The organism is Anaerozeibacter quisquiliarum (genome assembly GCF_051162045.1).
Lineage (GTDB): Bacteria > Bacillota > Clostridia > Christensenellales > Aristaeellaceae > Anaerozeibacter > Anaerozeibacter quisquiliarum.
In genome coordinates this window covers 1-47983 of sequence record NZ_JBISDI010000029.1, presented here as the reverse complement: position 1 = coordinate 47983, position 47983 = coordinate 1, and the positions used below count along the sequence as shown (strand labels likewise).

The 47983-nt window shown below is 64.2% G+C and carries 44 protein-coding genes, 1 tRNA gene and 1 other annotated feature; of the genes, 24 read left to right on the top strand and 21 right to left on the bottom strand.

All coding sequences use genetic code 11. The features are described 5' to 3' along the window. Window positions 1–6 precede the first annotated feature (6 nt). The 5 genes from ACH6CV_RS13040 to ACH6CV_RS13020 all read left to right on the top strand — a co-directional run bounded on the left by ACH6CV_RS13040 (window position 7) and on the right by ACH6CV_RS13020 (window position 6528). Complete coding sequence (locus ACH6CV_RS13040) at window positions 7–1131, top strand: ABC transporter ATP-binding protein (RefSeq protein WP_456358640.1); 1125 nt, start codon at window positions 7–9, stop codon at window positions 1129–1131. Next, window positions 1128–2795, top strand: coding sequence for an ABC transporter permease (locus ACH6CV_RS13035; RefSeq protein WP_456358637.1), 1668 nt, complete (start codon window positions 1128–1130; stop codon window positions 2793–2795). The genes ACH6CV_RS13040 and ACH6CV_RS13035 overlap by 4 nt, the downstream gene beginning before the upstream one ends. A 198-nt stretch (window positions 2796–2993) precedes the next feature. Continuing rightward, the gene (locus ACH6CV_RS13030) at window positions 2994–4049 is read left to right on the top strand and encodes an extracellular solute-binding protein (protein WP_456358636.1); all 1056 of its coding nucleotides are present in this window, start codon (window positions 2994–2996) and stop codon (window positions 4047–4049) included. A 253-nt stretch (window positions 4050–4302) separates the two neighbouring features. Further along, window positions 4303–4857, top strand: a complete 555-nt coding sequence (locus ACH6CV_RS13025; RefSeq protein WP_456358635.1) for a helix-turn-helix domain-containing protein — start codon at window positions 4303–4305, stop codon at window positions 4855–4857. Between the two features lie 15 nt (window positions 4858–4872). Beyond that, window positions 4873–6528, top strand: a complete 1656-nt coding sequence (locus tag ACH6CV_RS13020) for an AMP-binding protein (protein WP_456358639.1) — start codon at window positions 4873–4875, stop codon at window positions 6526–6528. 76 nt (window positions 6529–6604) lie between these two features. On the opposite strand, the gene ACH6CV_RS13015 is transcribed toward ACH6CV_RS13020, so the two are convergent. The 13 genes from ACH6CV_RS13015 to ACH6CV_RS12955 form a co-directional block, all read right to left on the bottom strand. After that, on the bottom strand, window positions 6605–7477 hold the full coding sequence (locus tag ACH6CV_RS13015) for a hypothetical protein (protein WP_456358634.1): 873 nt from the start codon (window positions 7475–7477) through the stop codon (window positions 6605–6607). A 232-nt stretch (window positions 7478–7709) separates the two neighbouring features. Then, complete coding sequence (locus ACH6CV_RS13010; protein ID WP_456358633.1) at window positions 7710–8894, bottom strand: ROK family transcriptional regulator; 1185 nt, start codon at window positions 8892–8894, stop codon at window positions 7710–7712. Between the two features lie 73 nt (window positions 8895–8967). Next, window positions 8968–10008 carry an NAD(P)-dependent alcohol dehydrogenase gene (locus ACH6CV_RS13005; protein ID WP_456358632.1) on the bottom strand — a complete coding sequence of 347 codons (1041 nt, stop codon included), beginning with the start codon at window positions 10006–10008 and terminating at the stop codon, window positions 8968–8970. 103 nt (window positions 10009–10111) lie between these two features. Further along, complete coding sequence (locus ACH6CV_RS13000; RefSeq protein WP_456358631.1) at window positions 10112–10972, bottom strand: carbohydrate ABC transporter permease; 861 nt, start codon at window positions 10970–10972, stop codon at window positions 10112–10114. Beyond that, entirely contained in the window at window positions 10969–11871 is a 903-nt protein-coding gene (locus ACH6CV_RS12995) for a carbohydrate ABC transporter permease (RefSeq protein WP_456358630.1), read from the bottom strand. The genes ACH6CV_RS13000 and ACH6CV_RS12995 overlap by 4 nt, the downstream gene beginning before the upstream one ends. Before the next feature lie 283 nt (window positions 11872–12154). After that, on the bottom strand, window positions 12155–13669 hold the full coding sequence (locus ACH6CV_RS12990) for an extracellular solute-binding protein (RefSeq protein WP_456358629.1): 1515 nt from the start codon (window positions 13667–13669) through the stop codon (window positions 12155–12157). A 391-nt stretch (window positions 13670–14060) separates the two neighbouring features. Further along, window positions 14061–14303 carry a hypothetical protein gene (locus ACH6CV_RS12985; protein WP_456358628.1) on the bottom strand — a complete coding sequence of 81 codons (243 nt, stop codon included), beginning with the start codon at window positions 14301–14303 and terminating at the stop codon, window positions 14061–14063. A gap of 69 nt (window positions 14304–14372) precedes the next feature. Continuing rightward, complete coding sequence (gene trmL / locus ACH6CV_RS12980) at window positions 14373–14894, bottom strand: tRNA (uridine(34)/cytosine(34)/5-carboxymethylaminomethyluridine(34)-2'-O)-methyltransferase TrmL (protein WP_456358627.1); 522 nt, start codon at window positions 14892–14894, stop codon at window positions 14373–14375. Window positions 14895–15021: 127 nt separating this feature from the next. Further along, a complete protein-coding gene (locus tag ACH6CV_RS12975; RefSeq protein WP_456358626.1) occupies window positions 15022–15861 on the bottom strand; it encodes an RluA family pseudouridine synthase in 840 nt (279 codons plus the stop codon). Continuing rightward, the gene (locus tag ACH6CV_RS12970; RefSeq protein WP_456358625.1) at window positions 15861–16925 is read right to left on the bottom strand and encodes a branched-chain amino acid aminotransferase; all 1065 of its coding nucleotides are present in this window, start codon (window positions 16923–16925) and stop codon (window positions 15861–15863) included. Before ACH6CV_RS12970 ends, ACH6CV_RS12975 begins: the two co-directional genes overlap by 1 nt. A 78-nt stretch (window positions 16926–17003) precedes the next feature. Then, on the bottom strand, window positions 17004–17636 hold the full coding sequence (locus tag ACH6CV_RS12965; RefSeq protein WP_456358624.1) for an IMPACT family protein: 633 nt from the start codon (window positions 17634–17636) through the stop codon (window positions 17004–17006). Beyond that, the gene (gene tyrS, locus ACH6CV_RS12960; protein WP_456358623.1) at window positions 17633–18862 is read right to left on the bottom strand and encodes a tyrosine--tRNA ligase; all 1230 of its coding nucleotides are present in this window, start codon (window positions 18860–18862) and stop codon (window positions 17633–17635) included. The genes ACH6CV_RS12965 and tyrS overlap by 4 nt, the downstream gene beginning before the upstream one ends. Further along, window positions 18859–20064: an aminotransferase-like domain-containing protein gene (locus ACH6CV_RS12955; RefSeq protein WP_456358622.1), complete on the bottom strand. Its 1206-nt coding sequence runs from the start codon at window positions 20062–20064 to the stop codon at window positions 18859–18861. The genes tyrS and ACH6CV_RS12955 overlap by 4 nt, the downstream gene beginning before the upstream one ends. Before the next feature lie 49 nt (window positions 20065–20113). Then, window positions 20114–20327, bottom strand: a binding site (T-box leader). A gap of 72 nt (window positions 20328–20399) precedes the next feature. On the opposite strand from ACH6CV_RS12955, the gene ACH6CV_RS12950 reads away from it, so the two are divergent. Continuing rightward, a complete protein-coding gene (locus tag ACH6CV_RS12950; protein WP_456358621.1) occupies window positions 20400–22226 on the top strand; it encodes a YfbK domain-containing protein in 1827 nt (608 codons plus the stop codon). A gap of 88 nt (window positions 22227–22314) precedes the next feature. Here ACH6CV_RS12950 and ACH6CV_RS12945 read toward each other — a convergent pair whose 3' ends face one another. From ACH6CV_RS12945 to ACH6CV_RS12935, 3 genes are all read right to left on the bottom strand, one after another. After that, the gene (locus ACH6CV_RS12945) at window positions 22315–23805 is read right to left on the bottom strand and encodes an Ig-like domain-containing protein (protein WP_456358620.1); all 1491 of its coding nucleotides are present in this window, start codon (window positions 23803–23805) and stop codon (window positions 22315–22317) included. A 288-nt stretch (window positions 23806–24093) separates the two neighbouring features. Next, window positions 24094–24888: an RNA polymerase sigma factor gene (locus ACH6CV_RS12940; RefSeq protein ID WP_456358619.1), complete on the bottom strand. Its 795-nt coding sequence runs from the start codon at window positions 24886–24888 to the stop codon at window positions 24094–24096. After that, window positions 24885–26408, bottom strand: a complete 1524-nt coding sequence (locus ACH6CV_RS12935) for a xylulokinase (RefSeq protein WP_456358618.1) — start codon at window positions 26406–26408, stop codon at window positions 24885–24887. Before ACH6CV_RS12935 ends, ACH6CV_RS12940 begins: the two co-directional genes overlap by 4 nt. 218 nt (window positions 26409–26626) lie before the next feature. Between ACH6CV_RS12935 and ACH6CV_RS12930 the strand changes: the two genes are divergently transcribed. After that, window positions 26627–26941 carry a helix-turn-helix domain-containing protein gene (locus tag ACH6CV_RS12930; RefSeq protein WP_456358617.1) on the top strand — a complete coding sequence of 105 codons (315 nt, stop codon included), beginning with the start codon at window positions 26627–26629 and terminating at the stop codon, window positions 26939–26941. Between the two features lie 4 nt (window positions 26942–26945). On the opposite strand, the gene ACH6CV_RS12925 is transcribed toward ACH6CV_RS12930, so the two are convergent. Further along, window positions 26946–27704, bottom strand: a complete 759-nt coding sequence (locus ACH6CV_RS12925; RefSeq protein ID WP_456358616.1) for a JAB domain-containing protein — start codon at window positions 27702–27704, stop codon at window positions 26946–26948. Window positions 27705–27859: 155 nt separating this feature from the next. Between ACH6CV_RS12925 and ACH6CV_RS12920 the strand changes: the two genes are divergently transcribed. From ACH6CV_RS12920 to citC, 12 genes are all read left to right on the top strand, one after another. Then, on the top strand, window positions 27860–28153 hold the full coding sequence (locus ACH6CV_RS12920; RefSeq protein WP_456358615.1) for a YabP/YqfC family sporulation protein: 294 nt from the start codon (window positions 27860–27862) through the stop codon (window positions 28151–28153). A gap of 3 nt (window positions 28154–28156) precedes the next feature. Then, a complete protein-coding gene (gene yabQ / locus ACH6CV_RS12915) occupies window positions 28157–28525 on the top strand; it encodes a spore cortex biosynthesis protein YabQ (protein ID WP_456358614.1) in 369 nt (122 codons plus the stop codon). Window positions 28526–28609: 84 nt separating this feature from the next. Beyond that, window positions 28610–28906, top strand: a complete 297-nt coding sequence (locus tag ACH6CV_RS12910) for an FtsB family cell division protein (protein WP_456358613.1) — start codon at window positions 28610–28612, stop codon at window positions 28904–28906. Beyond that, window positions 28899–29804 carry a Ppx/GppA phosphatase family protein gene (locus ACH6CV_RS12905; protein WP_456358612.1) on the top strand — a complete coding sequence of 302 codons (906 nt, stop codon included), beginning with the start codon at window positions 28899–28901 and terminating at the stop codon, window positions 29802–29804. The genes ACH6CV_RS12910 and ACH6CV_RS12905 overlap by 8 nt, the downstream gene beginning before the upstream one ends. 557 nt (window positions 29805–30361) lie before the next feature. Further along, entirely contained in the window at window positions 30362–31624 is a 1263-nt protein-coding gene (locus ACH6CV_RS12900; RefSeq protein ID WP_456358611.1) for an ABC transporter substrate-binding protein, read from the top strand. Window positions 31625–31763: 139 nt separating this feature from the next. After that, on the top strand, window positions 31764–32675 hold the full coding sequence (locus ACH6CV_RS12895) for a carbohydrate ABC transporter permease (RefSeq protein ID WP_456358610.1): 912 nt from the start codon (window positions 31764–31766) through the stop codon (window positions 32673–32675). 1 nt (window position 32676) lies between these two features. Then, window positions 32677–33552: a carbohydrate ABC transporter permease gene (locus tag ACH6CV_RS12890; protein ID WP_456358609.1), complete on the top strand. Its 876-nt coding sequence runs from the start codon at window positions 32677–32679 to the stop codon at window positions 33550–33552. A gap of 28 nt (window positions 33553–33580) precedes the next feature. After that, window positions 33581–35680 carry a beta-galactosidase trimerization domain-containing protein gene (locus ACH6CV_RS12885; RefSeq protein WP_456358608.1) on the top strand — a complete coding sequence of 700 codons (2100 nt, stop codon included), beginning with the start codon at window positions 33581–33583 and terminating at the stop codon, window positions 35678–35680. Window positions 35681–35700: 20 nt separating this feature from the next. Then, window positions 35701–37002: an extracellular solute-binding protein gene (locus ACH6CV_RS12880; protein WP_456358607.1), complete on the top strand. Its 1302-nt coding sequence runs from the start codon at window positions 35701–35703 to the stop codon at window positions 37000–37002. Window positions 37003–37007: 5 nt separating this feature from the next. Next, entirely contained in the window at window positions 37008–38810 is a 1803-nt protein-coding gene (locus tag ACH6CV_RS12875; protein WP_456358638.1) for a sensor histidine kinase, read from the top strand. Next, window positions 38807–40063 carry a response regulator gene (locus ACH6CV_RS12870; protein ID WP_456358606.1) on the top strand — a complete coding sequence of 419 codons (1257 nt, stop codon included), beginning with the start codon at window positions 38807–38809 and terminating at the stop codon, window positions 40061–40063. Before ACH6CV_RS12875 ends, ACH6CV_RS12870 begins: the two co-directional genes overlap by 4 nt. A 124-nt stretch (window positions 40064–40187) precedes the next feature. Next, window positions 40188–41234 (top strand): [citrate (pro-3S)-lyase] ligase, encoded by a 1047-nt coding sequence (citC, locus tag ACH6CV_RS12865; protein WP_456358605.1) that lies wholly within the window; start codon window positions 40188–40190, stop codon window positions 41232–41234. Window positions 41235–41259: 25 nt separating this feature from the next. Here citC and ACH6CV_RS12860 read toward each other — a convergent pair whose 3' ends face one another. Beyond that, a complete protein-coding gene (locus ACH6CV_RS12860; protein ID WP_456358604.1) occupies window positions 41260–41793 on the bottom strand; it encodes a glutathione peroxidase in 534 nt (177 codons plus the stop codon). A gap of 121 nt (window positions 41794–41914) precedes the next feature. Here ACH6CV_RS12860 and ACH6CV_RS12855 point away from each other — a divergent pair, with 121 nt between their 5' ends. Next, window positions 41915–43312, top strand: coding sequence for a hypothetical protein (locus ACH6CV_RS12855; RefSeq protein WP_456358603.1), 1398 nt, complete (start codon window positions 41915–41917; stop codon window positions 43310–43312). A gap of 41 nt (window positions 43313–43353) precedes the next feature. Continuing rightward, window positions 43354–43427, top strand: a tRNA-Trp gene (locus ACH6CV_RS12850). Between the two features lie 53 nt (window positions 43428–43480). On the opposite strand, the gene ACH6CV_RS12845 is transcribed toward ACH6CV_RS12850, so the two are convergent. Next, window positions 43481–44314, bottom strand: a complete 834-nt coding sequence (locus ACH6CV_RS12845; RefSeq protein ID WP_456358602.1) for a tyrosine-type recombinase/integrase — start codon at window positions 44312–44314, stop codon at window positions 43481–43483. A 56-nt stretch (window positions 44315–44370) separates the two neighbouring features. Beyond that, on the bottom strand, window positions 44371–44583 hold the full coding sequence (locus ACH6CV_RS12840) for a hypothetical protein (protein WP_456358601.1): 213 nt from the start codon (window positions 44581–44583) through the stop codon (window positions 44371–44373). A gap of 214 nt (window positions 44584–44797) precedes the next feature. On the opposite strand from ACH6CV_RS12840, the gene ACH6CV_RS12835 reads away from it, so the two are divergent. Together ACH6CV_RS12835 and ACH6CV_RS12830 are read left to right on the top strand one after the other, a co-directional pair. Then, on the top strand, window positions 44798–45067 hold the full coding sequence (locus tag ACH6CV_RS12835; RefSeq protein WP_456358600.1) for a hypothetical protein: 270 nt from the start codon (window positions 44798–44800) through the stop codon (window positions 45065–45067). Window positions 45068–45187: 120 nt separating this feature from the next. After that, window positions 45188–45502: a hypothetical protein gene (locus ACH6CV_RS12830; protein ID WP_456358599.1), complete on the top strand. Its 315-nt coding sequence runs from the start codon at window positions 45188–45190 to the stop codon at window positions 45500–45502. Between the two features lie 376 nt (window positions 45503–45878). On the opposite strand, the gene ACH6CV_RS12825 is transcribed toward ACH6CV_RS12830, so the two are convergent. Continuing rightward, the gene (locus tag ACH6CV_RS12825; RefSeq protein ID WP_456358598.1) at window positions 45879–46292 is read right to left on the bottom strand and encodes a hypothetical protein; all 414 of its coding nucleotides are present in this window, start codon (window positions 46290–46292) and stop codon (window positions 45879–45881) included. A gap of 117 nt (window positions 46293–46409) precedes the next feature. Between ACH6CV_RS12825 and ACH6CV_RS12820 the strand changes: the two genes are divergently transcribed. Continuing rightward, window positions 46410–47897 carry an arabinose isomerase gene (locus tag ACH6CV_RS12820; protein WP_456358597.1) on the top strand — a complete coding sequence of 496 codons (1488 nt, stop codon included), beginning with the start codon at window positions 46410–46412 and terminating at the stop codon, window positions 47895–47897. Window positions 47898–47983 lie beyond the last annotated feature (86 nt).

Below are 47983 nucleotides of genomic sequence, written 5' to 3'. Positions count from 1 at the left end.
GCACATATGAGCGTAAGCATCAAGATCGAGCACGCGCTGAAGCGCTACGGCCAGGCGACCATCATCCCCGATCTGTCGCTCAACATCGACAACGGCGAGCTGTTCACGCTGCTCGGCCCCTCGGGCTGCGGCAAGACCACGCTGCTTCGGATGATCGCCGGGTTCAACAGCATCGAGGGCGGCGATTTTTATTTCGACGCGCTGCGCATCAACGACCTCGATCCGGGCAAGCGCAACATCGGCATGGTGTTTCAAAACTACGCCATCTTTCCCCACCTGAGCGTGCGCAAGAACGTGGCGTTCGGGCTCAAAAACCGGGGCATTCGCGTAGACGAGGTCAAGGCGCGCACCGACGAATTTCTGAAGCTGACCCGGATCGAGCAATACGCCGAGCGCATGCCCGACCGGCTGTCGGGCGGTCAGCAGCAGCGGGTGGCGCTGGCGCGCGCGCTGGTGATCCGGCCCGATGTGCTGCTGATGGACGAGCCGCTTTCGAACCTCGACGCCAAGCTGCGCGTCGAGATGCGCGCGGTGATCCGGCGCATCCAGCACGGCGTCGGCATCACCACGGTGTACGTCACCCACGACCAAGAGGAGGCCATGGCGATCAGCGACCGCATCGCGGTCATGAATAACGGCGTGATCCAGCACATCGGCGCGCCCAAGCACATCTACCAGCGCCCGGCCAATCTGTTCGTGGCCACCTTCATCGGCAAGAGCAATGTGTTCAAGGGCCGTACGCGCGTGGTGGGCGGCGCGCGCTTCGTGGAACTCGCGGGCGGCTGCCGGGTCGCAGCCGACAGCCTGCGCGCCGACTACGCACTCGAGGAGGACGTGCTGGTGTCGATCCGGCCCGAGGAATTGATGCTGTGCGGCCCGGAAAACGCCGAGGGACACCTCCGGGCCACGATCGACGACAGCGTGTTCCTGGGCCTAAACACCCACTACTTCGTAACGCTCGAGAGCGGCGAGCCGGCCGAGATCATCCAGGAGTCGCAGATCGACTCGATCCTGCCGCCGGGGAGCAAGATTGCGCTCAAGGTCAACACCGAAAAGTTCAACGTGTTCAGCGCCAAGGGCGAACTCAGCCTGATGGCCGGGGTGCACAGCGGATTGGAGGGGCGCGCGTGAGGAAGCGGTTCGAGGTCTGGAATTACCTGGCGATTGCGCTGCTCGTGCTGTTTGTGCTGTTCTTCATCTACCCGAGCGCGCGGCTGATGTGGGAGGCGTTCTACACCGAGAAGGACGGCTTCACGCTGGGCGCGTTCGTCAAGTTCTTCGAAAAGAGTTACTACTGGTCGACGATCCTCAACTCATTCAAGGTGTCGGGCGCGGTGATGCTGATCTCGCTCGTGCTGGGCATCCCGTTTTCCTACTTCTTTTCGTTCTACCGCCTCAGGGGACGCAAGCTGCTGTTCGTGCTGGCGCTTTTGTGCACCATGTCCGCGCCGTTCATCGGCGCGTATTCCTGGATCATGCTGCTGGGCCGCTCGGGCGTCATCACCAAGTTCCTGGCCGGCCTCGGCATCAAGGTGGGCTCGATCTACGGCTTCGGCGGCATCCTGCTGGTGCAGTCGCTCAAGCTGTTCCCGCTGGTCATGATCTATATGAACGGCGCGTTCCAAGACATCGACAACAGTCTGATGGAGGCGTCGGCCAGCCTCGGCACCACGGGCGTGAAGCGCTTCTTTAAGGTGGTCATGGGGCTGACGATGCCTACACTCCTGGCGGCGGCGCTGATCGTGTTCATGCGCGCGTTCGCCGACTTCGGAACGCCCGCGATCATCGGCGAAGGGTTTAAGACCTTCCCGGTCCTGATCTACGATTCCTACCTGAGCGAGACCGGGGCCAACTACAACTTTGCCTCGGCGGTCAGCGTGCTGGCCATCGTGCTGACGGCCATCGTGTTCCTGTTCCAGAAGTGGGCGACCGGTCGCTTCAAGTTCACGATCAATTCGCTGCACCCGATCGAGAAGAAAAAGCCGCGCGGCGCGCTGGGCGTATTGATGCACATCTACTGCTACGCGCTGACCGCGGTGGCGATGCTGCCCCAGCTCTACATTATCTTGGACTCGTTCCGCGACTACAAGGGACAGGTGGCGCAGGCCACCTACTCGCTGTCGAATTATCAAAACGCCATCCGCAAGCTGCTCGGGCGCTCGATCACCAACACCCTGGTGATCTCGGCGCTGGCGCTGGTTCTGATCATCATCATCGCGGTGCTGATCGCCTACCTGGTGGTGCGCCGCCCGAGTTCGTTCAACCACCTGATCGACACCGTCTCGATGCTGCCCTACATTATGCCGGGCGCGGTCATCGGCATCTCGCTGATCGTGGGGTTCAGCGCGTTCCGGCTGGATATCGGCGGCAATACCTACGCGCTGGTTGGCTCGATCTGGATCATGGTGATCGCGCTGGCGATACGGCGCATGCCCTACACCAGCCGCTCGGCGACCGCCACGATGATGCAGATCCCCGTGTCTACCGAGGAAGCCGCGATCAGCCTGGGCGCGGGAAGGCTCAAGACCTTCATCGCGATCACCGTGCCGCAGATGAAGAGCGGCATCCTGTCGGGGGCCATTCTGAGCTTCGTATCGATCATCACCGAGATGAGCAGCGGCATCTTCCTGTACAACAACCGCACGATCACGCTGACGCTGAGCACCTATTCCTCGATTACGCTGGGCTCCTACGGCACCGCCTCGGCCTTCGCCACGGTGACCACGCTGCTCACGGTCGCGTGCCTGGCGCTGTACCTCTGGTTCACGCGCGGTTCGGAAAAGGTGCGGCTGTAAAGGGCCGGCGCATCTTCTGCGGGCAGATGCGCGTGGGTGTGGGAACGGGGAACCGGATCGCTGAAAATCAGGCACCGGCAGAGCCGGCCCCTGTGGTTGAACATGGAGGGCCCCGGCCCTCCAACCTTCCCGGGGAGGCGTTCGTTTTCGATATAAGGCCGTCCGGCTTTGTATAAAACCAATTTGAGGAGGAGCGACATGCGCAAAATTCTTTCCCTGGTACTCGTATCCCTGTTCGTGCTGGGCCTGTGCGCCGCAGGCGCGACGGCCGAGGCCAAACCCTCGTGGGTGCGGGACGATCCCGCCTCGATCGGCGACACCGTCGTGGTGTACTCCACCTTGGACGACGCGCAGCAGGCCACGGTAGAGGCCATCTGGTACCAGCATTACCCCGACTGCCGGATCGAGTGGATCAGCGACTCGGTGGGCAAGCTGATCGCCCGCGCGCGCAGCGAAATGAACAACCCGCAGGCCGACGTGATCATGGGCGGGCTGTTCGAGTCGGACGGCACCACGTTCCACGACGTGCTTTCTCCCTACACCCCCACGATCGCCGACGAAATGGCGACGCTTGACCCCTACGGTTACTACGTGATGTTCGACGTGCAGTACATGGCGTTCGTGGTCAACAACGACCTGATGGGCGAACTGGGTATCGAGATCAAGAGCTACGACGACCTGCTGAACCCGGCGCTCAAGGGCAAGATCATCCTGGCCGATCCGAGCGCTTCCTCGTCGGGCTACCGCCAGTTCCACACGATGCTGGCGCTCAAGGGCGATAGCTTCGGCGACGAGAAGGCCTGGAACTACATCGACCAGTTGATGGCCAATTGCGACGGCGTGGTCACCTCCTCCTCCTCGACGGTGTTCAAGAGCGTAATCAACGGCGAGTACGTGGTGGGCCTGAGCTACGAGAACATCATCCAGATGCAGATCGAGATCAACGGCGCGAGCAACATCTCGCTGGTCTACCCCGCCGAGGGCAACACCGCCTGCGCTTCGGGCGCGGCCATGGTCAAGGGCGCGCCGCACCGCTCGGCGGCCGAGGCCTTCCTCGACTTCTGTGCGTCGGGTGACTACCAGCAGGCTCGCTCGGTCGAGAACTGCGCGCGAGGCACCAACAAGACCATCAGCTACGGCAACTACCCCGCCGACGAGGATCTGGGCCTGGTCAAGATCGACTGGGAGTGGTTGGGCACCCAGAAGGAAGCGCTGCTCGAGAAGTGGGCTGAGCGCTGGGCGGAACACGCCTAAGCCCTTGCGATAAAGGCCCCTCTTCACGGCGGACAGAGGGGCCTTTTTAACAAACTGGCGAGCAGCGGGCCTGCCCGCAGGCGATCGACATTCCCGAGGTCATGCGCAAGTTGACGCCGTGCTTTTGGCGCGAAAAAGCAGGCCGGCTCGGCGTCATACAAAAGTTAACCCATCGTTCCTTGGGAATTGGGTTGACTTTCTTTGTCCGCTTGTGTATCGTAATATTTGATTCCATCAAGAGGAGGGAGCCCGGGTGAACGAAAACATCAAGGCCATTGCGATTCGAATTAGCGAGCTGCGCGACATCAGCGGATTGACCGCCGAGGAGGTGGCGAGCCGATCGGGCATACCGATCGACGAGTACCTGGAGTATGAAGGTGGTCAAAGGGATTTTTCCTTTAGCCACCTTTTTAATATCGCTTCCACGCTCGGCGTCGACATCAGCGACCTGCTGACCGGCGAGAGTCCCCGGCTCAAGGGCTATGTGCTGACGCGCAGCGGCAAGGGCCTCTCGTTCGATCGGCGCAAGGCCTACCGTTACCAGCACCTGGCCCATAACTTCGCGGGCAAAAAGGCCGAGCCGTTCGTTGTAACCGTCGAGTACGACGGCGTGACAGCGGGCAAGGCCGCGCACGCCCATGAGGGGCAGGAGTTCGACTATGTGCTCGAGGGCCATATGAAGATATCGCTCGCCGGCAACGACGTCTACCTCGGCCCCGGCGACTCGATTTACTACGACTCGTCGCTGCCCCACGCCATGTACGCCATCGAAAAGGACGCGCGTTTCCTCGCGGTCGTGATAAAGTAGGAGGGCCCAATGCAACTGTACAAAGACTACCTCGAGCAAACGGAATTCGGCTCCTATGAGGATTATCTGCGCAATTTCCACATCAATGTGCCCGACCACTTTAACTTCGCCTACGACGTGCTCGGGAAATTGTCGCGCGAGACGCCGGATGCGCTGGCGCTTCGGTGGTGCAACCCTGCGGGCGAGGCGCGCGACTTCACATTTCGTGAGATCGACGAGCTGTCGAGCCGCGCCGCCAACCTGTTCTCCTCGCTCGGCATATCGCGCGGCGACGCGGTGATGCTGGTGCTCAAGCGCCACCATCAGTTCTGGCCGGCCATCATGGCGCTGCACAAGCTGGGCGCGGTGGCCGTGCCCGCCACCAACCTGCTGACCGTCAAGGACATCGTATACCGCGTGAACGCCGCCGACATCAAGATGATCGTGGCCACCGCCGAGGGCGGCTTCGCCGAGCAGGCGGAACTGGCAAGGGGCGACTGTCCGACGATTTCGCACCTGCTGAGCGTGCGCGGCAAGAAACACGGTTGGATCGATTTCGACGAGGCCATCCAAGGCCAGAGCGCCGACTTCCCGCGCCCGCAGCCGCTGGGCGAATCGGACGACCCGCTGCTTTTGTACTTCACCTCGGGCACCACCGGCATGCCCAAGATGGTGCAGCAGGTCTGCTCCTACCCGCTCGGCCACATCCAGACCGCCGTGTATTGGCAGGGCTGCCTCGACGGGGGGCTGCACCTGACGGTATCGGAGACCGGCTGGGCCAAGTCGGTCTGGGGCAAGCTGTACGGCCAGTGGCTGGCGGGCAGCGCGGTGATGGCCTTCGATTTCGATAAGTTCGTGCCTGCCGAGATGCTGGAAGTCCTGCAAAAGTACCGGGTGACCACCTTCTGCGCGCCGCCCACGATCTATCGCTTCATGATCCGGGAGGACGTGAAGCGGTACGACCTTACGTCGATCGTGCGCTGTTCGATCGCGGGCGAGCCGCTCAACCCCGAGGTGTACAACAAGTGGCTGGATCTGACCGGCCACGCGCTGCGCGAAATCTACGGCCAGACCGAGTTGTGCGTCACGATCGGCACCTTCCCGTGGATGAAGATATGCCCCGGCTCGATGGGCAAGCCCTCGCCGCAGTTCGACGTCGATCTGCTGGACGAGGACTCAAATTCCGCGGCCCCCGGCACGGTGGGCGAGATCGTGGTGCGCGTGCGCGAAGGACGGGCTCTGCCGGTCGGCATGTTCAGCGGCTACTACCGCGATGCCGAACGCACCCGCTCGGTGTGGCACGACGGGTTCTACCACACGGGCGACCTGGCGTGGCGCGACGAGTGGGGCTACTACTGGTACGTGGGGCGCAGCGACGACGTGATTAAGTCGAGCGGTTACCGCATCGGGCCGTTCGAGGTGGAGAGCGCGCTGATGGAGCATCCGGCCGTGGTCGAAACCGCGATTACCGCCATGCCCGACCCGGTGCGCGGCCAGGTGGTCAAGGCCACGATCGTGCTGGCCAAGGGCTACGACCCCACCGACGCGCTCAAGAAGGAGTTGCAGGAGCACGTCAAGAAGACCACCGCGCCCTACAAATACCCGCGCATCGTGGAATTCGTGGCCGAACTGCCCAAGACGATCTCGGGCAAGATCCGAAGGGTGGAGCTGCGCGAACGGGATAACAAGTAGGATAAAAAACTCCCGCCCGGCCGACCGCAAAGCGGTCAAGACGCCGGGCGGGAGTTTTTGCGCGCTATGAATCAGTTTATTGCGCCTTGACAGGCGCCACCGAGTACATCACCTTTTTGAAGAAGGACCTGGCCGGCTTGAACTTGGCCTGAGGCGCGGTGAAGCGCAGCGCCACCACCTGCTTGCTCTCTTCGATCGCGGCCATGATTACGAAGCCTTTGAGCGTGGCCTTGCCTTGCTTGGCCATATAGGTCGCGCTGAGCGCCTTGCGGTTGATGAAAGGCGCCTTGCCGTTGGGCTTGCCCTTCTTAATGCCGTCGTAGTCGGACTTGAGCGCGTCCATGTAGTCGGCGAACAGCTTCTTCATCTCCTGCGACGTCATCTTCTCCTGATCGTAGTTCTTGACGGTCAGCGTCAGGCGCATGGGCTCCGCGTTGCCCGACACCGGTTCGGTAAAGCGCAGCGTGTTCTCGCTGGTTTCGACCGTCCAGTGCGACGGGTAGTCGAGCGAGATGTGCAGATCCTCGTCTGCGTAGGGCTCGAGCACGTAGTCCTCGATCTTGACGGATTTGGCGGACGCGTCGGCGCTCGGCGCGGGCGTCGCCTGGGCCGGCTTTCCCGCGGCGGGGGTCCCGGTCGGCTTCGCCGTGCCCGGCGTGCCGGAGGGCTCGTCCATCGGGTCGTCCTCGTCCGACTCCATCAGACCAGACAGATCGTCCGCGCCCGCGTCGCCGGGCAGCTTGCCGTCCGGCAGCGCGTCATCACCCGGCAACTGGTCGAGCGGATCGGTCAAACCGTTCCCCGAGACAGGCGCGTCGGGCAACGGGGACGGCGACGCGTCGGCCGCCGGCGTAGGCGAGGGCGCGCCCGCCGTGTCGCTGCGCGAACCGCAGCCCGTCAGCGACAGGATAATGACGAGCGCCATCAGAATTGCGCCATATTTTTTCACACGGTTATCCTCCAAACGTTGTGACTTGAGGTTATTATACCGCGATTTTGCCCGTACGTCAAATTCCAACATTTATATGCAGCGCAATCGCTTCCGGCCTCATCCGAAAGCGATTCAGACCATTGACAAAGCATGATGCATATGACAACGCGGCCCGACGAACTCACACGCCCACGGGCATGTACCGGGGCGTGAATGCGATCCGACAAAGGGGGGCCGCAGCCGGGCTGATTTATGCCAGCCGCGCGTCCGTGTCCGCTCCCTGCGACAGCAGTTTTCGGGTGCCCTCGTGGATAAAGGTCAGCGCGGCGCCCACCGCCGAGGCCTCTCGCTTGTGCATGGGGGCGCGGACGTAGTCGCCGCTGCCCTCAAACCCGTTACGGCGGGCGGCGCGTGCGCGCAGTTCAGGCAAGTACGCGCCGATGTGCTCACCCAGATACCCTCCGATGATCAACTCGCAGTCGAACGCCGCGCGAATGTTGCCGATCGCAAGCGCAAGATGGTAGAGGTACCGATCCCAGGTGGCTTCTGCCTCATCCTCGCCCCGCTCGAGCGCATCAAAGAAATCCTGAAGCTCGCCGCCCACGGCCTCCGACAGCAGCCGCGTGTTGATGTAGCCGTAGGCGCAGCCCTTTTGCCCGCAGTAGCAGGGTCGGCCCTCGGGCTGAAGCGTCATATGGCCGAACTCGGCGCTGTGCTGATCCAGCCCGTTGTACATCCGGCCCTCGATCATGATCGAGCCGCCCACCGTATCGCTGACCGACAGGTAGGCCAAGTGGCGCGTGTCTATCTCGCGCCGGGGGGCTACCGCCCAGAACTCGGCATAGCCGCCGGCGCTGGCGTCGTTGATCAGCCGGCAGGGATAAGGGATGTGCGCCGCGAAGTCGTTCAGGCAGACCGTGCCCGCACCCAGCGCGTTGTTGGTGGTGGCGCTGCCCTCCCCCACCACGATCGCCGGGATCGACAGCCCTACCCCCGCCAGATACTCGCGCGCTACCCCGGCCTCGTCCAGCGCCTCCTCCAGCACGTCCCCCAGTGCCTGATAGTACGCCCCACGGCTTTCAAACGGCAAGGCGTGCTTGATGTGGTAGACCACGTCGCCCTTGAGGTTCAGGATCACCGTGCTGACGCTGCGGCGCGTGATGTCGAGCCCTGCGGCAAAGCAGGCGCGCGCGTTGATCGCGTAGGAGCGCGCCTTGCGCCCGCCGGTCGAGCCCACCGTGCCGTTGCCCACGATCAGGTCGCGCTCGATCAGTGCCCTGATGTTTTGCGTCACGGTGGGCGGGCTCATGTTGAGCCCTTGGGCGATATCCTTGGCCGACGCCTGCGCGCTCGATTGAATGAAAAAAAACACCGATTCCATGTTGATCTGCTTGACGACGTTGTTGCTGACCGATTGCCTGTGCATGAAGCTCATTCCCGATCTCTCATTTTGCTCATATACTCATAGATTCGAGGCCGCCGCGCTGCGCGCGGCGGCCCGGCTGTCGTTAGAACACGATGACGTTTTTGACGGTCTCGGCCGCGCGCTCGTGCGCGCTCTTAAACGCCTCGGGCGTTTGCTCGAACGGATAGGTGTTGGACACGATACCGCTGATGTCGATCGCGCCGCTTTGAACCGCCTTGATCGCCACCGGGTACAGGTTTTTGTACCGGAAGATCGAGGTCAGCGTCAGCTCCTTCGCGCTGATCGGACCGAGCGGAATGCCGTTCAGCTCGTCCGTACCCATGCCCACCAGCACGATCTTGCCCGCGGCCTTGGCGGCACGGATGGAGCCGGTCACCGTCTCGCTGAAGCCGGCGCAGTCGAGCACCACCTCGCAGCCCTTGCCGTCGGTGAGCCGCATGACCTCGGCCACCACGTCGGCCTCCTTCGAATTCACGGTGATCGCGCCCAGCTTCCGGGCCGCCTCGAGCCGCACGTCGAGCATGTCGGCCACGATCACCTGGGCCGCGCCGTAGGCCTTGGCCGCCAGCAGCGACACGAGGCCGATGCAGCCCGCGCCGTAGATCAGCACGCTGTCGCCCAGCTTGACCCCGCCGGTCAGCGCGGCGTTGATGCCGATCGCCAGCGGCTCGATCAGCGCGCCATCGGTAAGCGACACCGAATCGGGCAGCTTGAATGCGAATTCGGCCGGGAAGGCCACGTAGTCCATCAGGCAGCCGTCATAAGGCGGCGTGGCGAAGAATTTGACGTCCGGGCACAGGTTGTAGTGCCCGCCGCGGCAGAACTCGCACGTCCCGCAGGGCACGCCGGGCTCGAGCGCCACCCGGTCGCCCACCGCAAGGTGGCGAACGCCTTCGCCCACCGCAACCACCGTACCCGCGCACTCATGGCCCAGGATGAACGGGAACTCCACCACATAGTCGCCGATGCGCCCATGGCTGTAGTAGTGCACGTCCGAGCCGCACACGCCCACCGCGCCCAACTTCATAAGGATCTCGCCCGGCTTCGCCTCGGGCATGGGCACCTCGCGAAACTCAAGCGTCTTGAGCTCCGTCAATACGACCGCCCGGTTTCTCCCTGCCATAAAAACACCTCCATCTCATAATACATCGTCCCCGTGAAGGGATTCTTAAGGGACCCTCTTCCAAATAAACGGGGTTTTGAGGAAGATCCCCCCCTGTGGCTCTTTATTTCACCGCGCCCATCGAAAAACCCTTCACCAAATACTTGCGCATCAAAAATCCACAAAGCAGCATCGGCATCACGATGATGGTGCCGGTGGACATGGCCTGTCCCCAGGCGATGCCGGTCTGCGTAACCAGCAGCGACGCCGCGATCGGCACGGTCTGGGTGTGGGCGCTGGTCAAAGCGCTGGCGAACACGTAGTCGTTCCACGCAAACATCATGCACAGCACCCCGGTCGCGGCCAATCCGGGCGAGGCCGCGGGCAACGTGATGCGCAGAAAGGCCCCGAACTTGCTGGTGCCGTCCACACGCGCCGCCTCCTCGAGCGCGGCGGGCACGTCGGCAAAGAAAGCCATCATCATCCACAGCGCAAACGGAAGGTTGAACGTGATGTAGGCAAAGATCAGCCCCGGCATGGTCCCCACCATCCTGAGCCGCGAAAAGATCAGGTACAGCGGCAGGATCACCGCGGGAATGGGCGCCATGCGGGTGGAGATGATCCAGAAGGAGATGTCCTTATGGTGCTTAAAACGGCCGCGGGAGAGCGCGTAGCCGCCGAGACTCCCCAGGAACAGCGCAATCAGCGTGCTCGACAACGACGCGACCAGGCTGTTGACCAGGAACTTTCCGAACCCCGCCTGGGTGAACATATAGACGTAGGTGCCCAGTTCCGGCTTGAAGATGAACTGCGGCGGCATCGAAAACATGTTGGTGCTGACCTTGAGCGAAGACAGCGCCATCCAGATAATCGGCGTCACCGACCAGAGCACCAGCACGGCGGCGCAGGCATACATCGCGATCAGCGACCAGCGCCGCCTGTGACCCATCGCGCTGCGCGTGCGCTCGCTCATTCGCGTCATCATAGCGCTCCCCTCCCCATCAGGCGGATAAACAGCTTGCCCAGCACGCTGATGACCGCCACCATGATGATGCCCAGCACCGCGGCTTGGCCGAAGTTCTGAAACCGGAACGCCACCTCCATCAGGTGAAAGCCGGCCACCTTGGTGGCGTCGGCCGGTCCGCCCTCGGTGATGATCTTGATGGTATCCACATAGCGCAGGATGTCCATCGCGCGCACCAGCAGCGCCACCAGCATCGTCCGGGAGGCCAGCGGCAATATCACGTAGCGCAGCCGCTGGCGGTAGCTGGCGCCGTCGATCGAAGCGGCTTCCAGCACCTCCACGTCCATCGACTGCAGCCCCGCCAACACGATCATGGTGACGAGCGGCGTCCATTCCCATACGTCGATCAATATGATGCCGATCACCGCCCCCGCGGGGCTGGCAAACAGCTCGCCGGTGTAGCCGAAGAAGCTCAGCAGCCAGGCGTAGAACCCATAGGTGGAGTTGAGCAGGAACCGGCCCAGCAGCCCGGCCACGATGGGTGCGACGAACACCGGCAGCATGAACAGCGTCAGGATGACGTTCTGTCCCTTGGGCAGCTGGTAGATCAGCAGCGCCGCGCCGACGCCCAGCAGCATCTGGATCGTCAGGCCGATGCCGGCGATCTGGCCGGTGCGCGCCCACGCGCCCCAAAAGGTGCTGCTCTTAAACACCCGCACCCAGTTGTTGAGGCCCACGAACGTGGGGTTATTGACCGACATCGAAAAGTCGTACAGGCTGATGTAGAACATGTACAAAAGCGGAAATATGCTGATCAGCGCCAAACACAGAAGCGCGGGCGCGAGCATCAGCCGCTCGGTTCCCTGCTCATTTCGGATCTTCACCCCGAGCGATGATTCGCGGCGGTGTGTGGTGGTCATGGCAGCCCCTCCTGCTCATAGGTAATCGCTGATGAAAGCACGCGTGCGGTGGCGACCTGAATCTTCGTCAGATCGTGCCGGTAAAGGCCGAAGGCGTAGCGGCGCTACGTCGAGGTTTTTGCGGGCGCGAGATGGCGCAAAGGCGGCCGCCCCCGCGCGTGGGATTTGATCAGCGCTTCCATGGACTCCGGCTGCAATACGCGCCGGCAGCGCCGCCCGGCGCTCGATCATACACAAAAGGCCGGGACCGGAAGGCCCATCCCTCCGGCCCCGGCGGCGGACGTCAGTTGCCGGTCAGTTCGTTGAGCTGCTGATTGGCGCTCTTAAGGGCCTCTTCCGGAGAGACCTGGCCGGCCAGCATCTTCGAAAGCTCGGTGTAGATGATGGTGTCGCACTGCGCCCATACCGGGATCTTGGGCCGCAGGTAGGAATTCTCGGTCGCCCAGGCCAGCTGCACCGCGCCGCAGGCCTTGAGGTTGGGCATCCGCTGCGCTTCCTCGCTCTGCTGATCTTCGATGCCCTTCTTGACGTCGGGCAGGTTGTACACCGAGTAGCGCGTCGGCGTCGATCCGCCCGATTCACTGGTCAGGCACAGGTACTGGGTCTGCGGCGAGGTGGCCCACACCACGAACAGCCAGGCCGCCTTTTGCTCCTGCTCGGTCGCGTAGGCCGAGATGCCGATGCCGGTGCCGCCGTAGATGTTGGCGCTGCGCACGTCGCCCTTGGGCGTGATGGTCCACTTGGTCTTGCCCACCACCTGGGACTTGGAGGGATTCTCGAAGTCGGCGGAGAACTCGTGCCACTCGCAGATGATCGCCAGTTCGCCGGCCGCGTAGCTCTCAGCCAGGCCCGACCAATCCCACGAAGTAGACGACGGATGCGCCACCGCGTTGAGCTTTTTGTAGAACTCGGCCGATTTGAGCGCCGCTTCGCTGGTCAGCGCCGCCGGGCCGGGGTTGGCCGCGCCGATGCTGCCAATGTCGGTGGCCTCGAAGTAGTCGCCGCCGTTGGCGGCCAGCACGTTGGAGAAATCGCACATCAGCGAGTCGTGCTGCTTGGCCTGCTGGCCGATGCCGTACTTGACCTCGGCGATCTCGCCGGAGCTCGCCTTCTCGGTGATCCAGGCCGCCACCTCGTACAGCTGCTCCCAGGTCATCTCGGGCGAGGGCGTCCAGTCGAAGCCCTTCTCGGCCTGGAAGGCCTGCTTGTAAGCCTCGTTCTCAAACACGTCGGCGCGGTAGGCCAGGATGATCGTGGGGTTGTCATAGGGCAGGGCGAGCAGCTTGTCGGAGTCGCCCATGTAGCCGCAGCAAACCAGCTGGCTCTCGAAGAAATCCTCCAGCCCGCCCGGAATGTGCGGGAGCGCGGGGTCGTTGTTGAAGGTATTCAGGTCGATGAAGTTGTCCTTGTTCTTGGCCATGATCTGCTGCGGATCGAGGTAGGCCACCTGGTACTTGGCGGTGCGGGCGTTGACATCCAGCCCCACCTTTTCGATGACCGCGTTCAGGTCAGCCTGCTCGATGACCACCTTGATGCCGGTGACCTGCTCGAACAGCTCGATGTTGGCCGCGATGGCGGTGGACGGCGTGGTGTTCTCGGAGATGAAGTTGATCGTCGTGCCCTCAAACTGACGCCAATCGAAGCCTTCCGGCGCCTGAATGCGAGGCAACCCTTCCACCCATCCGTCGAACGGAGCGTCCACCAACTGAGGCTCGGCCAGTGCGGCCGTCCCCATGCCCAGCACCAGGACGGCGACGAGCATGAGCGCGAGGAACTTAGCAAGCGTGCGGTTAGACATGGAACCCCTCCTCCTGATTATCGTTTTCGGTGCCGAGCGCGCGCGCCGCCGCGCAATCCGCCATGGCCCCGAAACAAACGCCGCGCGATGCACCCCCGGCGCATCAAAAGGTAATTTATAAAATACCTTTCGTAAAGTATCATAGCTTTTATTTGCCCATGTGTCAATACCCATTATTATGATTTGTGAATATAGCTCATTATTATTGCCGGACGGCGGCTGTAAACTATCATTTCTCAACATGTTTGATATGCGATTCACAATTTCCCGGCGGATTTTGCGATATCCAACCCGATCATGGGATCGATTGACCGGGCCGAAAAGCGAGCCCCGTCCGCTGCAAACGGACGGGGTTTATGAATCCCGAGACAATCGATGCCCGCATCGGCCCCTACGGATTGAGCGCCTCCACTTCGTCCGGATTTACGATCGCGTCGATCGCGACCGACTCGATCGAACCGAGCGTGGTGGTGATGTCGTTCTTGAGCCACGTGAACAGGTAGCTGAGCAGCACGACGCACAGCAGGATGATGATGAAGCTGCCGATCGACGCAAAGAAATCCATGAATCCGGACAGCGCCCGGAGCCATGCGCGCCGCTGCGACAGCTCGCTCCTGGTCATGTAATCGGGCATTCGCCCACCCCCTCGCCGGCATCATTGTAACATGCGAAAATGACAAATGCAAATACTTGGACGTTGCATTTAAACAATTGGTTCATGCCAATCACGCCATGCGCCGGTGGCGTTGCCGTGCGCGCCGCCCTCGGCGCTCAGCCCGGGAAAACCTTGCTGCCTGAGCGCCTCGTACAGCACCACCGCGACCGAGTTGGCCAAATTCAGCGAGCGCGCTTCGGAAAGCATCGGAATGCGCACGCAGGCGTCCGGGCAGGCCCTGAGCAGGTCCTCGGGCAATCCCCTGGTCTCGCGGCCAAACACCAGGCAGTCGTCGGGCCGGTAGGCCACATCCGCGTAGCACGCGCGCGCCTTGGTGGTCAGCATAAGCAGCCGCGCCGAGGGATGCGCCGCGCGAAACGCGCGCCAATCGTCGTGCACGCATACATGCGCCAGGCGCCAGTAGTCGAGCCCCGCGCGCTTCAAATAGCGGTCGGACAGCTCGAAGCCTAGCGGCTTGATTAGGTGCAGCGTCGCCCCGGTCGCGGCGCAGGTGCGCGCGATGTTGCCCGTATTTTGCGGGATCTCGGGGTTCACCAGCACGACGTTCATGCGTTGCCGCCCAGGACGCAGTCGTCGCTCGTCTTCTCCGCGCCCGACGCCCGGCCGCCGGGCGCGGCCTTCCAGGCGAGGCGCTTGACCGCCTCCACCGCGTTGCCCATAACCATCGCACATCCTTTCACAGGTCCGATTCGCCCCATGGGGGCTGAGAAGTAAAGGTGTCGTCTTCATAGGTCAGCGACGCGCACCACAGCATGGGCATGGAACGGCCGCGCGCCTTGTTGAACGCGCGGTCGCCATACTTGTCGTCGCCCGCGACCGGGTGGCCGAAGCGCGCGAGCTGCACCCGGATTTGATGGGTCCGGCCGGTCAGCAAATTCACCTCGACCAGCGACGCGGCGTCCGACCGCTTAAGTGCGCGCGCCGTCAATCGCGCCGTCAGCGCGCCGGGGCGCGGCGCGTCGTACGCCCGCACGATGGAATCGCGCCCGTGCTTCACCAGGTAATGGGTAAGCGCGACTTCGCCCGGCGGGAAGCGCCCGCGCACCACGCACTGATAGCGCTTGCCGACCGCGTGGACGCGAAACGCGCCCAGCAGCGCGCGTTCGGTCTCGTCGGTCAGCGCCAGGATCATCACGCCGCCGGTGCCGGCGTCCAGCCGATGCGTAAGCCGCGCGGTCGGGTGCTCGCGCCGCGCGCGCCTGAGCAGCGTATCCTCGCCGATGCCGTCCTCATCGACGTCCACCGGCAGCGCGGCCGGCTTCTCGACCGCCAGCAGCCCGCCCGCGCAACGCAGCACGGTCAGTTCCCCGGTCAGCCGGTTCTCCGGCAGGTAGACCGCCACCCGGTCGCCGCCCGATACCAGGCCGTCGCCGCCCGAGCGCGCGCCGTTGACCTTCACGTCCCCGCCTTTGAGCGCGGCGCGCAGCGCGTGGCCCGGCAAGATCGGATAGGCGCGCTTAAGGTAGCGCGCGAGCGGCATTTGCCGAACGCCCGCCGGCACCACATGCTCGGTCATTATACCTTGACGATCCAGCCGAACGGGTCGTCCGCCCGGCCCCACTGGATGCCGGTCAGCGTGTCGTACAGCTTCTGCGTGAGCGGGCCGATCTTGCCGCCGCTCAAAGTGATCTTATTGCCCGCCCAGTTGAGCTCGCCCACCGGCGACACCACGGCGGCGGTGCCAGTGCCGAACGCCTCCTGCAGCCGCCCGGCCGCGTGCGCGTCGTAGATCTCCCGGATCGAGACGCGCCGCTCGACGGTCTCATAGCCCATCGATTTCGCCAGTTTCAGGATAGAGTCGCGCGTGATGCCCGCGAGGATCGAGCCGTTGAGCTCGGGCGTGACCACCTGACCGTCGATCACGAACATCATGTTCATCGCGCCCACTTCCTCGACGTACTTCTGCTCCACACCGTCAAGCCACAGCACCTGCGCGTAGCCCTTCTCGTGGGCCATCACGCCCGCCTTGAGCGACGCGGCGTAGTTGCCCCCCGTCTTGGCGAAGCCGATCCCGCCGCGCACCGCGCGCACGTACTTGTCCTCCACGTAGATGCCCACGGGCGCGAGGCCGCCGGCATAGTACGCGCCCACCGGCGACAGGATGATGAAGAAGGTGTAGGTGTCGGACGCGCGCACGCCCACGAACTCGTCGGTGGCGATGATGAACGGGCGGATGTAGAGCGAGGTGCCGGGCGCGCTCGGCACCCAGTCGCGCTCCACGTCGAGCAGCTTCATGAGCCCGGCCATCGCCGCGTCCACGTCGAATTCGGGGATCGACATCCGCTCGGCCGACGCGTTCATGCGCAGGAAGTTGTCGCGCGGCCGGAACAGCTGCAGAGCGCCGTCGGCCCTGCGATAGCACTTGAGCCCCTCGAAGATCGTCTGGCCGTAGTGCAGCACCATGGCCGAGGGCTCCATCAGCACCGGGCCGTAGGGCTCGACCTTCGCGTTATGCCAGCCCTGCCCGCGCACGTAACGCATGGTGAACATGTAGTCGGTGAAGATGCGGCCAAAGCCGAGCTTGGTCTCGTCGGTCGGCTTTTGCTTGAGCGTCTTGGCCTGTACGAATCCGATTTCCATGGTGTATCCCTCCCAAACATTGATTATCACGATCTATAGAAGCGGTCCTTCCCATTCCCCTCCGCAGGGGGGAATGGGTCACGCCCAGGGCAGATACGTCTCGTCAACCCACAGCGGCTCCGCGCGCCCGTCGAGCGCCTGCGTCAATTCCTCGGTCACCACCGCCTGATCGGCGGTCTTGACCTTAAGCGTCAGCGTCACCGCCTCGGCGAAGGCCTTATCGGCGACAATCACCGGCCGGTCCTTCAGAAAGTACAGCGCCCGGTCGAGCAGCGGATAAGGCACCTCGACCAGGTAGCGCGCGGTCGGGTGCATCTCCCCCACGCCCGCCGCATGAAGCGCCTCGGCGGCCCCCTGCGCGTAGGCGCGCACCAGGCCCCCGGCTCCCAGCAGCACCCCGCCGAAGTAGCGCGTCACCACCACGGCGGCGTCGGTCACCGAGCGCGCCTTCATCACCTCGATGATGGGCAGCCCGGCGGTGCCGCCCGGCTCGCCGTCGTCGCTGTAGCGCATGATGCCCATGTTCGCGCCCACGATGTAGGCGTAGCAGTTGTGGGTGGCGTCCTTGTGGCGGGCTCGAATCTCCTTGAGGAAGCCGAGCGCCGCCTCCTCGGTCTCAACCGGCGCGCCGTAGCCGATGAAGCGCGACTTGTTCACGATGAACTCGGCCGCGCCGCGCGCCATCAGCGTCTTGTAGGGCTTGAGGCTCACGTCTTCAGCACCAGCCGCGCGTATTTCTTTTTGCCGGCGCGCAGCAACAGCCCCTCGCCCTGTAATGCTTCAGGCTCGACCCGCGCGTCGACGTCTTCCACCTTCTCGTCGTTCAGGTACAGCGTGGTGCGGCGCGCCTCGCCGTTGGACTTGCACAGAGCGCATAGCACCGCCAGCACACACAGCCGGTTGTCGGCCTCAAGCTGCGCGCGCGTCACCTCGAAGGTGGGCACGCTGCCGGCAAGGGCGCCGCCTGAGAACAGCGCCTCGGCCGCCTCGCGCGCCAGCGAAGCCTCGGCCTCGCCGTGGATCAGCCGCGTCACCTCGAAGGCCAGCACGCGCTTGGCCTCGTTGATCGCGCTGCCCTCGAGCGCGGACAGAGCGCGCACTTCCTCCATCGGCAGGAAGGTCAGGAGGGCCAGGCACTTGCCGACGTCGGCGTCGTCGATGTTGCGCCAGTATTGGTAGAACTCGTAGGGGCTGGTGCGCTTGGGGTCGAGCCACAGTGCGCCCTTTTCGGTCTTGCCCATCTTGCGCCCGTCGCTGGTCAGCAGCAGCTTGAAGGTCAGCGCGAACGCCGCCTTGCGGTCCTTGCGGCGGATCAGGTCGGCCCCCGACAGCATGTTCGACCATTGGTCGTCGCCGCCGGTTTGCAGCATGCAGCCGTAGCGGTGGCTGAGCTCGAGGAAGTCGTAGCTCTGCATCAGCATGTAGTTGAACTCGAGGAAGGTCAGCCCCTTCTCGTAGCGCTGCTTGTAGCAGTCGGCGGCCAGCATCCGGTTGACCGAGAACAGCGCGCCCACGTCGCGCAGGAAGTCGACGTAATTGAGCTGACGCAGCCAGTCGGCATTGTCGACGATGATCGCGGCATTGGGCTTCGATTCGTCGAAATCGAGGAAGGCGCGCATCTGTTCCTTGATCGCGGCGACGTTCGAGTCGATCGTCTCGACCGTCATCATCCTGCGCAGGTCGGTCTTGCCCGAGGGGTCGCCGATCATCGCGGTGCCGCCGCCCATCAGCGCGATCGGGCGGTGTCCGGCGCGCTGCAAATGCGCCATCGCCATGATCGGGATGTAGTGCCCGATGTGCAGGCTGTCTGCGGTCGGGTCGAAGCCGGTGTAGAAGGTGATCGGCTCGCCCGATTTGAACATCTGTTCAAGTTCGTCCTCGTAGGTGATCTGCGCCACAAAGCCGCGCTCGCGCAGCACGTCCAGACCGTTCTTCATTTCATCATGCCCCCTTCCGCCTTGTCCCTGATCAGTGTGCCCAGCAGCTCCATGCCCCGCTCGATCTGAGGTGGTTCACTGCCCGAGAAGTTCAGCCGCAAGGTGTTGTCATGCCCGCCGTCCACGTAGAAGTGGGTGCCGGGCACATAGGCGACGCCGCGCGCGGCGGCCTCGGTGAGCAGCGCCGTCGCGTCGATGCCGTCCTTAAGCTCAGCCCAGACGAACAGCCCGCCCTCGGGTGTGGTGTGCCGGGTACCTGCCGGGAAGTGCGCAAAGCCCTCGAGCATCTTTTCAAGCTGCGCGCGGTAGCTTGCGGTGATGCTTGCAAGATGCGGCCCCATGCGTCCGCCGCGCAGGTAGGCGTCCACGATCGCCTGATTTAGAAGCGGCGAGTGCACGTCGACCGACTGCTTGCCGATCGTCATCTTGCGCAGCAAGGCCGGGTGGTCGACCACCGCGTAGCCCACGCGCAGCCCCGGCGCGATCACCTTCGAAAACGAGCCCAGGTACACCACAAAGCCGGCCTCGTCGAACGACTTGAGCGCCTTGAGCGGTTCGCCCGCGAAGCGCACGTCGCGGTAGGGGTCGTCCTCGGCCAGCAGCACGGCGTGCTTCGCGGCCAGCGCGGCCAGCGCCTGCCTGCGCTCAAGCGGCAGCGTGTCGCCGGTCGGGTTTTGAAACGTGGGGATGATGTACATGAGCTTGGGCCGGTGGCGGACGATCGCCGCCTCCGCCGCCTCCGGGATCACGCCGCGCTCGTCGCGCTCGAGCGCGACCAGCTTGACGCCGTAGGTCTTGAAGGTTTGCAGCGCGCCCAGGAAGGTCGGGCTCTCGACCAGCACCGTATCGCCGGAATCGCAGGTGGCCTTGACCAGCAGGTCGAGCGCCTGCTGCGAGCCCTGCGTGGGCAGCACGCGCGCGGGATCGGTCGAAATGCCCGCCCCTTTGACCATCTCCGCGATGCTCTCGCGCAGCGGCGGGAAGCCCTCGGTCGCGCCGTACTGCAACAGCCGCGAGCCATGGGCCGTCAGCGCCTCGCCGGCGAGTTCGGCGATGACCGCCGGCTCGAGCGCGGAGTTCGCCGGGTTGCCGCCCGCAAACGAGATCATGCCGGGCTTGCCCAGCAGGTGAAAGATTTCGCGGATCGCGCTGCCGGTCAGCGGGCGCATATGATTCGAGAGCAGGGCATCGGTGAACTGCATCGGAACATCCTCCTTCTCAATAGCAAAACGCCCTCCTCCCCATAGGGGGAAGGAAGGCGGCAGAACCGCGGTACCACTTCCGTTCACCGCGAAAAGCGCGGCCTCGTCGCGCGATCACGGGCGCAAACCGGATGGGACTACTGCATGGATTCATCCCACCTGCTCCGGGCCGTATTCGTCCGGGCGCGGCAGCCCCCTTGCACCGACCGGGGGCTCTCTGCGTACCGCCTCGCCGAAGTACTCTCGCCCTTCATCGCATTTTCCAGAGAGTATACCACGGAATATGGAACCGGGCCTGCCATATTCCGTCAAATCTTCATGAAGGAGGTGTAATCATGATGATTGTGCGTAAGAGGCGATTGATTGCGGCGGTGAGCCTGACGCTGGCTCTGCTGATCGCGCTGACGGGCGTAGCAGCGGCCCAATCCGAGGGGCGGGAACTGCGGGAGGGCGACTCGGGCGACGACGTGCGCGCCGTGCAGCTTCGGCTTGCGCAGCTCGGTTACCTTGAAGGCGAGGCAAACGGCGTGTTCGGCCCCGAGACGACGGCGGCGCTCGTCGCGTTTCAGCGCGAGCATGACCTGCTCGCGAGCGGCATACTCGACGATTTCACCCGCCGCGCGCTGTTTTCAGAAGACGCACGGCCCTATGACGCGACGATAACCTCTGATTTGGCCGAGGCGATGACCGGCGCCGCGCCACTGGCGGCGATGTACGACGGCGCGATGCCCGGGGCCCTGCTTCCGATCGACTACAACACCAATGAGTACAACGCGTTCCGGGAGAACCGCTTCCTCTCGACGCGCACCTCTCCGCTGTCCACCTTCGCGGCCGATGTGGACACCGCCTCCTATGCGCAGCTGCGCCGGAAGCTGCTCGCGGGCGAGCAGGTACCGGTCGAGGGTGTGCGCATCGAGGAAATGCTCAATTACTTCCGTTACGACTACCGGCTGCCTGAGGCGGGCGAAGCGCTCGGCGTGACGATGGAGCTGGCCGGCTGCCCCTGGAACGCCGAAACCCAACTGCTCTTAATCGGGCTCAGGGCGGCGGAGATTCCGAAAGAGGCGCGCCCCGCGCAGAACCTTACGTTCCTGATCGACGTGTCGGGCAGTATGGACGCGCCCGACAAACTGCCTCTGGTCAAGCGCGCGTTCCAACTGCTGCTGGATGAGCTGGCCCCGACCGACACCGTATCGATCGTGACCTACGCATCCCAGGACGAAGTGGTGCTGCAAGGCGCGCGGGCGAGCGAAAAGCCCCGGATCATGGAAGCGATCGACGGCCTGACGGCCGGCGGCATGACCGCGGGCGCGGCGGGCATCCAGACGGCCTACGAGTTGGCCGAGCGCTACAAGCTCCCGGACGGCAACAACCGCATTTTGCTGGCGACCGACGGCGACCTGAACGTGGGCGTCAGCGACGAGGGGGCGCTGGCGCGGCTGGTCGAAGAAAAGAAGCGCGGCGGCGTTTTCCTGAGCGTGCTGGGCTTTGGCGACGGCAACTACAAGGACAACAAACTGGAAGCCCTGGCCGACCGCGGCGACGGCAACTACCACTACATCGACACCGTGCATGAAGCCCGGCGCGCGCTGGTGACCGAGATCGGCGCGACCTTCTTCACCGTGGCCAAGGACGTGAAGCTGCAGCTGGACTTCAACCCCGCCGCAGTCAAGGGCTACCGGTTGATCGGCTACGAAAACCGGCTGATGGCCGCCGAGGATTTCGCCGACGACGCGAAGGACGGCGGAGAACTCGGCAGCGGACACCGCGTGACCGCGCTTTACGAGCTGGTGCCGGCGGAAAGCGCGTTTGACATCGGCGAGGCCTCGAGCAAGTATCAGGACGCGCCGGCGACCGAGGGCAACGGAAGCGAACTGCTGACGCTCAGCATCCGCGCCAAGCCGCCGCAGGGCGACGAGAGCAGGCTGTGGACCTACCCGCTCAAGCGCGAAGCCGCCGCCCCCATGGGCGAGAACCTGCGCTTTGCCGCCGCCGTGGCCGAAGTGGGCATGCTGATGCGCGACAGCGAATGGAAGGGCGGCGCCACCTACGCCTCGGCGCTCGAGCTGCTGCGCGGCTGCGAAGGCATCACCGGCGACGCGTACAAGGAGGAGTTCCTCTACCTGGTCACGCTGCTTGAGCGGGCGGAAAGCCTGAACTGATCCCGCAATACACAAAGGGCCGCAGCGCTTTTCACGGCGCTGCGGCCCTCGCTTTCCAACTTCCCCCCGTGGAGGGGGAATGCGCGTCCTACCCCACCCTCGAGAAGATCGGGAACGCGTCGTTCGTGGGCCAGATCATCATGTTTTGCGCGCCCACCCACGGCTCCTGCCTGGCCCATCGAAGGACGCGGGGGTTGGCGTAGTTGTAGGCCTCCTTGAGCGACAGGTAGCCGTTGCGGTTTTGGTCGCCCGGCATGCGGCCCATATCGGCCGTCTCGATGCCCGCGCCCTCGATGCCCGCCGCCTCGCACAGGAAGCGGGTGAACACGCTGTAGCCCTCGCCCGACGCCCAGCTGTCCTGCAGCGACCGGGACGCCACCGCGATCTTGTATTTGCCGCGCTGGTTGATGAACAGCGGATCGAGCGCCTTGGGCATTACGCCCGCGGTCGCGGGGGAGGGCGCTTTGAACGCGTCGATCACGCGCTGGCCGAAGGCAATCCGATCCGCCTCGCTCGCCGGGGCCGACTGCGCGCCGGCGAGCTTGGGCGCGATCGCCTGGCCGGACAGGCAGCTGTCCAGCACCACGACCACCGTGCCCGGCACGGCGTCCAGGTAGGAGCGCAGCTCGTCGAGCGAGATCATGCGGCTGTCGGTACCGACCAGCGCGCCGCGCATGGCCTGCGACTGCGCCGAGGACGCGCCATGCCCTGAATAGTAGAAATAGGTGATGTCCTTTGGGGTCTGCCCCATCGTCGACAGGTTTTGAAGCTCGGCGCGCAACGCATTGCCGGTCAGGTCTGTCAGCAGCCTGCTGGCCCCGGAAACCGAGCGACCCATGCGGGAGGCGCGAATCGTCTTCTCGAACCGCTTCGCGTCGGGCACGCAGTCGGGCAGCTTCGATTGCCCGACGTAGTTGCTCTGCCCGACCGCCAGATAATAGACATCGCTCTCGGCAAAGCCCACGGTTACAGTTGAGCGCGCCGTAACCTTGCCCGCGCGCGTACGGACGGTGATCGTGGCGCGGCCCAGCTTGAGGCCCGTGACCGTGCCGTCCGCCGACACGCGGGCAACCGAGGGGTTCGAGCTCTTGAAGGTTACGCGCTTGTCGCAGGCGTTGTCGGGCAGCACGGTGTAGCCGAGCGCCTTGCGCCCGTTCGGCACCAAAGTCATTGCCGTGTCGGACAGCTCGATCGACTTGGGCGCGAGCTTCTTGACCGTCACCCGCACGGTGCGCTTCAAACGGCTGCCGTCGCCGGTCGAGCAGGTAATCACCGCCGTGCCCAACTTCAGCGGCGTCACCGCGCCCTGACCGTCCACGCCGGCCACATCCGGCCGGCTGCTGCGCCAGCGCAGCGCGCCGTCCGCGCCCTTGGGCCCCACGGTGGCCAGCAACTGCGCGCCTTGCCCAACGCCGTCCGAACCCAGGCGCAGCGTCAGCGTCCTGTGCGACAGCTTGAGCCCCCGCGCGCGGATGGCAATGGGGGGCTGCGTCTCCATCCAATGGGCTTCCGACGTGGGGGCGGCCTGCGCCTCGGCCGAGGCCGGCGCGCAAATGAGCGCCAGCGCAAACACAATCATCAGAAGGCGCTGCAGTGTTAAGCGGCGTCTCTTCCAAATCCCCTCCCTGGAGGGGCGGGGCGGTAGCTCGATCGGAGCATCATCAAAGGCCGGGGCATATGCCCCCCGGCTGACGGCCTGATTGCCCAAGCCTCGGCAGTGCGGGCAATTGGTTACCCCCCCGCCTGTGGGCACCCCTCCAAGGAGGGGAATGGGAAGAATCGTCATGTCAGTGTGTCCCTTTCCCGGCAAATCCAGTACATACCAGAATTATACACAACTGACATGAATTGTCAAACAAAAGTAATATTATGAATTGGTGTCAAATTCGCGGGATTGTGTCGGCGGCGGTGTATTCCGAGGTGCGCGCCGGTTCACATTGGGTTCGAGCAGCACGGCCATCAACCATATGGCCGCGGCCAGAATCAGCATGAGCAGCGCCTTGACGACCGCGCCCACCACCCGACCCGCCGAGGCGCGCGGTTTGCGTGCCTCGGCGATGTCGCGCTCGAACGAGCGAAACACCGCGCCCGGCTCGGGCACGTCCTCGCCGGGCGTGCCGAGCGCCGCGCGGCAGAGCGCCTCCATCTGCGCCTCGAGCGCGGGTTTGCCGCGCCGGCCTCCTTGCTTGAGCGCGCGCGACAGCCGGGAATTCAGCTTGCGCAGCCGCGCCGACACCTCGCCCGCGCGCATCTGCATCACGGCCGCAATCTGACGCGCGCTCAAATCCGCCCCATAGCACAACAGCGCGACGCGCTGGGTCGCGCCGTTCTCGCGCAACAGCCGCTCGAGCAGCGCGCGATGGGCCGCATCATCAAGCATAGGCTCGGGAAAGACCCAGTCCACCTCGAACGCGCCCGCGCCCCGCATGCCACCCAATTCCACCAGCGCCACCGTGCGCACGGTATGCATCAGGCTGTCCTGAAACCCCATACGCCCCTGCCACTCGCCGCGGCGCAGCCAGGCCTCGACGATCGCGCTTTTGAGCACGTATTCTGACAATTCCAAATTGCCGACGATCGCGTGGGCTGTGCGGAACAGCCGCACGTAGATCGGGCGCAGCCGCCCAAGGTAACCGGACGGTTCGTCGATCGGGCGCTTCACGCGCGCCCCTCGCGCGCGATGGCGTCAAACAGCGGGCTCAGAGCGTCGTACATGTGCTTGTAGACCTCAAACACCGCTTGATAGCGCTCGTGCGCCACCTCGTTGACCGGGTGATGCGAACGGGCGCGCACGATGCGCGCGGCCTGCTCGTAGCTCTCGAAAAGCCCGGCGCCCACGCCGGCCGCGATGGCCGCGCCCAGCGACGCCGCCTCGCCCGGGGCCATGTGCACGCGCGTGGGCAGGCCGAACACATCGGCCATGATGCCCGGCCACAGCCCCGAGCGCGCGCCCCCGCCGATCAGCATCATCGAACAAACCGGCTGGCCGCACTCGCGCATGATCTCGACCACGGTGTTAAGCGCCAACGCCACCCCTTCGTAGACCGCGCGCGCCACATGGCGCTGGTCGTGGTAGAGCGAGAAGCCCATCAGGCAGCCGCGCGTGTTGGGATCCCAGTAGGGGGTGCGCTCGCCCATCAGCGTGGGCAGGAACAGCACGCCCTCCGCGCCCGGCTCGATTTGACGCGCCATGTTCTCGATCCGCGAGTAGTCGGCGCTCGTGGCGTCAAAGCCGCTGCCCAGCAGATGCCCGGCCGCCCAGTCGTAGGCGGCTGCGCCGGTCTGGATGACGCCCAGCGTATGGTTGACCTCGCCGTCCATGTCGAGGTAGTTGAAGATGCGCATCTCGGGATCGAGCAGCGGCGCTTCGGTCAGTTGGCTGACCCAGGCGCTCGATCCGATCGAGCAGTAGCCCGCGCCCGGCTCGCACAGGCCCGCGCCGCGCCCGGCGCACGCGCCGTCGCCGCCGCCCAGCGCCACCGGCGTGCCTTCTATGAGCCCAGTCCTCTCGGCGATGTCCTTCGTGATGCAGGCGCTGATGTCGCTGCCCTTGCGGATGACGGGCATCTTGCCGGGATCCAGGTTCAAATCCTTCAGCAGTTCCTCGGCCCAGCACTTCCTGCCGATGTCGAGCGCGATCGTCAGCGTGGCGTCGGAGTAATCGGTCACGCCTACCTGCCCGGTCAGGTGCGCGTAGATGTAGTCCTTGATGTTCAGCCACCAGCGCGCGCGTCGGTAAACCTCCTCGTGATGCTCGCGCAGCCACAGGATCTTGGGCAGCGTGAAGTGCTCGTCGATGCGGTTGCCGGTCAGCCGGTAGAACGCCTGAGGGTCGATCCGGCTCTCGATAAAGGTCACCTCGCGCGAGGCGCGGCTGTCCGAGTGCAGGATGTTGGGGTAAAGCGCGCGCCCGCCCGCGTCCACCGCGATGCAGCCGTTCATCGTGCCCGACAGCCCGACGCAGGCGATGTCGCGCGGCTTCACCTGCGCGAGCAGTTCGCGGATCGCCTCCAGCACCGCGCGCAAAATCGTCGCCGGGTCCTGCTCGGCCCAACCGGGCCGGGGATAGTCGGTCGCATAGCCCCGCCTGACCGCGCACACCGTGCGCCCCGTTTTGTCGAACACCGAACACTTGCAGCCGGTGGTGCCGGCGTCGCAGGTCATGATGTAATTTTTACCCATTGCGAATGTCCCCCGCTTCCGTATTGCTTCTATTATAACATCCGCGCACAGATTTACAAGCGTCAATCGCGCGGCGACACGCCGTTGTTTATGGGAAATACTCCCATGGTAATTTCAGCCAATAAGCCACCATTAGAACTATTTCATTCTTGTGGTCAATTCAAATTTCTGATATATTTTCCTAAACTATCGTTATAGTAATCACAAGGGGGTTCAACATGGATTACAGGAGCCTGGGGATGCGCATTCGCAAGCAGCGCAAGAACCTGCATCTCACGCAGGAGGAACTGGCCGAGCGCGCTGGCATCTCGCTGTCCTTTCTCGGCCATATCGAGCGCGGCACCCGCAAGGCCAGCCTGGAGACGCTGGTGTCGCTGTCCAACGCGCTGGGCATGTCCACCGACATCATGCTGCAGGAATCGCTGGACGACCATGTGCTGTCCAAGCGCCAGGGCGACCGAAGCCAACGCAAGGTGCTGCGCGAGATTTCAAAACTGCTGCTCGAAAACCCCGATACCTGGGACGATCAGTAGGCGATCAAACCTCGTCCAACCAATGTTCGCACAGCCGTGCAAGCTCACTCTCGGCAAGTTCGCCTTCCAGCCGGTAGAGTCCGAGGTTCCTCATGCTGAGCACGCTGTGCCCCGCCATCACCACGCCATCCAGCAGCCGGATGCGCACGCGGGCGAACTGCGTCGCCAGCGCGCGGACGAACGCCACCTCGTCCTCGGCCGCCGCCTGTCCCCCCGCGCGCTTTATCAGCAGCAGCGCCGTCTGGGCATGGTAGCGCAGCGCAGGCTCGACCGCCTGGCGCAGCGTCAGCCGTCCCTGCCATCGGCCGGCGCACAACTGTGAGCTGCCCAACAGATGCCCCGCCATGTTCATGCACATCAACCATATCTGATCGCCTGCGGGCGGTTCGAACAGCCGCGCGCAGTGCAGGCTCATCTGGCGGACGTTGGTGATCCGCGGCCGGTCGGAAAGCCTCAGCCGCTCATAACGCGCGGTCGTCTCATTCAAAAACGCAAACCACTCGGCCGATTGTCGGCCCATGCCGGGCACTGCGACAAGCGCCGCGGGAGATGCCGCGAGCACGCCCGCGACCGAGCCGAACCGGTCGATCAGCGCATGCGCGAGCGGGTTCACGTCGCGCTGCGGGATCACGGCGTAGAGCAGCAGCTCCAGCACCTCGTGCGGCTCAAAGGCGGAAAGCCCCTCGGCCAGCTGACGCTTGCGCAGCCGGGCGCGATGTCCGCCATGCGGATGGTTTTGCGGTCCGACCACCTGTCGCGCCATCGCTTCATCCCTCATTTGTCCTTACGCGTGTACTTTATTCTACCACACTGCCCGCCGACGGGCAACGCATTTTCCCCTGCGGATGCGAATACGCTGTAGGGAATCGGGGCGGCGGGCGACCGCGGGTCGCCCCGATGAAGAACGGGGGGTGCCCGATGCGGGAAGCCAAGGACGGCGGTGCGAAGCCGGTCAGGCCCCACAGCCTGGAACTTACCGATCGCAGCCGCGCCGTGATCAGCGGCGTCGAGGACGTGGACAGCTTCAACGAACAGATGATCGTACTGAATACCTCGGCCGGCGCGATGACGCTGATGGGCGACGCTCTGCACGTGTCGAGGCTGAGCCTCGAGGAGGGGCAGCTGCTGATCGAGGGGCGCATCATCGCGGTCGAGTACGACGAGCGCACCGCGCGCGACAAGGGCGGCGTGTTTAAGCGCCTGTTCAAGTAGCCGATGCTGTACTACACCGTCGGTCAGTGGCGCATCTTCGTCACAATGGTCGCGGCCGGCGCGCTCGCGGGCGCGTGGTACGCGCTGATGGCGCGCGTCGCGCGCGCGCTCGACGCCGGCGCGTGGCTGAACGCCTTTTTCGACCTGATGATCGCGCTGGGCGTATGGACCATCGTGTGCGCGGGTCTGCTGGCCGCGAACTACGGCGAGGTGCGGCTGTACGCGCTATCGGGCGCGGCGCTCGGATTCTTTGCCTACCAGCTGACGGTAAAACGCCTCGTCGATGCCCTGCTCGGCGCAGTCTCAAAGATCGCGCGCAAGTTGCGCGCATGGCTGTGTAAGCGTTCTCTCATGAAAAAAATCTTTCGATGATCGGCAGGAATATGTCGGCTTATGTCGTATAAGAATAATAGTGTCGGTATGTACGAATGGCTTTTACGGGAATGGGGTACGGTCGTGGGCAAGAAGCGGGTAGTCAAACCCCGGTTCTGGTTTTTGATGATGGCGACACTTGTGTTGGCCTTCATGTGCGTATATGCGTCGCAGGGGCAGTTGATGGCCCGCCAGGCGGCGCGCATTGCGCAGCTCGAAGCCGACCGGCTGTCGAAGATGAGCGAAAACGCGTTGCTTGAGCGCAAGATCGCGTTTGCCAAGACGGACGAATACGTGGAGCGCGTCGCGCATCAGGAATTGGGCCTGCTCAAGAAGGGCGAGATTCGCTTCGTGGCGGGTAGTCAGGCGGGTAATGATTAGCATTGACGACCCATCCGGTACGCGGATCGGCGTACTCGATGTGGGTTCGAACTCTGTGCGCCTGCTCGTGGCCGACGTGGCCGACGGGCAGGTTTTGTCTATCCACAAGGAAAGGATTACCTGTCGGCTGATGTCCGGCTTTTCGGACGGCCTGCTCGACGAAGGCGCGATCGAGCGCACCGCGCGCGCGATCGAGTTGCTGGCCGGGAAGGCGCGCGCGCTGGGCGCGCAGACGGTCGCGGGCTTTGGCACCAGCGCGCTGCGCGAAGGGACCAACCGAGTCTTGCTCATCGCGCGCGCCGAGCGCGCCGGGGTGCCGATCGCCGTCGTGAGCGGCGAGCGGGAAGCCGACCTGGCCTACGCGGGCGCGGCCCCGGCCGGGCGGCGCGGGGTGATCGACATCGGCGGCGGCTCGACCGAACTTTCCGCAGGCGAGGACGGGCGCGTGCTCGTCGCGCGCTCGGCGCAGGTCGGCGCGGTGCGGCTGTGCGAGGCGCTGGGCGGCGCGATGCGGCCGGACGACATGCTCCTGGCCGCGCGCACGGCGCTCTCCCCCGCCTGGGATGCGATCGCAAGCCACCCCTCCGACGGGTGGACGGGCGTGGGCGGCACGGTCACGACGCTTGCCGCCATGACGCTGGCGCTTTCTCCCTACGACCCGGCCCGGGTCGAGGGCTTCCCCGTCACCGCGCAGGCTGCGCGCGGATGGCTTGACAGGCTGTGTGCGATGCCGCTCGAGGCGCGCACGCAGATCGTCGGCCTGAACCCCGACCGCGCCGACATCATTCCCTTCGGCGCCGCCATTTTGTGCGCCTTTTTCGATCTGAGCAATGTCCCATACATTTCGGCGAGCGACAGCGACAACCTGCTGGGCTATGCGCGGATGGGGATCATATAAGCGACGGGCGGTCAAAGGTCGTCCCAGGCCATTGACAGGCCCAGCGTGCTTTTCGCAGCGCAGAGGTTGTCCATGGCCTGCCGTTTCTTCTGATGCCTCTTCCCGGTTCCCTCTGACGCGCGCATTGCGCGCATTCTCCGGATGCACGAGAGGTGGCCCGCAGACCGGATGGAGAGAACCTGCTGGTCGATCTATAAAACTCCTGTCATTCGATCAACGGGTTCTCTCCCTCAGTCGGCTGCGGCCGACAGCTCCCTCGTCAGAGGGAGCCACGGGGCTAGGTAAGCGCGCGTCAGGAGGAAAAGAGGAAGCGCCCTGCGGTTGCCCCGATAATAAAGAACCACTTCTCCGGCCGTCTTGGAAAGCGGACGCTTGGTCGATGATCTGGGGCGGCCAAAGGTCGCCCGCACGATGCATCGCCCCCCTCACACCCAATCAAATTGTAAGAATGACAAATCAAAGCGAACGCATTGATCCCCCGGATTCTGTATACTGAGGTCATCGGGCAGGCGCGGCGATCGCCGGCGTTGCCCCATTATGCAGATGGAGGGATTCTCATGAACAGGCGTCTTTGGGCCATCCTCGCGTGCGCGCTGCTGGTGTTGACCGCGCTTGCCCCGTCCGCCCTGGCGGCGGAGCGCGTCAAGGTCACGCTCGCCTCCTTCCCCGACCAACCGAAGGCCGCGCTGGAAAAGGCGATCGCGGCTGCCAACCTGCCGTTTGACGTCGAGATCATCGAGTACCCGCAGAGCGAGTACGAGAGCAAGATCAAGATGGCTTTCTCGAGCGGAACACCGACCGACATCGTGCTGATGGACGGCCCGAACGTAGCCAGCTACGCCTCCTCCGGCGCGCTGGAGCCGCTGGAAGGCTACTGGGCCGCGGACGACTTCGCGGACCTCGTGCCCTCGGCGCAGGGCTCGATGCAGTGGGACGGCCACATCTGGGCCGCGCCGCTCAACGAATCGAACACCATCCTCTACTACAACAAGCCGTTGTTTGAACAGCTGGGCATCGAGGTGCCGACCTCGGTCGACGACGCCTGGACGTTCGAGCGCCTGTTCGAGGTGTGCGAGCAGGTGGTGGAACGCGACGCGGCCGGCAACGTCACCCGCTACGCGATTCAGCCGCAGATGTTCCCGATCTCTCAGAAGAACGAGGGCATGACCTACACCGAGCAGCTGTGGGTGTGGATGGCTGGCGGCAATTTTATCAGCGAGGACGGCACAACCGCGAGCGGCGTCTTTGACAGCGAAGAATCCAAGCGCGGCGTCCAGTTCTTTGCCGACCTCTATCAGAAGGGCTATGCCGCCACCGAGGACATCGCCAACGCCTTCGAGACCGGCAAGGTCGCCATGTGGGTCAACGGCCCGTGGATGCTGGGCGTGTGGAAGAACCAGTTCCCCGAGGTATTTGACGGCGGTTGGGGCGCGATGCCGCTGCCGCGCGACGTGCAGGGCGCATCGGGTTCGGGCAGCTGGAACATCGCGATCAGCGCCAAGTCCGAGCACAAGCAGGAAGCCTGGCAGACCATACAGGCCATCACCGGCAAGAAGGGCCACGCCATCTGGTGCGAGGAGACCGGCAACCTGCCCGCCCGCGCCTCGGTGCTCGAAGGCTCGCCCACCTACAAGGAATATCCCTACAACATCATCAACGAGCAATTGCAGAAGACCGCCAAGGCGCGCCCGGTTACCCCGCACTACCCGGCCATCTCCGAGGCGATCATGAACTGCTTCGCCGACGTGGCGTTTGGCGAGGACGTGGATGCCGCGATCGCGAACGCGGTCAACCAGATGAACACCGCGCTGGGCGGCTGATCCTGAGGTTTTACGCCGCCCGACACCCCGGGATGCGCTTTGTGCCGGCGGCACCGGGCGCATCCCGGTTTGGCTTGATTTACGTGTGTCCAGCCTGTACAATGATCACAGGCCATCCGAACATGAAGGTGGTGATTTCATGAATTTCGCGGCCTCGCGTGGGCGCGACTACGCCGGCCAGAATCGCGTGCGCGAAAACGCAATCGGCTACCTGTTCATGCTGCCCGCACTTTGCGTTTTGTGCTATTTTCTGCTGGTGCCGGCGATCCGGCTGTTTTCGCTCAGCTTTACCAACTATGCGCTGATTGCCGGCAAGGGTGATTTCATCGGCCTCGCCAACTACAAGAACATGCTGGGCGACCGCGACTTCATCAACGCGCTCAAGGTCACGCTGCACATGGTCTTGCTGATCGTGCCCATCCAGACCGCGCTGGCGCTTACGATGGCGGTGTTCGTCAACCAGCCGTTCAGGGCCGTCAATGCCTTCCGCACGGTGTTCTTCATCCCGGCCATCATCTCGTTCGTCGCCGTGTGCGTGATGTTCAAGCAGATGTACAGCCCATCGTTCGGCCTCGCCAACACCATGCTGGGCGCGCTGGGTATCCCGCGGCTGCAATACCTGTCGAACGTGCGCCAGGCATTGCCCTCGATCGTGTTCACCTGCGTGTGGAAGTCGTGGGGCTACTTCATGGTCATCTTTCTGAGCGGACTGCAGGAGATCCCCGGCGAGCTGCGCGAGGCCGCGCGGATCGACGGCGCGGGCCCGGTCAAGGAGTTTTTGTTCATCACGATCCCCCATCTCAAGAAGGTCACGCTGTTCGTGGTGGTGATCACCACGATGGACGCGATCAAGCTGTTCATCCCCACCTTTGTGATGACCTCCGGCAATCCGCGCGGCGCGACCGACGTCGTCGTGCACTACATCTGGCGCTCCGCGTTCCGCCTCGAACGGGTGGGCTACGCCGCGGCGATGTCCACGGTGCTGTTCATGATCATCGTGTTGGTCACGCTTGCACAGTTCCGGCTCGGCGAACGGAAGGAGGACGCCTAGGATGCAGCTTTCGAAACGCCGCTCCCTGTCCCGAGAACGGCTGAGGACGCTTGGGGGGCGTTGCCTGTTCTACGCCGTGCTGCTCGCCTTTGCGGTGGTGGTCGCCATCCCGCTCATCTGGGTGCTGGGCAACGCGCTGCGCCCCAACGCCGAGATCGGGCAGTACACCCTTCTGTCGCTTCACACCTTTGCGCCCGCGCGGTTCACCTTTGAGAACTTCGTCAACATCTTCTCCGAGCTCAACATGGTGCGCGTCATCCTGAACACGGTGTTCGTGGCGATAACGGTCACGTTCTCAAGCCTCGTGGTCAATTCGCTCGCGGCCTACGCCTTCGCGCGCATCCGCTTCTTCGCCAAGGGTTTCCTGTTCGTGCTGATTGTTTCGCTGCTGGTGCTGCCCATCGAGATACTGATCATCCCGCTGTACCTGACCATCGCTCAAACCGGGCTGAAAAACACGTTCTGGTCGCTGATTCTGCCCTTTATCGCCACCCCGTTCGGCATTTTCTACATGCGCCAGTTCTACCTGAACACCCCGCGAACGCTCGACGAGGCGGCGCTGCTCGACGGCTGCGGTCACGGCTCGATCTTCTTCAAAATCTATCTGCCGCTGGCCAAGACGCCGCTGATTACGCTGGGGCTGTTGGCGTTCCTGCAGCAGTGGGACAGCTTCATTGTGCCGGTCACCTTCATCGACGTGGAATCGCGCATGCTTTTGCAGGTGGCGCTCACGCGCCTGGCGATCGGGCTATACGCCAACGACTACGGCATCCTGTTTGCGGGCGTGGCGCTATCGATCGTCCCGATGATGATTGTGTATTTCTGCTTCCAAAAATACATCGTGGAGAGCGTCGCCAGCACCGGCATCAAGGGCTGACGCGCTTCACGCAAAGGAGTTCTCCATTATGAAGAATGCAAAGCGCCGCGTGTTTCTGGACATGCACTTCCCCGACTGGCCCGAACGCCAGACCGCGACCGCGTTTGACCCGGACGAGATCGCCGATACCATGATTCGCTCAAACGTCGACAGCGTGATCCTGTACGCGAAGTGCCAGTTTGGCAATTTTTATTACGACACCGAGATCGGCCACAAGCACCGGGGCCTGGGCAGCCTCAACCTCTTCCCCGAGGTGTGCCGTCGGCTGCGGGCGGCCGGGATCGAGGTCATCGCCTATTACTCGGTGTCCTGGGACGAGCGCATCAGCGCGTTGCACCCCGAATGGCTGGTCGAGGGCCCGAACGGCGAGCGGGATAACCTGGAGGAATTTCGTTGGTCGACGCTGTGCCTCAACTCGCCCTATCGCCAGGTGGTGATCGATCACCTGCGCGAGATCAGCCGGATGCTTAAGCCCGACGGCTTCTGGATCGACATGTCGATCATCGGAAAGGACCGCTGCTTCTGCCCGCACTGCCGCGCGCTGTACGAGGCCCGGGAGGGCGAGCCGCTTGACGGGGCGCGCATCGCGTCGGACGAGCGCGCGCAAAACCGCTTTACCCGGTTCCGCTATGACTACATCGAGGCGTTCTACCGCGAGGCCTACGCCGCGATTCGATCCATCCTGCCGGACGCGAATCTGGCCAACAACTACTGGGGCTATCCCTACTCCAACGCCTCCATGGGTTCGCGCGCGATCGGCGCACTTACGCAGGCCGACTTCGTGACCGGCGAGGCCTACACCGACTGGACGGGCCTCGGCGCGCCCAGCTTCTTCAGCAAATTCCTGCGCGGCGCGGCCGGGGAGGGCCGACCCTTCGAGGCGCTGATCGGGCGGTTCCTCGGCACGTGGGACTACACCGCCAAGCCCGATGCCCAGCTGGCACTCGAGGCCTACACCGTGGCCAGCAACGGCGGCACGACGACGGTGGACGACGAGCCGTTCGCGGACGGACACCTCGACGCGGACGCCTATCGCGCGATCGGCGCGGCCTTTGCGGAAATCAAGCGGCGCGAGCACCTGTTGGACGGACGGCCGGTCAAATTTGCCGCCATCTGGCACTCGCAGACCTCCAAGGATCATTACTTCCACGGTGCGGAGGATTTCGCAAAATCGTTTGCCGGCGCATACCGGCTGCTGCGCGAGCTGCAATGCCCGGCCGACTTGGTGTTCGACGAGCGACTATCGAGCGAATCGCTCGACGGATACCGGCTGCTGCTGTTGCCTTCCGTGGCCGTGATCGCGCCGGAACACTGGGCCGTGATTCGCCGGTTTGCCGAGCGCGGCGGGCTGGTCGTCGCGGCGGGCCCGACCGGCATGTACCGGGTGGAGGACGACCGCATGGTGCGGGACGGCGCGATCCCATCCGAGCTCGGCCTGCGCATGGACGCGCTCTCGGGCGTCACGATCAGCTATCTCTCGGCCGAGGACGAGTCGCTGCGCGCGCTCCTCCCCCGCCGCGCACAGCTGGTGCGCGGGCGGTATGTGCGCGCATGGGCCGAAGGCGCGCGGGTGCTGGCCCGCGTCGTGCTGCCCATCTGCGAGACGCGCGGCAAGCGCTTCTTCCACAACAACCTGCCCGCGCCCTACGAGCCGACCGAGGAGGCGGCGCTCACCGAAACGACGCTCGGCCGGGGCCGCGTGTGCTGGTTCGCGCAGGACATATTCGCCCAGTTCGCGCGCTACCACCAGGTGGACCTGATGACCATCTTGCGCCGCCTGATGGAAACGGCCGGCGTGCGCTCGCCGCTTGCGCTGTCGTGCGCGTCGAACGTGGAATTCGCCCTAGCCGAGATGCCGGACAGGACGGTTTTGCACCTGGTCAACTTCACGCCCGGTATGGGCGTGTGCTGCGGCACGATGGACCCCTTCGAGGGCCGTTACGCGCGCACGTTTGAATTTGTCGACCGCGTCAACCCGATCGCCGACCTCGAGATTCGCGTGGCCGGACGGTTTGAGAAGGCGCACGCGTTCGCGCTGGACGCCGAGCTCGATGTCCGGATTGAGGGGGACGAAACCGTGCTGACGCTTGATCGGCTGTATGAGTGGGAGAGCATAGAACTTAGGTAGTTAGGCAGGTCGATCGTCCTATGAATGTGCGAAAATCCGTCGCGCCGGCGCTGGCCGCGCTCATGTTGCTGCTGTCGATCGCACCCGCGTGGGCTACGCCCGCGCGGGCTGCGGACGCGCCAATCAAACTGGAGCTGCTGTCCTTCCCCGACCACCCCAAGCAGACCTTGCTCGAGGTGTACGAGCGGTCGGGCCTGCCCTATGAGCTGTCGATCGTGGAGGTGCCGCAGAACCAATACGAGCAAAAGGTGCGCATGAAGCTGTTCTCGGGCGAAGCGCCCGACCTGGTGCTCATCGACACCCCCAACATCGCCAGCTATGCGGTGACCGGCGCGCTCGAGCCGCTCGACGGCTACTGGGACGCGGCCGATTTTGCCGACCTCGTGGATTCGAGCCGCGAGGCGCTCCGGTACGACGGCCACATCTGGGCCGCGCCGCTCAATCAGGCCGATTGCCTGCTGTTTTACAACAAGGCGCTGCTCGCGGCCGAGGGCATAACGCCCGCGACCTCGCTCGAGGATGCGTGGACGCTCGAACAGCTGCTGGACGCGGCCAAGCGGCTGACCAAAACCGACGCCACGGGCCGGATCGTGCAATACGGGCTCCTGCCCAGCATGTTCACGCCCGACAACAAGAACGAGGGCATGGCGTTCACCCAGATGCTCTACACCTGGTGGTTTGGCGCCGAGGTACTCGACCCCGACGGCTCGGCCGCCAGCGGCTACTTCGACGCGCCCGAGAGCATCGAAGCGGTGCGCTTCTACGCCGACCTATTCGGCAAGTACCGGGTGGCCCCGCGCGAAGAAATCCCGAACGGCTTCACCGAGGGCAAGATCGCCATGTGGATCACCGGCCCGTGGCTGCTCGGCGCATGGAAGGAGAGCCATCCGGCGTTTTACGAGGGCGGCTGGGGCGCGATGCCGCTGCCGCGCGGGGCGAGCAGGGCCAGCGCCTCGGGCAGCTGGAACATCGCCATCACGCGCGACTGCCGCGACAAAGCCGCCGCCTGGCGGGTGATCGAGGCGTTGACCGGCGCCGAAGCCATGCGGCTGTGGTGCGACCGCACCGGCAACCTGCCCGCCCGCAAGTCGATCCTGGACGCGGGCGATGCCTACCGCACCGAGCCGCCCTACGACATCCTGTCGGCCCAGCTGCTCTTTGTCGCGCGCCCCCGTCCGGTTTCACCGTTCTACCCCGAGATTTCCGAAGCGCTGGTGGACTGTTTCAACAGTGCGGCGTTCGGCGCCGATCCCGAGCAGGCGGTTCGGGCCGCCACCGCACGCATCGACGCGGCGCTGGGCGCGCCGGGCAGGTTAAGGTGAGTGTCATGCAGGCGATCCGGCGGCGGGCGCTCGAGCGCTTCGGCATACGCGGCAAGATCACGCTGGCTTTTTCGCTGGTGTTCGTGCTGCTGTTTGCGCTGCAGCTGGTCATCTATTCGCTGCTGACCGATCGCGTCGTGCGCACGATGGCCAACAACTACGTGCTGGAGACCGTGCGCCAGACCGGCGGCCAGGTGGACGCCTCGATCGACCAGATCAACATGCTCTCCAAAAACATCGTGGCCAACGCAGAAATCCGGGATGCGCTGGCCGTCGCCACCCGCCTTAAGCCGGGGGAGCCGCTGCCCTACCCAAGCACCCTGACCATCACGTCGGAGCTGTCGAAGATCACGCTGGCCTACGACGGCATCCACTCGATCCAGCTCTATACGCCGGCGGCCACCATCAACTACAACTTCGCGAGCGATTTTGAAAACTTTGAGTCGCTGTTGAGCGCTGCGGAGAAGGCGCGCCTGACGGCCTCGCGCGGCGAGCTCGTGCTGATGTCGGCGCGCCGGGAATACACCGACAAGCTGGGCCGGGAGCGCAGCTACGTGTTCTCAGCCACGCGCAAGTACATCGACTACCGCACCGGCCAGTCGCTGGGTTACGTGTTCATCAACGTCAACGAGCGCGTACTCAAGGAGATCATCGAGCCGGTGCGCATCGGCCGTGCCGGGCGCATCCAGATCTTCAGCGCCGACGGGCAGGTGGTGTCCGCCGAGGACGACGCCGAAATCGGCCGATCGGTGGAGCCCGCGCTGCTCGAGGCGCTCGCGTCCGGCCTGCGCCAGGGCTTCTTCATCGAGGGCGATCAGCTGGTGGTGTACAGCGTCTCGGACAGGACCGGCTGGGGCGCGACCACCCGCCTGAAGCTGGGCGAAGTGACCTCGGCGTTTGACGACCTCAGGCTGCTCAACCTGCTGATCGGCGCGATCGGCATTGCGGTGGCCACGCTGGCCTCGGTGCTGATCGCCCGCGCGCTCACCAAGCCGCTGTCGGAGTTGGTGGAGACGATGCAGCGCATTCAGGAAGGCGACCTGGGCGCGCGCGCGCGGGTGCAGACCGGCGACGAGATCGGTCGCCTGGCGCAAGCGTTCAACCGCATGACCGACGACATGCGTTCGCTGATCACGCAGTATTACGAGGGAGAGCTGGTGTCGCGCGAGTCGGAGCTCAAGGCGCTGCAGGCGCAGGTCAGTCCCCATTTCCTGTACAACACGCTGGATTCGGTGTACTGGTTGATGCTGATGCGCGGACAGGGCGACATCGCCGACATCATGGTGTCGCTGTGCGAAATCCTGCGCTATTCAATCGGGCGCGATTCGGGCCCGGTCAGCCTGGCGCGGGAGCTGACAATGGCGCGTCACTACCTGATGATCCAGCGGATGCGTTTTGGCGACAAGCTGTGCTTCACCTTGCCGGGCGACGCGCAGCCGCGCACGCTCGGCGTGCCCAAGATGATCCTGCAGCCGCTGATCGAGAACGCGATCGTGCACGGCATCACCCCGGAAAAAACCGTGCTCAACGTGACCGTCGAGGCCGAGTTGGAAGGGGATCTGCTGCGCCTTTGGGTCATCGACGACGGCTCGGGCATCGATCCTGAGCGGCTGCGCGACGTCATGCGGGCGCAGGACGTGGCGGAGGGTCATACCGGGTTGGGCCTCCACGCGGTGGACAAGCGCATCCGAATCCTGCTGGGCGAGGAATACGGGGTCGAAGTGACCAGCCGCAACGGACAGGGCACCTCGGTCCGGCTGACGCTGCCGATCATCCGGCTGTCCGAAAATCAGGAGGACATCGTATGAAGCTTTTGCTGGTGGACGACGAGCCGATCGTGCTGGCGGGCCTGCAGAGCATCCTGGCCGAGCACGCGGACGAATTCCCGATCGCAGGCCTGTGCAGCTGCGGCGAGGAGGCGCTGCGGGCGGTTGAACGCGCGAAGCCGGACATCGTCATCACCGACATCCGCATGCCCGGCATGTCGGGGCTCGACCTGGCCGAACGGATTCGCGCGCTCGACGAGCGCATCGTGGTGATCCTGCTGACCGGTTATTCCGATTTCACATTCGCCCAGAAGGCCCTGTCGCTCGGCGTATTCGAATACCTGGTCAAGCCCACCCGGCACACCGACATCCTGGGCTGCCTCAGGCGCGCCGCCGACAGGCGCGGCCGACTGCTGGCCGCGGCCCGGTCGATCGCCCCGCCCTGCAGCGCGGACGAACACCTGTCCGCGTTCATCCGTTCGGCGCTGTCGGCCCCGGCCGCGCCCGAGGCCGTGCAGGCAACCGAGCGCGCCCTGATGAAGGATGCCCGCGCCTATTACGTGTGCGATACGCTGTTCGAGGCCGGCGGCGACCTGGGCGCCGAGCGCGATGCTTTTTCGCTCGGTCAATCGGTGCGCGGCGTATTTCTGAACGCGTTCTCCGGAACGGCGCAGCTGGCGTTCGCGCCGCCCGGCATAGGCAGCCTGATCGCGGTGGCGTTCACCCGCCAGTCCGGCCCCGAGGCGGCCGAGCGGGTGTCGCGTGCCGCCGGCGCGTGCGTGCGCGAGGCGCTTCGGCTGTTGGGCGCGCAGCTGGTCATCGGGCTGTCCGGCGAGCGCTCCACCCTGTCCGAGCTGTCCGCCGCCTGCGCCGAAGCGGCCACCGCCCGCAACAGCGCCGCCAAGAGCGGTCACAGCTTTTCTTCTCACGCGAGCCGCCAGGGCATGACCCACTCCCCACCCATCAAGAAGGCGCTTCGTTACATTCAGGCTCACTTCAGCGACAGCATATCGCTTAAGGAGGTGTCGGCCGAGGTGTTCTTGAACGCCTGGTACTTCAGCGAGCTGTTCAAAAAGGAAGTGGGCAAGTCGTTCACCGACTACATCCTCGACCTGCGCATCCAGCTCGCCCGGCAGCTGATCGCCGATCGGCGGCTGCCGCTCTACCAGGTATCCGCGATGGTGGGCTTGAACAGCCCCACCTATTTCAGCCAGGTGTTCAAAAAGGCCACCGGCCTCACGCCCAAGGAATACCGCAAGCAGCTCGCGCAGCAGCCACAGCCGGCGAAAAAATAACCCCCGTTTTCACAACGGTCGCCGTATAATGCGCGGCCGGAATGCCATGTCCGTACTCACCCGTTAAGGCGTCCGCGCGCAAAAGCCGTTTGTATCCCCGGCTCGTCCGTGCTATAATAATCCCATGAGCGACTACCATCTGTCCGTCATCCGGCCAAGCGATACGCGCGCGCAGCGTGCGCTTACCGCGCTGCTTCAACGCGAAGGCATCCGCCGCGACCGCAACCTGGACTACACCGTCGGGCTGTTCGACGACGGCATGCGCCTCGTGGCGACCGGTTCGACCTTCGGAAACACGCTGCGCTGCCTGGCGGTCGACGGCGAGCACCGGGGCGAGGGGTTGCTTGCGCAGGTGCTGACCTCCCTGATCGAGCGGCAGGTGGAGCGCGGCTACGGCGAGTTATTCCTGTACACAAAGCCCGAGACCGCGCGCTTCTTCGCCGATCTCGGGTTTTATGAAATCGAGCGCGTGCCCGGTAAATTGGTCTTCATGACCGACCGCCCGCGCGCGTTCGAGGCGTATCTCGCGGCGCTGGGGCGCAACGCGCCGTTATCCGGCCGGGCCGCCGCGGTGGTGATGAACGCCAATCCGTTCACGCTGGGGCACCTGCACCTGCTGGAGAAGGCCTCGCGCGAAAACGACGTGGTGCACGTGTTCGTGGTGTCCGAGGAGATGTCGCTGGTGCCGGGTCCCGTGCGCTTCAAACTGGTGCGCGAGGGCTCGGCTCACCTGCCCAACGTCCTGTGCCACCCCTCGGGCAGCTACATCGTGTCGAGCGCCACCTTCCCCTCCTACTTCCTCAAGGACGACGAGACGGTCACCCGCACCCAGGCGGAGCTGGACATCCGCGTATTTGGGCACATCGCCCGCGCGCTGTCGATCGCGCGCCGCTACGCGGGCGAGGAGCCCTTCTCCGGCATCACCCGGATCTACAACGACGCGATGCTCGAGCTGCTGCCCGCGTTCGGCGTGGAGCCGATCATCGTGCCGCGCGTCAAGGCAAACGGCGTGGCCATCAGCGCCTCGCGCGTGCGCCAGCTGATCCACGACGGCCCGGTCGAGGCAATCCGCCCGCTCGTGCCCCTCCCCACCTACGCCTTCTTCACCAGCGAAGAGGGCCGGCCGGTGGTCGAGGCCATACGCGCGAGCGACCGCGTGATCCACGACTGACGATTCCCGTCTGCCGTAGATGGATCTACAGCAGCTTCTCGATATCGGCCTCCATCTGCGAGGGCTTGTACGAGGGCGAATAGCGCGCGTGGACATTGCCTTCGCGGTCGATCAGGAACTTGCCGAAGTTCCACACGATGTCGCCCTTATGCCCGATCGGCTGGATCGCCAGCACCTTCTTCTCAAATGCGCGCGCGTCGTCGTCGGCCACGGCCTCGCCGCCCTCCTGCTTCAGCCACACGAACAGCGGATCGGCGGCCTGTCCGTTGACCTCGACCTTGGCAAAGCGCGGGAAGGTCGTGCCGTAGTTGATCGAGCAGAACTGCGCGATCTCATCATCGGCCTCGGGCGCCTGCTCGCGGAACTGGTTGCAGGGGAAGTCCAGCACCGCAAAGCCCCGATCCCTGTACTTCTTGTAGGTCGCCTCCAGCGCCTCATATTGCGGCGTCAAGCCGCAGCGCGTCGCCGTATTCACCACCAACAGCACCTTGCCCCGGTACGCACCGAGCGATGTCTCTTGCCCGCGGTTGTCCTTCACGGTGAAATCGTAGATGTTCATGATCGATCCTCCCTTGTCGTATGATGTATGTCTATTGATACCGATTTTGCGCACCGATGAAACAAGTTGTGGCAATACGCGGCCGATTGTGCTAAAATGACGGCTGAAAGAGGGGATGGCGATGCGGCATCCGAAGTCCAGGCGACCAAAGGCCTATCTGCGGAGGCTTACGTTCCGGCGTGCGCCCGGCACCTACCGGGCACAGCGGGAGATCGAGGCCTGGCAGCAGGCCCGGGAGCGCGCGCGCCTTCGCAGAAGAAGCCGCCTGACGTGGGGGATCGCCCTGACCGCCGCCGTGGCGACGGCCGCCTATGGGTTCGTTCAGTGGGCGCTGCCCCACTGGCGGTACCGACAGGCGGAGCAATTGCTTGTGTCCGTCGATTATGGGCGGGCGAGCGAGGCTTTCGCGGCGCTGGGCCCCTACCGAGACGCGCCGCTCCGCGCGGGCGAGGCCCGCTACGCCGAGGCCGAGGCGCTGCTTGAGCGCGGGGATTTCGAAGGCGCATACCGCTCGTTCGGCAAGGCCGCGGGGTATAAGGACGCGCTCGAGCGCCGCTACGCGATCGCCTACGGGCAGCTGGGCATCGGACGGATCGCGGCGGGCGCCCACCACATGGTAGGGCTCAATGAGGACGGTACGGTCGCCGTCGCGGGGCTGATCGACGACGCGGACGACTTTGCCGGCGTCAAGGCCCTGGCCGCCGGCAGCGACCACACTGTCGGGCTCCGACCCGACGGCAGCGTTGTGGCGCGCCGCCTGGTCGAGGGCGACTCGATCTCCTACGCCGGCCAGTGCGACGTGGACGATTGGGCGGACATCGTGCAGGTAGCCGCCGGCAGCGACCATACGGTGGGCCTCAAGGCGGACGGCACGGTGGTGGCGACCGGCTTCATCGCCGACGCCTACAGCTACCGCTCCTACCAGGGCCAATGCGACGTAGACGGCTGGACGGGCGTCTGCCAGGTGGCGGCCGGCTCGCAGCACACGGTAGGGCTCAGGAAGGACGGCACGGTGGTGGCGACCGGCTTCATCGAGGGCGACTACGCGCCCTACGTCGGCCAGTGCGAGGTCGGCGGCTGGAAGGACATCATTCAAATCGCCGCCGGCGACCACCACACGGTCGGCCTCAAGGCCGACGGCACGGTGGTGGCCGTCGGGGCCAACTGGTCGGGGCAATTGGACGTCGGCGGCTGGACCGGCATCGCGGCTATCTCGGCCGGCTGGGGCCACACGGCGGGTCTCAAGCGCGACGGCACCGTGGTGGCGACGAAGTTCATCGAAGGCGACCTCCCCTACGCCGGCCAATGCGACGTCGACGGCTGGACCGGCATCCGCGCCATAGCCGCCGGCAGCTACGCAACCCTCGCCCTCAAGCAAGACGGCGCCGCCATCTGCACCCGCGCCACCGTGAGCGATTCCCGCGCCGCCCCGGTCCAAGGCGACGTAACCAACTGGCAACTTGGCCCCGCCATCGAGCACGCCGCTGAGCATGTGCGTGATCCCCAAAATACTGCTTGACAACCCCGCCCCAAACAACTATAATACATCTTGTGCTGCGTAGGGGCATGGTGTAATGGTAACACGTGGGTCTCCAAAACCTTTGTTGAGGGTTCGAGTCCTTCTGCCCCTGCCAAGGCAGTCCGTCTAGACCACGGGCTGCTTTTTTGTTCAGATCGCTCAAGTTTGTCAAACTGCCGTGTTAAGTATCGATCTCATGTCCTCTAGCGCGTCACCGAACAAATGGATGTAAGTGTTAAATGTAATCGCGGTAGAGGCATGTCCAAGCAGTTTTGACAGAATCTTAACATCGCACCCTTTGTAGTAACAGGCCGTGGCAAAGGTATGTCGGTACACGTGCATCCCCATGTAAGGCACGCTCGCTGCCTTGCAAGCCTTTTGCATCCTGTACCTCAACGCCTCATAGGACAGCCGCTCACCATCCCCACCGTTGAATATGTGCGGCGTGGTGGTGTCTTCCTTCATGGCTTGGAGCATCTTCAGCGCCTTTGCGCTCAAGGGAATCGTGCGGTTGCTGCTGTACGTCTTCGCGCTGTCCTGAACGAACGACTGCCGCTTGTTGGCAAGCCTGACAGTGGTCTTGCTGATCCTGACCGCTTTCTTGCGCCAGTCGATGTCCGACCAATCGAGCGCAAGGCACTCCCCTACTCTGATGCCACTCTCCAACATCAAGAGTGTAGCAGCGTTCCCTGCGTCGGTGTAGTCGGAGATCACCTTTAGCAATCGCTCCTGCTCATCGTCCGTGTAGGCGTCCACATTGCGCTTAGGCTTCTTGACCGCCGTCTGCGCCGGTAACTGCACCCCCAGGCACGGATTACGCGGTATGACGCCCTCGGCGTGTGCATGGCGCAATGGCGCTCGAACGATGTTCAGTTGCTTCTTGATCGTGGTCAAGGCGTAGGTGTGTCGGAGATCGTGGAAACGACGGTCTGGCAGTCCGATGGTTGTGGCCACGCGCTTGAAGTTGTGGGATACGGTGTTGTGGCAATGGTGCTTGCCCAACTGGTCGGTAGCCGAATATAACCAACCAACAACAGCAGCGCCCCCCCTGTGGTAGCCTATTCCTCATCCACAGGCCGGGCGCTCCATTCGCCCTCTGTGAGGCCTATATCAGCCCGCAACAGGCCGTTGACCAGTCCATTGACCGATTCGCCCTTGCCCCTAGCGTGGGCCTCCACGGCGGCTTTGCGACCCTTGGGGATGGTGATGGCGAGGCGGTCATAGGCCTTCTCGTTGTATGCTCTTGACCACTCCGTCTGTTTCTTAGCCAATGGATACACCTCCTAACCCTAGTGCCTACAGTATATCACAGAACCGCAGTCACTACTAGCGTTATAATTGCATAAACTACTAGCGTTATATGTGTGCATAATGACGATTGACTACTAGCGTTATTAGGTGCTATAATCCAATCAGAGGTTAAGGCAAGCGCCGCCACAACGCCGCCCCGCCCTCAACCGATCATCATGAAGGAGGTTTACCACCATGTCACAGCAGGAACTGACCGCCACCGTCGCCGAGCTGCAGGAGCTCCGCAGGATGAAGGAAGAGCTCGACGCGCTGATCGAGGGCGCACAAGACCGCGTCAAGGCCTACATGGGCGAGACCGTGGAGCTGATCGCCGGCGCGTTCAAGGTGACCTGGAGGCCCGTCACCAGCGCCCGCCTCGACACCAAGGCCCTGACCGCCGCCATGCCCGACGTGGCCGAGCGCTTTACCAAGACCAGCACGACCAGGCGCTTCACGGTAGCTTGAAAGCCGCCCACCTTCCACAGCAAAGCGGCTCTCGTACCACCACCAAACCGAAACGGCTGGGGGCCGAGGCCATTGTACCGCATAGCTCCCAGCCCATCAACACGAAAGGAGAACTGACACATGGAAAATCAGGTTCGCGCCGCCACTGGAGACTTGGAGGACCTCTTTCACCTGCTCAAGTGGGAGCTCAACAAGGGCGAGCATGTCATGCAGGCGATCAACGAACGATTCTTTCAGCGGCTCGCCGTGGACGCCTTCAAGCCCTCGCCGGCAATGAGCCGCGCGGAAGCCATTGCCCTCGACTTCGACCGCGCCGCCGCGTTTGCCGACGTGCTGGACGATATAATCCGCCGCATGTGCGACATGCTGACCAGCTTCGACACAGATTCGATCCTCGACCGCATCCGCACAGCCGCGCGTCCACAGGCCGAGTGACCCTGCAGCCCGCCGAGCCGCCCCTCCATCAGCGGGGGGCGGCTTTGCTGTGGGTATGAACAGGGGCGGTCCGCACCGGAAAATCTGACCACAATTTCGACCGCAATTGACCGCAACTTTGACCGCAACGGCGATAAACCAAAGAGGGACGACGTAACACCAAAAGTCTCCGGAGCCCAGCAACCACGGCACTTCTCCGGACTGGACGACACCAGAAAAAACACCGTAAAACGGCCACAGTATAATTCGAGTCCTTCTGCCCCTGCCACAAGGGAAAGCCCGTCCTTGTTGAGGATTCGGGCTTTTTTGATGCCCGGAAATAAGCGTTTACCCCTACGTTTACCCCTACCAGCTTTTTTTAGGCCAGAAAGCCCCATCATGAAGCCCTCCATGCGGGCGGCGCTCTCCTTGGCATGTCCTCCGTGTAGTGCGCGTACTTGTCCAGTGTAAACGCCGCCGTGACGTGGCCGAGGTTGCTCTGAGCCGTCTTGACGTCGTCCCCGGCCCGCAGGGAGTTCACCGCGTAGCTGTGGCGCAGATCGCGGCAGCGCAGCCCCCAATGCCGATGCGCGCCCCGATGCGCGCCCCGATGCGCGCAACGTTGTGGGTGATGGTGTTGTGAACGTAGCGGCCGCCCGTTCAGCTTGCGCGGCTTGTCGCGCTTGGGCGGTGCGTACTTGTAGATGCCGTCCTTTTTCTTTTCGCGGATCGGCTGACGGTCGATGTGGACGGTGCCCGCCTTGAAGTCAACGCGATCCCCTATGAGCGCCAGGATCTCGGGCTGGCGCATGCCCGTTTCTTTTCATTCCGCCAAGATTGTGCGATCAATTCACCATATGCGGTGATGACAACGGCGGGGCCCGCGCCTATAATGGGGGTAAAATCTTAGGCGATGGGAGCGATGCACATGACCGGGAAGAGCAAGCGGGCGCGGATCGGGCTGTACAGCGCGGGCTTGCGCGCGTACTGGGCGCAGTTTGAGGGGCTGGAGGATCGGCTGAAGGGCTACAACGCCTTCATCGCAAAGCGGCTCGGCGCGTTCGGCGAGGTGTTCAACTTCGGCCTGGTGGACGAGCCCGGGGCCGGGCAGCGGGCGGGCGCGTACTTCGCCGCCGCGCAGGTCGATCTGATCTTCGCGCACAGCGCTACCTATTTTACCTCCGACTGCATTTTGCCGGTGCACCTTACATGCAGCGCGCCGGTCGTGCTGCTCAATCTGCAGCCCGCCGCGCACATGAATTACGAAAAGACCTCGACCGGCGAGTGGCTGGCGCACTGCGTGGGCTGCCCAGTGCCCGAGGCCGCCAATGTGTTTGACCGCGCGGGCCTTGCGCTCAACATCGTGAACGGGCTGCTGGGCGGGACCGGGACGCCGTCCGTTTCGGTCGCCGACGAGGCCACCGCGCATCGGCCGGAGGCAAGACGCGCCTGGGACGAGATCGAAGCGTGGGCGCGCGCCGCCACCGCCAAGCGTGCACTGAGCGGCGCGCGGTTTGGGTTCCTGGGCAATAACTATTCCGGCATGCTCGACATGTACAGCGACTTCACGATGCTGTCCGCGCAGACCGGCATCCACGTGGAAATCCTCGAGATGTGCGACCTCGACAAGTACTTAAGCAAGGTGACCGACGCGCAGGTCCGCGCAATCCAGGCGGAGGTCGAGCAGTTCTTTACCATCAGCGGCGACTCGCCGTCCGACCCGATCGCCCGCAAGCCCACGCCGGAGCAGCTCGATTGGGCCTGCCGCGTGGCGTCGGCTCAGCGCCGGATGGCGGAGGCGTACGGGCTGGACGCGCTGAGCTACTACTACCACGGCGCGGAGGACAACCGCTACGAGCGGCTGCAGTCGGGCTTCATCGTGGGGCACTCGCTGCTGACCGCCGCGGGCATCCCCTGCGCCGGCGAGGGCGACATCAAGACCAATATCGCGATGAAGATTTGCGACGCGATCGGCGCGGGCGGCTCGTTCACCGAGATCGTGGCCATGGATTACGACCAGAAAACCATGATCCTCGGGCACGACGGCCCGTTCCACATCGGCATCGCCGACGGCAAGCCCGTGCTGCGCGGCATGGGCGTGTACCACGGAAAGCGGGGCAGCGGGGTGTCGGTGGAGGCCCATGTGCTCGCGGGCCCGGTTACCACGCTCGGGCTTACGCAGACCGGCGACGGCAGGCTCAAGCTGATCGCCTCCGAGGGCGTCGCCCGGAAGCTGCCTATCCTGACCATCGGCAACACCCAGACCCACGTGGACTTCGGCCGGGACCTGGACGAATACATGGACCAATGGTTCCGAGAAGCCCCCACCCACCACTGCGCGATGAGCGTGGGGCACAACGCGCGCACGTTCGAGAAGTTGGGCAAGCTGATGGGGATTCGGTTTTCCAAGGTATAGCTCGATCCAGTCGTTCATAAAAGCATTTTACGCACATACACCCCTCCACAGGAGAGAATGGGGAGGGCCGCGGCCCTTCCCTCACA

Bases quoted from the DNA above. Each gene is read 5' to 3' on its own strand.
- ACH6CV_RS13040 (WP_456358640.1), top strand. From the start codon at position 7: ATGAGCGTAAGCATCAAGATCGAGCACGCGCTGAAGCGCTACGGCCAG.
- ACH6CV_RS13030 (WP_456358636.1), top strand. From the start codon at position 2,994: ATGCGCAAAATTCTTTCCCTGGTACTCGTATCCCTGTTCGTGCTGGGC.
- ACH6CV_RS13010 (WP_456358633.1), bottom strand. From the start codon at position 8,894: ATGAGCTTCATGCACAGGCAATCGGTCAGCAACAACGTCGTCAAGCAG.
- ACH6CV_RS13005 (WP_456358632.1), bottom strand. From the start codon at position 10,008: ATGGCAGGGAGAAACCGGGCGGTCGTATTGACGGAGCTCAAGACGCTT.
- ACH6CV_RS13000 (WP_456358631.1), bottom strand. From the start codon at position 10,972: ATGATGACGCGAATGAGCGAGCGCACGCGCAGCGCGATGGGTCACAGG.
- ACH6CV_RS12995 (WP_456358630.1), bottom strand. From the start codon at position 11,871: ATGACCACCACACACCGCCGCGAATCATCGCTCGGGGTGAAGATCCGA.
- ACH6CV_RS12990 (WP_456358629.1), bottom strand. From the start codon at position 13,669: ATGTCTAACCGCACGCTTGCTAAGTTCCTCGCGCTCATGCTCGTCGCC.
- ACH6CV_RS12985 (WP_456358628.1), bottom strand. From the start codon at position 14,303: ATGCCCGATTACATGACCAGGAGCGAGCTGTCGCAGCGGCGCGCATGG.
- trmL (WP_456358627.1), bottom strand. From the start codon at position 14,894: ATGAACGTCGTGCTGGTGAACCCCGAGATCCCGCAAAATACGGGCAAC.
- ACH6CV_RS12975 (WP_456358626.1), bottom strand. From the start codon at position 15,861: ATGACCGAGCATGTGGTGCCGGCGGGCGTTCGGCAAATGCCGCTCGCG.
- ACH6CV_RS12970 (WP_456358625.1), bottom strand. From the start codon at position 16,925: ATGGAAATCGGATTCGTACAGGCCAAGACGCTCAAGCAAAAGCCGACC.
- tyrS (WP_456358623.1), bottom strand. From the start codon at position 18,862: ATGAAGAACGGTCTGGACGTGCTGCGCGAGCGCGGCTTTGTGGCGCAG.
- ACH6CV_RS12955 (WP_456358622.1), bottom strand. From the start codon at position 20,064: ATGCAGTTCACCGATGCCCTGCTCTCGAATCATATGCGCCCGCTGACC.
- ACH6CV_RS12950 (WP_456358621.1), top strand. From the start codon at position 20,400: ATGATGATTGTGCGTAAGAGGCGATTGATTGCGGCGGTGAGCCTGACG.
- ACH6CV_RS12945 (WP_456358620.1), bottom strand. From the start codon at position 23,805: ATGATTGTGTTTGCGCTGGCGCTCATTTGCGCGCCGGCCTCGGCCGAG.
- ACH6CV_RS12935 (WP_456358618.1), bottom strand. From the start codon at position 26,408: ATGGGTAAAAATTACATCATGACCTGCGACGCCGGCACCACCGGCTGC.
- ACH6CV_RS12930 (WP_456358617.1), top strand. From the start codon at position 26,627: ATGGATTACAGGAGCCTGGGGATGCGCATTCGCAAGCAGCGCAAGAAC.
- ACH6CV_RS12925 (WP_456358616.1), bottom strand. From the start codon at position 27,704: ATGGCGCGACAGGTGGTCGGACCGCAAAACCATCCGCATGGCGGACAT.
- ACH6CV_RS12920 (WP_456358615.1), top strand. From the start codon at position 27,860: ATGCGGGAAGCCAAGGACGGCGGTGCGAAGCCGGTCAGGCCCCACAGC.
- yabQ (WP_456358614.1), top strand. From the start codon at position 28,157: ATGCTGTACTACACCGTCGGTCAGTGGCGCATCTTCGTCACAATGGTC.
- ACH6CV_RS12905 (WP_456358612.1), top strand. From the start codon at position 28,899: ATGATTAGCATTGACGACCCATCCGGTACGCGGATCGGCGTACTCGAT.
- ACH6CV_RS12900 (WP_456358611.1), top strand. From the start codon at position 30,362: ATGAACAGGCGTCTTTGGGCCATCCTCGCGTGCGCGCTGCTGGTGTTG.
- ACH6CV_RS12895 (WP_456358610.1), top strand. From the start codon at position 31,764: ATGAATTTCGCGGCCTCGCGTGGGCGCGACTACGCCGGCCAGAATCGC.
- ACH6CV_RS12890 (WP_456358609.1), top strand. From the start codon at position 32,677: ATGCAGCTTTCGAAACGCCGCTCCCTGTCCCGAGAACGGCTGAGGACG.
- ACH6CV_RS12885 (WP_456358608.1), top strand. From the start codon at position 33,581: ATGAAGAATGCAAAGCGCCGCGTGTTTCTGGACATGCACTTCCCCGAC.
- ACH6CV_RS12880 (WP_456358607.1), top strand. From the start codon at position 35,701: ATGAATGTGCGAAAATCCGTCGCGCCGGCGCTGGCCGCGCTCATGTTG.
- ACH6CV_RS12875 (WP_456358638.1), top strand. From the start codon at position 37,008: ATGCAGGCGATCCGGCGGCGGGCGCTCGAGCGCTTCGGCATACGCGGC.
- ACH6CV_RS12870 (WP_456358606.1), top strand. From the start codon at position 38,807: ATGAAGCTTTTGCTGGTGGACGACGAGCCGATCGTGCTGGCGGGCCTG.
- citC (WP_456358605.1), top strand. From the start codon at position 40,188: ATGAGCGACTACCATCTGTCCGTCATCCGGCCAAGCGATACGCGCGCG.
- ACH6CV_RS12860 (WP_456358604.1), bottom strand. From the start codon at position 41,793: ATGAACATCTACGATTTCACCGTGAAGGACAACCGCGGGCAAGAGACA.
- ACH6CV_RS12855 (WP_456358603.1), top strand. From the start codon at position 41,915: ATGCGGCATCCGAAGTCCAGGCGACCAAAGGCCTATCTGCGGAGGCTT.
- ACH6CV_RS12835 (WP_456358600.1), top strand. From the start codon at position 44,798: ATGTCACAGCAGGAACTGACCGCCACCGTCGCCGAGCTGCAGGAGCTC.
- ACH6CV_RS12830 (WP_456358599.1), top strand. From the start codon at position 45,188: ATGGAAAATCAGGTTCGCGCCGCCACTGGAGACTTGGAGGACCTCTTT.
- ACH6CV_RS12825 (WP_456358598.1), bottom strand. From the start codon at position 46,292: ATGCGCCAGCCCGAGATCCTGGCGCTCATAGGGGATCGCGTTGACTTC.
- ACH6CV_RS12820 (WP_456358597.1), top strand. From the start codon at position 46,410: ATGACCGGGAAGAGCAAGCGGGCGCGGATCGGGCTGTACAGCGCGGGC.